A 40,563-nucleotide genomic window follows, 5' to 3' on the forward strand; every position below is an offset into this window, starting at 1 on the left:
ATAGCAATCATTTGAGGTTTTGGCAATTCTGAATTTCTTTGAAATTAAATCTGCGTGAATATCTGCGGAATGTGGGTTTCAAGTTACCATCGGCCAGTTGTAATGCGGATTCTAGGGGTTCGTTGAGGTTGGAGGCGGCGTGGTGGCTGGTGTGGAGGATTTGCACTTGCCGCAACAGGTGTTTTACGCTGTCGATCGTGGCATCCTTGCCTTGCAGCCGCCGCATGGGGGGAATTTGGTAGTTTTTTGCCAGGGTTTCGCACTCGTAACGCGTAAACGGCAAGTCTTCGGTGGCATCTTCTACGATACCCATTATCGGTTGCGGGTGCAGCGGCGGGCGATCGTGGCAATAGCTGAGAATTTGGCAACTGGGGACAACGCGGAGGCGGAATTTATCGCCGAGATATTGGCTTGGGGACGAAGTTGGTTGGGTTTTGGGTTGAGGTTTTGGAATTGAGATCCCGCGCATGGAGTCGAAATTCGCGGAAAGAACCCTCCCTAACCCCAGCAGGACTGTTTCATTTTCTTGTAGGGGCAATCCCCCCGTGGTTGCCCCGTTCCGTGAAATACTCGATTTTTCATTGATGGGGCGGGGTCCGCACGGGGGCACAACCCCTACAAAACCCCGATCGTCCTGAGAATGAAACCGCCCTAGGGGCTGGGGGGGATCGGCAACAGGCAATGCCGCAAACGGAATCTGATGCAACATCAAATGCGGCACGATAATCAATTCTTCAATTCCATTCAAATACTTAGCAATCAATTCATTCACTTGCAACCGCCCAGAAAGTTCTGCCAAAACACTCCCCATTTTGTCTTTCCATTCCCAGTTTCCTGTATTTCTGAATTCCACATAGGGAATCGACCAGTTATGCCCCAACCAATATTGCAACGCTGCCAACCCTTGTCCTTCGCAGGTGAAGAGTTGCGGCGATCGATCTTTCAACAAGATAAAAATATGGGTGTCATTTTCAGTCGTATAAAAACTCAACAGGGCAGTCTTGTCATTATCAATTAACCGCTGAATCTGGGATAAATTTAACGGATCGACTTGGAGTTGTCCCGCCAAAACCGGATCGCGGCGGCGGAGTTCTTCCCAGGTTTGCTGTTTTTGGGCTTCTAACTGTTCGATCGCTTCCTCGTCTGCTTGCAAACTTTCCGGCGTGGCGATGCGCCTCGTGCCTGCTAGTTGTGTTTCTGCGTTTTGATAAGCAAGGGTAAGCAGGTTAATTTGCTGTTGCAGATCGTCGTATTTCTGCCAAGCTTGTTTGAGTTCGAGGTCAATTTCTCCCTGCTCGAAATAGCGGTTACTCGCCATGATATCGCCCAGAGTTTTAGAACGAGAACGTTCGGAATATTCAATGGCTTTATCTAGTCGATCGTTGTTGATACAGGCTTGCACCATTCTGTAATAAACTCCGATCGCTTCTTTGAGGATTTCGTGGCGGCGTTTGTCGGTAGTTGCCCAGTTGCGGCTTCGTTCAACGGATGCAATGGCTTTTTCGTAGCTTTCGATGGCAAGTTGCCAATTTTCGATATCAAAGGCTAGGTTGCCTAAATTGCTACTTGTTCCGAGACAGTCGATAGGAAATGCTTCTGGAGTGTAGATTTGCAAAGCTTGGGTGTAAGCAGCGATCGCAAACTCAATATTGTCAGCTTTATCCCCTTTTATTCTGTGAGAGTACGCATTCCCAAGATTATTTTGCGTTTGCGCCCAATCTTGGGGAAAGGATTGTGGGTTTCTTACTTGTAAAGCCAGCTTGTAAGCTGCGATCGCTAACTCAATATTGTCAGCTTTATCCCTTTTGATTCTGTCACTGTAGGCAGCCCCAAGATTATTTTGCGTCATTGCCCAATCTTGGGGGAAAGTTTGTGGGGTTCTTACTTGTAAGGCAAGGGTATAAGCTGCGATCGCTAACTCAAGATTGTCAGCTTTATCCCCTTTGATTCTGTTAAGGTACGCATTCCCAAGACTATTTTGCGCCATTGCCCAATGTTGGGGGAAAGCTTGTGGGGTGTAAACTTGCAAAGCCAGGGTGTAGGCGGCGATCGCTGATTCAATATTGTCAGCTTTATCCCCTTTGATTCTGTCACAGTACGCATTCCCAAGATTATGTTGCGTCATTGCCCAATCTTGAGGGAAGGCTTGTGGGGTTCTTACTTGTAAGGCAAGGATGTAGGTGGCGATCGCTAACTCAATATTGTCAGCTTTATCCCCTTTGATTCTGTTACGGTACGCAATCCCAAGATTATGTTGCGTCAGTGCCCAATATTGCGGGAAGGCTTGTGGGGTATAAACTTGCAAAGCCAGGGTGAAAGCTGCGATCGCGCACTCAATATTGTCAGCTTTATCCTCTTTTATTCTGTGAGAGTACGCAATCCCAAGATTATTTTGCGTCTGCGCCCAATCTTGGGGGAAGGCTTGTGGGGTATAAACTTGCAAAGCTTTGGTGTAAGCTCCGATCGCGCACTCAATATTGTCAGCTTTATCCTCTTTTATTCTGTCACTGTAGGCAGCCCCAAGATTATTTTGCGTCATTGCCCATTTTTTGGGGAAGGCTTGTGGGGTTCTTACTTGTAAGGCAAGGGTGTAGGCAGCGATCGCTAATTCAATATTGTCAGCTTTATCCCCTTTAATTCTGTTACAGTACGCAGTCCCAAGATTATTTTGCGTCATTGCCCATTTTTTGGGGAAGGCTTGTGGGGTTCTTACTTGTAAGGCAAGGGTGTAGGCAGCGATCGCTAATTCAATATTCTCAGCTTTATCCCCTTTAATTCTGTTACCGTACACAATCCCAAGATTATTTTGCGTGTGCGCCCACATTTCGGTATCTTCCTCGCGGTTTTGCAGGACGACTGCATAGCCAGCAATGGCAATTTCCTGATTGTTGGCGATGTTTCCCCGGGGGAATTCTTCAATACGAACACTGATTTTTTCAATTAAGGCGACAATCGATTCTGCATATTCTGGTTGTTGGGAAATCAGGGCTGTCGCTCCTTCCTGTAATATTTGGGCAAAATGCGTATCCAGTTTATTGAGATGCCGTTGCAAGACCCGATAGACTGCTTGGGGATTACCATTACTCTCGTATTCTGCATCTAACAACTCTCCCAGGAAGGCGAAATATTCTTCTCGCGTCGCTGAACTTGAGGAAATCCCTAACGCTTCTGCTAATTGACTGGCAAAATTTAACAACCAATCCGCCGCATTTTGATCTGCCAAATCAGCAGCCACCAATGCCATCCATTCCAACAACCCGCCATCAACTAAATCGGGATTTGCCTCTAATAATTCGATTTCCTGTCCATCAGGGCAATTGAGGAGAGAGAAAATGAGTTGGAGATAAGCTTGTATGCGTTGTTCGTCCATGTGGGGTTTCCTTTGATAATTATAATATCTACAAAAAATTTCGACACATTCCTGATGAAACAAGGGTTGATTGATACCTTGCATTTCTCCCATCACCCGCCAGCGATTCAAATCGCTGTCTCATAGCGCAAGTCCTCCCAAGAGGACTAAAAGCCTAATTTTTCAAGTTTTCTAGTCTGTTTTAACTGACATCTTGCAACCCGAGCGATAACCTGTAGGGGCGGGTTCGCCAAGGACTTTCAAGGTAACAAACAAATTAAATAAACCCGCCCGCCCCCACGAATAACCCCTCGAACGTCGTGCAATATGTCAATTTTACCTAATATATTGCACCAGTCTCCATAACTCCTAAGAAACCGGGTTTCTGACAAAAAACTTAGGATTTTTTGCATAGCTTTTACCAGAAACCCGGTTTCTACCACAGCTAAAATCGACCTTCCCAGTCGGTTTTAACTGACTTTAGCTACTCGCTGTGGGAATTGATTTCCTGGCGGACTTTGTATCTAACCAACCACCTCAAAATCCTGATAAAAAACCTGCCAATTTTCCTTACCTTCCAAATAACTCCACAACTGAGAAAGCCGCGTCTCATCCCAAGTCGGTGCGTGGTTATCTTCCCGCAAATCTAACCAATCAAAATCTAAATTTTCATCCAACACAATCCCGACAAATTCCTCTTTTCCCGGAGTATCAAAATTAATCCATCCGTTACACTCTCGCAAAATCGATCCATCTTGAGGTATCCACATCGGCTTACCATCAAGCTGACACTTGGGTGCAAAAGCGATCGAAGGCGTCAAAACATATTTGGTTGTCCATCCTTGATTCAGCAGCAGTAAATTCCGACTAGAATGCTGCAACTCAATTCGCATAGAATAAGCAGCCTTAACTTGAAGCTGTCGTTTCTGACGCGGCGGCGGGATGACAAGCCCAAGATGGTTTTCTGGATGCAGAAAATCAATCCACTGACAATGCTTGTCGGCTTTCTCCACCAAACTTTGCCAAATCCACCTCATCCGCAACCAGCGATAAACAATTTTCCAAGGAGATTCTTTTGGTTTACCTTTCCCCGGTGTCAGCTTGGCAATATCAATGCCATCCGCTGCCATTTGTGGTGCAAATTTATCCTTGATTTTCTTAATGACATCACCCAAAATTGGATTAATTGAATTTTCAGCAAAACCGCCGTTGAGTTGTTTTTTAATTAATCCGGCGATATCGGTATTTTCGAGTTGGTGATTGTCGGGATGAAACCGCAGCCGAAAGCATAATTTTTGCACCTCAGACGCAGTTTCAGTAAAAATATTCGCAGCGATATCTTCAAGAAAAACTGTAAACGACTTTTCCGCATTCATAAAATACCTCCGAGTGGGTTCAATAATTTTTTACCAAAACCGGATTGCTTAAATTAACCCGGCTTCTCAGCCAAGATTTTGCAGTCAAAAATCGATTGCTGCGTAGGGACACGGCATGAGGAATGTTTGTTTTAAACGCCAAAATATTGAATGCAGTATCCCGATCGCGATAATCTATTTGGTTGTTATTTAAAGCATAGCATTCGTTTTTTAGATTGACGGGAATAAACCGCAGTTGTTATTTAATGCTATTTAAGGTTATTTGCCGTTTAATTATCAATATTTAGATTTATAACCAAATTCGAGTTTTTTATTCCCTCTATTAATTAGTTGGCGCCGGCCGACTTTGTTGGTGTAGTAGCGGTTGAGACCGCGGAGTCATAAAGGCGATACCTAACCCGAATTTGGATTTTTTTATATTTAAGCCCTTTGTTAGTGACTGGATTATTTGCAGGTATTTAATGGATAAAAATATCCCATTTTCAGCTATTTTTACGCCTGTTAAAACAGTTAATATAAACAAATTAGAAGGCAAAGAAATGCTAAATACTAGCCCGCGCGCCAAATTCTTAATCCTAATTGCTAAAATTATCCTGCAAGTCGGTCAAATTTGTATCGATCCTTACCTGGGCTGTGCCTTCAGTATTGCGTTAATCCTTGTAGAATCGCTGATGGAGAAAGAAGCAACGGTGGATGCAAGCAGCGAGAATAGTGAAGAAATCCAGTAATATCATGTCCGGGTTAAATACTCTCGTTATGATTGGGCGGTTGAAATTGACATCTTGCCCCAATGTCAATATGAGGGTTATTTGGGAGTTATTCGTGGGGTGGGAGCGGGTTTATTTAACCTGTTTGCTACGTTTTTAACCATTGGCGAACCCGCCCCTACATATTTGTACAAATGATTTAGACGCGCTATATTTTTCCGTTTTTCACCGATTGCTGAGGTTGTTGAGGTCGTAAAAATTTCCCAAATTGAGCATACAAAGCTGGCAAAACTAACAGAGTTAGTGCTGTAGAAGTAAATAAACCTCCTAAAACTACTACTGACAGCGGTTGGAGGATTTCCTTGCCCGCCCCGCCTTCAAATACTAAAGGTGCTAAACCCAAAGCTGAAGTTAAAGCGGTCATCAGGATGGCGTTGAGCCGTTCCATCGAGCCTTTAATAATTGCTTCCTTAAAAGGCAGTCCTTCGGCAAACTTAGAGTTGTAGTTGTCTACTAAAAGCAAGCCGTTACGGGTAGCAACGCCGAATAATGTGACAAAGCCAACCAGGGAAGCTACAGAGATGATGCCGCCAGTCAAAGCTACCGCAATTACTCCTCCCACTAATCCGATCGGCAAATTAATCATAATCATAGCAGTTGAAGGAATTGACTTGACGGACAAGTACATCAATACTGTAATTACCAAAAAGGCGATCGCGCTAAATATCATAATATTTTGCGAAGCTCTTTGCTCAGCTTCAAATTGACCGCCGTACTGGATAAAATAGCCAAAAGGCAACTGCACCTCTCGTTTGACTTTAGCTTGAATTTCATTCACAACCGATCGCAAATCCCTACCTTTAGCATTAGCCGCCGCCACAATCAAGCGAGAAACATTCTCGCGGTTAATCGTATTTGGGCCCGTACCGTATTTGACAGTCGCAACTTGGGCGAGGGGAATCTTGTTGCCGCTTGGAGTATCAACCAGCAAATTCTGAATAGTTTCTAAGTTATTTCTGGCTTCAGGCTGCAACCAAACAACTAAGTCAAAAGTTTGCTGCACCTCCAAAACTTGAGAAACAACTTTGCCGTTTAAAGCTGTCTCAATTATTTCAGAAAGCTCTCCGATTTTTAAACCGTATCTACCCGCAGCTTGGCGGTTGAACTTAATTTGAATTTGTGGCACTGGCACCTGCGGTTCGAGTTGCAAATCCACAATTCCTTCAACTGTTTTCATTTGCTCTTCAACTTTTGCACCGATGCTGCGAAGCTGATTCAAATCCGGGCCAAAGATTTTGACAGCAATCTGACTTCTGACACCTGACAAAACCTCATCCATCCGGTGAGAAATAAAACCGCCGATATTGGGTGCAACTCCCGGCAATCTAGCAAATTCCTGCCGCAGCGATTCCAAAGTTTTCGGCCTGTTTTTCATGCCCTCCTCGCTCAAACCGATATCGATGTGAGCTAAATTGACACCCGCAGCATCAGCATCACCCGGAGCTCTGCCCGATCGCACTTGCACGTATTCAAACCTGGTATCATCCTTAAGTGCATCTTCAATAGCAAAAGCCGCGCTATCTGTTGTTTCCAAAGACACCCCCGGATAAAGCAGAATAGTATTCACCAAAGTTTGCTCCTGAAACTCCGGCAAAAACACCCGTCCAAAGGATGGTAAAATAATTAGTGCAGCCACCATACTAGCAGCAGCAAAAACTAAAATTATTCCCGAATAACGCATTGACAATTTTATCAAAAAATGATATATTTTCTTGCAAAATCTCGGCAGCCAAGGTTCCGCAGCACTCATGCGTTTGTTAGGCAACAAAATAGCGCAAAGAGCCGGAGATATTAACAGCGATTCCAGACTGGAAATCACAACAACTACCAAATAAGTAATCCCCATAGGCGTAAAAATTCGACCTTCTACACCGGGCAAAGTAAAAATAGGAGAAAACACCACAATCCCAATAACAGTTGCTCCAATTAACGAATCGCGCACCTCCTGACTGCCGTCAAAAATCACATCCATCACCGGGCGCGGATGAAGAGAAGACGTATTTTCTCTCAAATTGCGGTAGGTATTTTCCGCATAGACGATCGCATCGTCGATCGCAGTGCCGATCGCCACTGACAAACCCCCCAAAGTCATCGTATTCAGCCCCAGCCCCAGCCAATACATCGCCAGCAGCCCGAACAGCCAAGTTAGGAAAAAATCCAGCAAAACAACAGTCAGAGTCCGCCAATTCATCAAAAACGGGATGAGAATAAGGGTGACGATGATGCTGCCTTCAACTAAAGCCGATCGCACATTCTCCACCGAGGAATTGATATATTCTTCCTGTCGAAACGTGACAGTAACTTTAATATCTTTGGGCAGAGCTTGCTGCACCTCAGCCATTGCTGCCTCAACCGCTTTCGTTACCGTCGGAGTATCAGCAACTGGCTGTCTGTTTACCATCACAATCACAGCTTTTTTGCCGTTAAAACTGCCATCGCCCCGCTTGATTGCAGCACCAATCTTGACATCAGCGACATCAGCAATTCTGACGGGTGTTCCGTGGCGAGAGGCGATCGCCGATTGCTGCAAATCTTCCACAGACTCAATCCGCCCCACGCCACGGATTAAAGTTTCTCGATCCGGCGTAATTAAATACCCCCCCGGCGCGTTAACATTCGCAGCCGCCGCCGCTTCAGCAACTTGCTGCAACGACACATTAAAAGCTTTCAACTTGGCAGGTTCTACTAATACTTGATACTGCCTTTCTTCGCCTCCGTAAGCCACCACTTGAGCAACCCCAGTCACTGCCAAAAGCCGATTTGTGACTTGCCAATCAACCAGACGGCGCACTTCCATCAAAGGAGTAGTTTCTGATGTAAAAGCATAGGTGATAACAGTGCCGACAGGAGAAGTTGTCGGAGAAATTTGCGGTGTTTCTACCCCAGCCGGGAGTTTGCTTTGCGCTTGCTGCAACCGTTCTGTTATCAACTGCCGCGCTTGATAAATTTCAGTTCCCCAATCAAAGATTACCTTAACCGCAGAAAGGCCCACAGCCGAAGACGATCGCACTGCTGTTACGCCAGGAGTTCCGTTAATCGCACTTTCGATCGGCAGTGTTACTAAAGACTCGATTTCTTCCGGCGCGAGTCCCGGTGCTTCCGTCTGAATTTCGACTTGCGGCGGTGCAAAAGGAGGGAAGACATCAAGCGACATTTGAGGGATGATATATAATGTCCAAAGACTAACAATAATGGTGGCGACAACGACTAGCCAGCGACGGTTAATTACCCATCTGAGAATTGTGCTGAACATTTAATAATTTGGGAATTGGGCATTGGGAATTGGGCATTGGGCATTGATAAAAACAGCTATCCGTGTATCCGTAACTTCCGTGTCGTGCTGTTACTTCAAACTCTTGACTTCTGTCTCTGCATTTTTAACGTGATGGTTGTTATTGTGTAACAGCAATTCATCGTCCCAGGTCGATTTAGAGGCGGAAAAACCATTATTTGCAGCATTGTTTCCAGAATCCGCTGCTATTGCTGGCAATTTGCGCCGATTTCCCCACAACACGCCGGCTGTGAAAGTCAGGGATGCGATCGCAACTCCTCCCCCTATTCCCGCCCACCATAAAGACACGGGTAAATTATTAAAATTAATCTCTGTTACCTTGGGAGTTGCCTTTTTCTTTTCCTCGTCTTTTGAGGGCTTGCTGCCGCCCCGCAAAGATTGTGCGTAAAGTTGAGGTGCTCGCTGCGTTACTATCAAATCTCCCTCGAATAAACCCCTCTTAACTTCAACTAAATCTCCGGCAGTTTGACCGAGTTCAATTTCAACCGCTTGATAAGCATTGCCATTTTGGACGTAAACGGTTTTTTTACCGCTAAAATCCACTACCGCCGCACTCGGAATTGCTAAAATATTTGTGGCCGTTTTGTCGGTTAAAATTTCCAACTCAGCAAACAGTCCTGGCTTTAATTCACCGTTAATATTATCTAGTTCTGCTTTCACCGGCACAACCCGCGTTTCTCCTTCTACGGATGACCCAATTAAGGCGATTTTTCCCTTGAAAGTGCGATCGGGTAAATTAGCAACTTTTACCCTGACTTCCTGACCCTGTTTTACTTGATTCAGGTCTTTTTCGTAAATATTGGCTGTGGCAAAAACGCGGCTGTCATTTAACAGACTCATCAGCGGTTTTTCAGCGTTTACTGACTCTCCTGGGGTGATTTCGCGCTCGGCTACCGTCCCGGAAATCGGAGCAACTACGGTAACGAGTCCTCGATCGTTGGCAACCGTTCCTAATTGTTGCAGCCGCGCTTGATAGGCTGCGTCAGCCAAGCGAATGCGCGACTGAGCGACTTCGACAGCAGTTTTGCCGCGTTTGAGTTGGTTCTCGGCTTCTAGGACTTCCCGGCGGCTCTGAACTCTGGTAAGTTGAGCTTTTGCTTCCGCTACTCTGCCTTGAGATTCCCGCAATTCCCGCATAGGGAGGTCTACTTCGGCTTGTTTAATTTCGGTTTCGGCTTTAATAACTTCAGGACGGCTTTTGGCCTTAGCAACAGTGGCTTTTGCTTCTGCGAAGTGGGCTTGCGATTCCAACATTGTGCGTCGCGCGATCGCCCCTGATGCCGCTAATTCTCGATCGCGATCGAACTGTTCTTTAGCAATAGTTAATTCTGTTTCTGCCCGCGTTATTTCGGCTTGCGCTATTTCAACTTGACGTTGATAGTTTTCTTGAGCGGCTTGCACAACTGAACGCTTGTTTACTAATTCTTGTTCTCGCTGGTACTGCTTAGTTACCGCTGTCAATTGGGTTTGGGCTTGGGCGATTTCTGCTGCGGATATTTGAAGTTGGCGATCGTAATTTTCTCGTGCTAGTTTGAGATCGCCTTCCGCTTGCTGCAAATCTGCCTCAGCTTCGGCACCTTTCGAGAGAGATTCAACCCGCAACTGTCCTAATTCTGAACTCGATAAAACCGCAACCGGTTGACCTTTTGATACTTTGTCCCCAGGCTTCACCAGTAACTCTACTACTTTGCCAGCAACAGGAGCCGTCACTTCTACTTTTTGGTTGGGCAAAGTTTCAATTTGTCCTGTGGTTTTGATGCCGATATCTAGTCTCTGGCGGGCGGCAGGGGAGATTTTAATTCCTAACCGTTTTGCTGTTTCGGCATCCACAGAAATAGCAGCAGGAGTTTGAGGTGTTTCGCTGCTTTGGTGAAATTCATTTCCGTGGCCAGCGTGGGCAAAAACTGCGGCGGGAGAAGTTAGCAAAATTAGGCTGAACAAAATTCCAGAAAAGCTGCTAATAATTGCCGGAGACTGAGCATATTTGTGAAATATCATCGTTGGCATTGTCCTTGAAATCAGGTTGAGTGCCACAGGTTTAACGGTTGGTATTTTGCCAATGTAAGTAAGTGATAACACTTAAGTAAAGCTACTTATTAGCATTTTCCAAGAAGCGACCGCTAAGCAATGACCGAGAGCTAGAAATGCTCTACTCAACCTAGTATTTCACGGTCAAATGAAATTAGGATGAAATTTCGCATCAGCAGCCCAGATGCCCACCGGTTTCTAAAATACGAAGATATGTTTCGCCTAATGACAAGCGATTTTTCTGTAGATTTTTTTCCGGTTTTTTTATCTCTGCTTGCGCTTCAATTTCGTTTGTTAACGCGCTCACTAGCTCCTCTACGGCTGCATTTGATTTATAAGTTGTGTTTAATTCCAAGCTGTTCAAGATCATGAAGTACCCCCTCTATATAGCTTTTTGCTGACTTATCTACTACTTTAGAGGTAGGAGTGTTCAAGAGTCTACAGTATTCTTACGTAACTTTCTACTACTTTAGAGGTATGGCTGCTCAAGAGTCTACAGTATTCTTACGTAACTTTCTACTACTTTAGAGGTATGGCTGCTCAAGAGTCTACAGTATGTTTAGGTAATCTAAGGAAACTGAGGTGGAGTCAGACAACTGCTGACAGCCAAAGTCGAGCTAAATTACTTTGTATACGAAGGTTGTCGCCACTTTTTCATGTCTTCAATTTCTGGCTTTTGTGAAGCAAGTATTTTCTGAACTATTGAGCTACTGTGATTTCATGTCACTCATATTGTGGATTTGTGTCACGTTTTTTTTAGGGAAGCTAAATTACTGTTTGTACCAAGCTTGCCGCCACTGTTTCATTTGCTCAATTTCTTGCTTTTGCGAAGTCAGAATCTCTTGAGATAATTTCTTCATTTCCGGCCGTTTTGACTTCTTCAAAGCATCTTCAGCCATCACTAAAGCTCCCTCGTGGTGAGGAATCATCGCATTGATAAACCGCAAATCAAACTGGTCGTCAGCAGCACCTAAATCCATGCTCATCATCATGCTTTGCATCTGTTCGGGAGTCATTGGCATCATGTGACCCATTTGAGCGTGATAAGCCATTGGCGTACTGCTAGCTTTGGCATACCAAGCTTTTCGCCACTCTTTCATTTGATTGATTTCGCGGTTCTGAGCGGCAATAATGTTATTTGCTAGTTTTTTCATTTCGGGGCGTTTTGATTTGTTAAGCACCTCTTTTGCCATGTTTACAGCACCTTGATGGTGTACTGTCATGCCATCAATAAATCGCAAATCGTAGTCGGCATCAGCAGGGCCTAAATCCATTGACATATTGTGATTCATGCCATGATTCATCCCACCCATGTCGCCGCCTTGTGCCACGTCTTGCTTGTTGTTTGCTGCGGTTGCAGCCGTAACATTAGGGGCTTGAGTTTCGCTGGAAGGGGCTTTGGAACAAGCTGCAAGCACTCCACTGGTTAAAGCGGCTGTGGCGGTCAATATCAGCGCTGCAAAGCCTGTTTTTAATGAAATTTGTTTCATAGAGCTTATATCCTTAAAACGACCATTTATCTTCAGCTTTTCACATATAAATGAAATTAGGATGAAATTTTTTAATCGGACTTGTAAAGAATTATTACTATGCAGTCGATCGCCCTCAAAGTTAAGATTTACAGAACTCACTTGAACGTAATTATGTAGGGTGCACAGTGCGCGCCTTACTCCTATGGGTAGCGTGTCAAACCACTTTTTTCATAATTCCTGATTTATTTTGCAATTCCCCTTGACTCTCCTGCGTACTGGAGACTTTAGAATGGAGTTAATTCACTTATTGAGCAGTTTCTGGTGAGGTTCAAACTATGACTTTACAGCTAAAAGTTTCCAAGATGGCTTGTTCTGCTTGTGCGAATACAATAACAAAAGCAGTCCAAGCCATTGACTCAGCCGCTGCTGTTGAGGCGGATACCAAGACAAAATTGGTCACGATTCAAACTGCAAAGTCGGAAAGTGATGTTAGGAAGGCGATCGCATCTGCTGGCTATCCAGCAAGTCAATTTTAGATTTTAGATTTTAGATTTTAGATTTACTTGCAGCTTTGAATCTGGGAGATTTAACAAGAGTCTAAAATTTTTGATTCTCCACGACAGGAGTAAGTCGCACGTTATCCGTATTTAGGCGAGGTCATTTGAAGACAGAAGGTAACTTTATAACTTAGGAGGGCATCTATGGACAATCTCACACTTAAATTGCGGGGCATGAGTTGTGCTTCTTGTGCTTCCTCTATCGAACAAGCAATTGAATCTGTTCCCGGCGTAATTGAGTGCCATGTCAATTTTGGGATGGAACAAGCAACCATCCAATACGACTCCAAGCAAACCAACTTAGAAAAAATTCAATCGGCTGTTGATGCTGCTGGATACCAAGCTTTGCCACTTCCAGAAATGGCGGCGACAGAGGATGATTCAGAACCAGCCGATCGCAAATCGGAATCTCAAACCTTGCAGCGGAAACTCTGGACAGCAGGTATCATCAGCATCCTGCTGGTTGTGGGCGCTATTCCGGCGATGACGGGCTTGCACCTGCCATTTATTCCCGCGTGGCTGCACAATTATTGGCTGCAATTAGTCCTGACATCCCCCGTACAATTTTGGTGCGGCAAATCGTTTTATGTGGGAGCTTGGAAATCCCTAAAACGGCGGGTGGCGACAATGGATACCCTGATTGCTTTGGGTACGAGTGCTGCTTACTTTTATTCTGTATTTGTGACATTTTTTCCCGGTTTATTCACCGCCCAAGGGTTAAATTCTGGCGTTTACTACGAAGTTGCCGCTAGCGTTGTCGCCTTAATTTTGTTGGGAAAAACCCTAGAAAATCGAGCGAAGGGAGAGACTTCCGAAGCCATTCGCAAACTCATGGGTTTGCAAGCAAAAACTGCTCGGATAATTCGCAACGGGGAAGAGTTGGAAGTGCCGATCGCCAAAGTGGAAATTGGCGACATCGTGCAGGTGCGGCCGGGAGAGCAGATCCCCGTAGATGGAGATGTTATTGAAGGCTCTTCCACAGTAGACGAAGCAATGGTTACCGGAGAAAGTTTTCCTGTCAAAAAGCAGCTTGGCGACGAAGTTATCGGAGCCACAATCAACAAAACTGGCAGCTTCAAGTTTCGGGCGACAAGAGTTGGAAAAGATACATTTTTAGCTCAAATTGTCAAGATGGTGCAGGACGCACAAGGTTCAAAAGCACCGATTCAAAAGTTAGCAGACCAAGTGACTGGTTGGTTTGTTCCCGCAGTAATTGCCATCGCTTTAGCTACTTTCATTATCTGGTTTAACGCGACGGGAAACATTACTTTGGCGACTGTGACAATGGTGGGAGTGTTGATTATTGCCTGTCCCTGCGCTTTGGGTTTAGCGACTCCGACTGCTGTGATGGTGGGCACGGGTAAAGGTGCAGAAAACGGAATTCTAATTAAAGGAGCCGAGAGTTTAGAATTGGCTCACAAAATCCAAATTATCGTATTAGATAAAACTGGAACTCTTACTGAAGGCAAGCCAACTGTCACTGATTTTGTGACAATAAAAGGAACGGCGAACAGCAATGAGTTAAAGTTGCTGAAATTGGCGGCGTCTGTAGAGCGAAATTCGGAGCATCCTTTGGGGGAAGCTGTTGTGAGGTACGCTCAATCTCAAGAGGTGAATTTGACAGATGTTAAGGATTTTGAGGCGATCGCGGGAAGCGGCGTGCGAGGGGTTGTAGCCGGAAAGTCGATCGCCCTGGGAACGCTGAGGTGGATGCAGGAACTAGGCTGCGATACTGAATATCTGGAACTGCGCGGGAGAGCTTTGGAAGCTGCGAGCAAAACGGTTGTTTGGATGGCTGTAGAAGGCAAAATAGAGGCAATTCTGGGCATTGCGGATGCCCTCAAACCATCGTCAGCGCAGGCGGTGAAAGCACTTCAAAAACTAGGTTTGGAGGTGGCGATGCTGACTGGAGATAATCGCGCGACTGCGGAGTCGATCGCCCAATCCGTGGGCATTACTCGCGTTTTTGCCGAAGTTAGACCCGACCAAAAAGCAGCTCAAATCCAAGCCCTGCAACGGGAAGGAAAAATTGTCGCGATGGTGGGAGACGGGATTAACGATGCACCGGCTTTGGCCTTAGCAGACGTGGGAATTGCGATCGGCACCGGCACAGATGTGGCGATCGCCGCCAGCGACATTACCTTAATTTCAGGAGATTTGCAAGGTATAGTTACAGCAATTAAACTTTCCCGCGCCACCATGCGGAACATCCGCGAAAATCTGTTTTTTGCGTTTATTTATAACATCGCTGGAATACCGATCGCGGCGGGCATTTTGTTCCCCATGTTTGGCTGGCTGCTAAATCCAATTATCGCCGGTGCAGCAATGGCTTTCAGTTCAGTCTCTGTAGTTAGTAATGCTTTGCGATTGCGGAATTTTCAAGCCAAATCTAGTGCATAAATTTGGAGGAATTAGAAAAATGTTACAGCCTAGTCAAATTTGGGGAAGTCTCGCGAGTTTAGGACTTGTGATGGGAATTGCATCGGGAGTTCAAGCTTCAGAAATGTCCGTCCAGCATTCTAATTCAACGACTCAATTCCGCAGCATTGAACAGCCACTAGGTTTAAAAGTTGGCGTCACAATAGGTGGTTTGACATTAATTGGTTTGGAATTGTGGTGGTTTTTGTTCAGTAAAGCTAAAGGGAAGCAAGCTGAATCTATTCAGGGGATACAAGAGTTGACTATTACTGTAGACGGGGGTTATGAGCCTGCCACTGTAGTTGTGAAAGCAGGTCAATTAGTCAGGCTCAATTTCTTGAGGCGCGACCCCAACAGTTGTCTTGAAAAAGTGTTGTTACCAGATTTTTACATTGTGCGAGAATTACCTCTAAATCAGGTAACGGCTGTTGAATTCACCCCTCAAAAACCTGGACGATACCTATTTACTTGCGGCATGAATATGTTTCGGGGTGTGGTGGAAGTACAAAGCTAAATCAAATAGACAGTTATCAAGCTGCGGGAACTGCGACGGTTGAAAGGCGAGTTTTTTCCGCAGGAAATCGCTAAAATAGATGAAAGCTTAAAAAATTTGGAGTGAGCTAAATGCAACTACTACACACGATGCTCCGAGTCGGCAACCTGGAAGAATCCCTCAAATTTTACACGGAGGTTCTGGGCATGAGATTGCTGCGGCAAAAGGACTATCCAGACGGTAAATTTACTCTGGCTTTTGTTGGCTACGGCGACGAATCGGACACTACAGTTTTGGAATTAACATACAACTGGGGCGTCACAGAGTACAATTTGGGTGATGCTTACGGTCATATTGCGATCGGGGTTGACGACATTTACGGTACTTGCGAAGAAATTAAAGCTGGCGGCGGTAAAGTTACTCGGGAACCGGGCCCGATGAAGCACGGTTCAACTGTAATCGCTTTTGTGCAAGACCCAGATGGATATAAAGTTGAATTAATTCAACTGGCAAATCAAGATAGCAATACCCAGAAAGTAAGTGCGGCAACCGCATCCTAGAGTTCGTCCTGCTAATCCTGGTAGGGTGCGTCAGAAACAAACTTTTTGAGTTAGGTTGAAACTCTTTCTCTGACGCGCCCTACTGAGGGGATTTAGGGAGTTTTCAACACTTTTAATGCGATCGCACCGACGGTACAAACTGCTGCAAGTAACTCTTTTGCCACAAAATAGAAAAACTGCTGCCTATTTGGCTTAAGCTATCAAATTTAGGAATTAATTTAGATTCTCGGCGCTGGTCTAAAGCAGCGAGCGCCGAAAAGAATACAGCTAATACTAACAAAAATACCACCATCACACTAAAGAAAATAGTCCAATAAACTAGAAATTCGCTTGTGTAGCTGACCCCGAATATCCAGTTAATCACTAAATCCGATAAATACAAAAACAGCCCTACTGAAAACCCCACCGCGAACAATAGCCACGTCCACCTAAACATATCTGTTGCAGTCTTGCTATTTTTGGACGAAGAAAGTTCTAACTCTCTAATTTTGCTGTTAATATTTGATGTGAGTTCATACAAAGTAGACTGCAAAGAATCTCTGATATAATTGAGTTCGTTGTCGAGGTTTATGCACTGCTCGGATGTGCTTTTGTCAAAGCTCAGGTTTTGGAGTTTTTTGCGGTGTGCAGCCAGTTTATTATCGAGGGTATAATCCCATTTTTCCAGCCGATCTACAGTCAAATACAAAAGTTCCCTATTAGCATCTAACAAGCTCTGGCAATCTACGATAGACTTAACTAACTTGCTAAGATTGTTGATCTGCTCCTCTACAGTATTTTGGTATTCCCTCTGTTTAGCTGACAAGAAACTTGCGATCTCGACATCCCGATCGCCACACAGCGACAAAGCCTCACAATACAAGTCGTCAATTTCCATTTTACCGAAATACAGTGAAGCTTTGCAATCCTCAATTTCGGGAAGAGTCAGACATTCTAAGGGCTGATATTGTACATTAATTACATTAAATTTATATACGAGCGCTGTCAGAATCTGCGCCGATTTGCGGTCAAGCTTGTCTTTGTAAGGTTCTAAAATAATTGCAGCTAGATTTTTGACTCTCGCTTCAGGGTGGTGCAGGAACTCAAAAATTTTGGCAAGTATTTTGGATAATTCCAAGTCATTAAAATTATTTTCCGCAACTTCCAAAAAGCTTGTCACCGCTGCATCGTTTTCGGCATTCAATTTGTACGGGCCCGTAACTGCGATCGCAGCAAATACTCGATCGATCCAAAACAAATATTCCTCACAATCCATTGGCAGGTTCGGCAGCAGCCAGCTAGGGCCGTACACCCAAAAATCGAGACAATTCTCATCTTCCTTAATGCTGTCATTGCTACTGTCCCCCAAAGCAAATTTGTTAATTCCTAACAGTTTAATTTGCTCTTCTACAACCAGTCGCTCAATTTCCGCTGCATTGATTGTGATATTGACAGTACCTTCCTTGCCTTGTCGTTGCTCTGCTTCATCCAACCAAATTGACTTAATACTAACAGCCGCAGACCACCGAATTAAAGGAGTCGATCCCCTTACCGCTTCCTGTTCTAGCGCCACCAGCAGATTTTTGCTAAAATCACTTGCTCTAGCCGCTCTCTCACTTGATATCAGCTCATCTCGCACCTTCCCCAATGCCTGAATTGCCAAAGCGCGAAACAGCAAATTCGGATGCGGTTTTCTGACGGATTCCGGTATATTTCCCCTTAATATTCCGCGGTTCGGTACGCCCAAAACTTCAGCAAAAGGCTCGCTCCCGCACTGTTGCAGGATTTTTTCAATTAGGTTTATTCTTTGCCAAGGTTGAGTATATTTAGTGAGAGTGAAGATTAGCGCTATGCCAGTACACCCCATTGACTCAGGGATGTTATTGCGATCGAGTTTCCACAGATTGCTCGTCATAATTTGTCGCGATGACAATTACTATATCTTGACCCTGTTGTTTGATGCTCAATTCAACTTTACCTCTACTGCTGCTTTTTGTCAATATTAGTCCTGGACGTATAGGGAATTAGAAACCCGGTTTCACGAGTAAATTTCTCATAACTCAAGCCTATATTTTCCCTATAAACCTGGTTGAAGAAGGCAAATGTGCCTCCCGAACTAAATATATTATTTTGCAATAATTGTCAAATGTCCAAATTTTAGGTTTAGCCACCAAATAAAACCAAACCTACTATAGTCATTTCTTTGTCGGAGCTTTTAATATTTTGTCCTTCGCCATTTCGTCAACGATTAAGTCGCTGATAATCTGAGCTCCGTGGGCTGTAAAATGCAAGCCGTCATTATTTTTTACATAGCCTCGCTTACCCGATTTATTGGCAACTACAGGAACCAATTTCCCGGCTTGTCCAAATGTCTCCCAAGTAGAAATAAATTCAATTTTGGATGAAGATTTGCTGGCATTTTTATAAATATCGTTCATGATGGGAAAAGCTTTGAGATAAAAAGATTTCTTAGGTGTCGATTGACCGATCCAATACACTTTTCTCACAGATGACGAATCCAGTAACTTGGCATATTTTTCAACTCTTTCTTGATAAGCTTTTTGCCATTCTTTCGTCAGAACAACCCGGGCTTTTCCTTGAAAATCAATAATATTTTGAGGGTCATTTGCTCCGAACAAAACTATCACTACATCCGGCTGGTAATTATTCATTATTTGGCGAGTTCTGGCATACCAGTCATAATAATCTATCCGATTTAATCCAGTCGAGACTTTGTAGTCGATTTTCGTATCGGCGATATTGTATTTTTTTTTAAGAGTGTACTGGAGTTGAATTCCTAAGTCGAACATTACGGAATCTCCAATAAATAAAAATCTGCGATAAGGTCTGGTCAGTTTGGGTTTAGCTGGTGTTGTTTTTTTAGCAGTAGCCGGCTTTGGGGGTTCAACGGCCACTTTTGTTTCGGTTTTGACAGGAGGAAGTTCTGGTTCTTTGGGGAGGCTATCGAAGTTAATATCTTTAATTTTGCTCCAAAAATCTTGTTCGGATTTTCGGAAACCGTCTATTTCTATCTGGCGCGCGGCTTGTTTAATTTCTGCACTGGCGAAAGGAGTTGAAGCAAAGCTTTTTAGAAATAATGATAAGTTTGAAAATATTAAAGTGAGAATTACAGAAGTAACAATCAGCAAAATTTCCCGGTCTTTCATATTTCTTAGAAATTAAAGTAAATAAAAGGCGGAACGGTACTCGGCCCCAACATCAAGATAGTATACACGAGCAGCGAAACTAAGACAACCCGAAAGAAAATGTTTTTTAATGACAATACGGTTTGCAATAGTTTCGCGAGGCGATCGCCCCACAAGTTGATAGCGCCGATGACTGCAATTACTAAATACAATTGCCAAAAGTTAAATTGAAAAGTTGCGACGGCAGGATGGACAATTCCTTCAAAAAAACTCACCGCAGTTTCCCAGTTGGGAGTGCCGAAAAATACCCAGCTACAAGTAACAAAACTAAATGTTAACAACCAACTGCAAAATTTAGCAAATCTGGGAAAGGCATAGTCTAATTTAAAGTGGATAGCTTGGGGGATATCTTTACATAAATGGTTGACAATTAATCCTAAACCGTGAATTGCTCCCCAGAAAATAAAGTTTAAACCTGCGCCGTGCCAAAATCCACCGATCGCCATTGTCATCAGTAGATTTAGGTACTTCCTGAATTTGCCGTATTTGTTGCCGCCAAAGGGAAAGTAAACGTAATCCCTCAGCCACTCTGAAAGACTGATGTGCCACCTTTTCCAAAATTCTTGCAGGCCCAGCGATCGGTATGGCATATTAAAGTTGGCAATGGGTTTAAAACCCAGCAAACAGGAGATGCCGTTGGCTAAATCCGAATAGCCGCTGAAATCTACGTAAATTAAACAGGAATAGGAAATTGCCGCGAGGATTAAATCGATGCTGCTGTACTGCTGGGGGACTTTGAATGGCAAGTCAGTGAAGTTAAACAAAAAGCTCGATAAAGTATATTTTTTGAATAGTCCAGACAGAATCAAAACTATAACTTCTTCGATTTGATAGTCGTATTTTTCCGGTGAATTTAGCTGCCAGTAAAATTCGCGAGCTCGCGAGATTGGCCCGGAGGCAATTTGCGGAAAGTAGGTAATGTAGGCGGCATAGTCTACAAATTTTGGACAGGGGATTTTTTGCTGGTAGCAGTCGATTAAATGAGAAATCATTCTAAAAGTGTAGAAAGACACACCGACGGGGGCGATTATTTGCAAAACTGGAAAGTTGGCTGGAATTTGTAGCTGGTTCAGTACCTCAAATAAAGAAGTTACAAAGAAGTTGCAATATTTAAAGATGCCGAGATAGCCAATGTTGAAAATTAGACCGGAGATTAAAGCAATTTTTTTATACTTACTGTTGCAGAGAACCCGGAGAATGATATAATTGTAGACTGTAGAGAAAATGAGGAGTAAGAGAAAGTCAAAGCTCCAAAACGAATAAAATAATAAACTCGAAGCTAACAAGACAATTTTATACAAATCGACTTGGGGTTTCACAGAGACGATCGCGCTAAAAATAATTAGGAAAAATACTAAAAATTGGTAAGTGGGAAATAGCATAAATCTCAGCCGATAAAAAATCTTGTTTCTGGCAATATTTTTATAAGTACGGCCAGCCAACCTATCCCGAAGGGAATCGCCAGAGTCGGTCTGAACGCACCAAATTTCGGGGTCGATTGCGGACTGTAAGCTTTTGCAACAGGTCAATTAGGTCACAACTTCCGCCTTAGTTAACCGCGCTCATAAATTCATAATCCTGTTTAAAGATTATGATGGTTGTGAGACGATGTATTAACGGATAACAACAGGAATCCCCTTGATTGCGAGGAACCAACGTGCAGCCAACAGACCCTAGCAAATTTACAGATCAAGCCTGGGAAGCCATTGTCAAATCCCAGGATGTAGCCCGCCGCTTTGCCAATCAGCAGCTAGAGGTTGAACATTTAGCCATCGCCCTTCTCGAACAGCAAGGCCAGGCCAACAGCATTCTCAGCAAAGCTGGAGTCGATGCCCCCCGCTTGGCGCAGCAGTTAGATGCTTTTGCCAAACGACAGCCCAGAGTTGCCAACGCTGACCAACTATACCTCGGTCGCGGCTTAGAAGTTATGTTAGATGTTGCCGAGGCCACCAGGGCGACTTGGCAAGATAATTTTATCGCCGTTGAACATTTATTAATTGGCTTAGTAGAAGACGAACGAGTCGGCCGCAGGTTGCTGACAAAAGGCGACGGCCCGCCGGGCCGCCCCGGTTACGATCGCAAACCCCCAGCCGGTACGCTCGATCGACCAAAACTAGAAGAAGCAATCAAATTAGTCCGCGCCACTGCTAAAACCCAAGAAAAAAATTCCGAAACGGGAAAAGGCAGCCGCAGCAGCGCTAAAGCCCAAGATCAAGATGGCGAAGCTAACTCCGACGCCCTCAGCAAGTACGGCCGCGATTTGACAGAAGCCGCCAAAGCCGGCAAACTCGACCCAGTAATCGGCCGCGACGAGGAAATCCGGCGCGTGGTGCAAGTTCTTTCCCGCCGCCAAAAAAACAATCCGGTGTTAATTGGCGATCCCGGAGTGGGAAAAACTGCGATCGCCGAAGGTTTAGCCCAGCGAATTGTCAACGGCGACGTACCGGAATCTTTGAAAAATCGCCAGCTATTTAGCCTCGACATGGGCAGTTTAATTGCTGGGGCAAAATTCCGGGGCGAATTTGAAGAACGATTGCGGTCTGTTCTGCGGGAAGTCATCGATTCCGACGGGCAAATTGTCCTATTTATTGACGAATTGCACACGGTTGTCGGCACCGGCGGCGGTGGCAGTTCCGGTTCGGGAATGGATGCGGGAAATTTGTTAAAACCGATGTTAGCTAGAGGCGAATTGCGCTGCATCGGCGCTACAACTCTCGACGAATTTCGCAAAAATATTGAAAAAGATCCTGCACTGGAACGCCGATTTCAACAAGTATTTGTCGGCGAACCCAGCGTTGAAGATACTGTTTCGATTTTGCGCGGATTGAAAGACCGTTACGAACGCCACCACGGGGTAAAAATTACTGATTCGGCCCTAGTAGCTGCTGCAACTTTGTCTTTTCGCTATATTTCCGATCGCTTTTTGCCTGACAAGGCGATCGACCTGGTAGATGAAGCGGCCGCCCACTTGAAAATGGAGATTACTTCTAAACCTGTGGAATTGGAAGGAATCGACCGCCGGGTGATGCAGTTGGAAATGGAAAAATTGTCGATCGAAGGCGAAGGAAAAGGTGCTCTAGCCCCTGGGCTCGGCTTCCGCGTCGAACGCATCACATCTGAGATTGACATTTTAAAAGTCAAGCAGGAAAAATTGTCCTCTCAGTGGTTGGGCGAAAAGCAGTTGTTGGATGCAATCAATAAATTGAAAGCAGAAGAAGACCAATTGCGAGTCCAAATCGAACAGGCAGAAAGGGCTTACGATTTGAATAAAGCCGCACAGTTAAAGTACGGCAAGTTGGAAACTGCGGTGCGCGATCGCGAAGCGAAAGAAGCGGAACTTTTGAAACAGCAAGCTCAAGGTTCTTCCCTGCTGCGCGAAAAAGTTACTGAGGGCGATATTGCGGAAATTGTCGCCAAATGGACGGGCATTCCGGTTAATCGGTTGTTAGAATCAGAACGCCAAAAATTGCTGCAATTGGAAAAACACTTGCACCAAAAAGTCATCGGTCAAGAGGAAGCTGTAACAGCCGTGGCAGCGGCAATTCGGCGCGCTAGGGCGGGCATGAAAGACCCCGGCAGGCCGATCGGCTCTTTCTTGTTTATGGGCCCCACAGGCGTCGGAAAAACTGAGTTAGCGCGGGCGTTGGCGGAGTTTTTGTTTGACAGCGATGATGCGATGATCCGCATCGATATGTCGGAATACATGGAGAAGCAAAACGTCTCCCGGTTAGTAGGAGCTCCTCCCGGATATGTCGGTTACGACGAAGGGGGACAACTTTCGGAAGCAGTGCGGAGACGTCCTTATTCGGTAGTGCTGTTTGACGAAGTGGAAAAGGCACACCCCGATATATTTAACATTTTGTTGCAAGTGTTGGATGACGGCAGAATTACCGATTCTCAAGGTCGAGTGGTTGACTTTAAAAATACCGTAATTGTGATGACCAGCAATATCGGCAGCGACCACATTTTAGACGTGTTTACTAAGAAGGAAAAAACCGCCAAAAAACCTGCTACTCGGAAGCAGGAAACGAAAGATTTGTCAAGTCAAAAGACAGATTATAAAGTGGCTGCCGACGGTACTGTTGAGGTGTCGGCCGAGCGAGTCGATACTCCCGAAAAGAGTGAAAATGAAAATTTATTGACTCAAGAACGGGAGACAGACCAAGAGTACGAACAGATGTTAAAACGAGTGATGGCAGCGCTGCGATCGCACTTCCGGCCGGAATTTCTTCAGCGGGTGGACGAGACAATTTTGTTCCACACTTTGAGCAAGATCGAATTGCGGCAAATAGTCAGCATTCAAGTCAAGCGGCTCGAGCGTTTGTTGGCCGAGCAAAAAATTACTTTGGAACTGTCGGATGCGGCGAAAAACCATATCACAGATGTCGGTTACGACCCGGTTTACGGCGCTCGTCCCTTGAAACGCGCCATCCAGCGGGAGTTGGAAAACCCGCTGGCAAACAAGATTCTGGAAAATGCGTTTGTGGAGGGCGATACAATTGCGATCGACTGTGAAAATAACACTTTGCAATTTCGCAAAAAAGAGTCTCGCCCAGCGCTGACAGGTAAGAGTTTGTAGTTGCCGAATAGTTAGGAACAGGCAAGATGCCTGTTCCACAAACAATCAATTTTCTAGTGGAACAGGCATCCTGCCTGTTATTAAAAATTAGGGACAGGCAAGATGCCTGTTCCACAAACCATCAATTCTCTTGTGGAACAGGCATCCTGCCTGTTATTGAAAATTAGGAACCGACATCTTGCCTGTTCCACAAACCATCAATTCTCTTGTGGAACAGGCATCCTGCCTGTTATTGAAAATTAGGAACCGGCATCTTGCCTGTTATTGAAAATGGTGAAACCTGTTACTTGATATCAAGAATTCGAGATGGTGCGGCTGCCGTAAGCATCCATGCTGTAGGCGGGAACGCGAACGCTGTAATCCATCTCTGTTGCTGTGATTGCTACAGCCAATTTTTCAAAAGATTCATCGTTCCAATTCCGCTCGTGGATAGGCTTTGACTGTTCGCCCAGGAAATATGCTTGAGTGCCAATGACTGAGACTGCTACCCAACCGACGATTAAAAGAGCGATTACAATAGCCATATTTGCTTTTTCCTTAACTTTTGTTGCTTTATGTAAACTAATGTAACGAAAATTAGTGATAAACGTCAAGGTACTGTAATGTCGTGGCAACCGTCCGGCAGGTAGTAAATACCGCACCTAATCCTGAGTCTGTAGGGTGTGCTTAGTGTCAACAAGGGCTCGATCCCCCCTAGCCCCCCCTTAATAAGGGGGGACAAGAGTGTTCTCAAAGTCCCCCTTATCAAGGGGGATTTAGGGGGATCTAGACTGGGCTACCAGCGAGAGATACACAGGGGTTTCAGGCTTAAGTTGACACGCATTGGTAGGGTGTGTACCGCGCACCGGTCTTTCGGGTGTGCACCGCGTATATGTACCCGGATTGTGAACTGTATCCGAAATAGCAAAACTGATTTTTAGGATTTTATAGTTAAGAAATTATAAGTTTTGCATTAATAAATTACGATTAAAACTCTGCCGCTGGCATGAGGAATCGCCGCCAAATTATGAGTTATGATTTATCAGTTTGGATTTGAACTAACAAAGCCCAATTACCAAATTGCAAGGGTCAATTCCCAATTACCAATCACCCATAAAAATCATGCCAAAGTCAATGTTAAATGACGACCCCTTGTGGTTTAAAGACGCGATTATTTACGAAGTACCAGTTCGCGCTTTTGCAGACAGCAATGCAGATGGCATCGGCGACTTTCGAGGACTGACGGAAAAACTCGATTACCTGCAAAACTTGGGAGTAACAGCAATTTGGGTACTGCCATTTTTTCCCTCGCCGCTCCGAGACGACGGCTACGATACATCTCACTATACCACCGTCAACCCAATTTACGGTACATTAGAGGATTTTAAAGACCTGTTAGAAGCAGCGCACCAGCGGGGAATTCGAGTCATTATTGAGTTAATTGTCAACCACACTTCCGACCAGCACGCTTGGTTTCAGCGATCGCGCCGCGCCCCAAAAGGCAGTAACGAAAGAGATTTTTATGTGTGGAGCGACACGCCGGAAAAATATCAAGATGCTCGGATTATTTTCCAAGATTTTGAGACCTCTAATTGGGCTTGGGATTCGGTAGCAAAAGCTTATTACTGGCACCGTTTTTATTCCCACCAACCAGATTTGAATTACGACAATCCCGCCGTCCGCCAAGCCATCTTAGATGTGGTAGATTTCTGGTTGGCACTGGGAGTAGACGGACTGCGCATGGATGCCGTGCCTTACCTGTACGAGCGCGAAGGTACTAACTGCGAAAACCTGCCAGAAACTCACGTATTCCTCAAGCAATTGCGGCAGCACGTAGATAAGAAATTCCCGAACCGGATGCTGCTGGCTGAGGCGAATCAGTGGCCGGAGGATGCGGTTGAATATTACGCTGCTGGGGATGAATGTCACATGAACTTTCATTTTCCGCTGATGCCGCGTTTATTTATGGCTTTGTATATGGAAGATAGCTTCCCAATTAGCGATATTCTCCAGCAAACTCCGCAGATTCCCAATAACTGTCAGTGGGCATTATTTTTGCGGAATCACGATGAATTGACGCTGGAAATGGTGAGTGATGAAGACCGAGATTATATGTATCGGGTTTACGCTCAAGATACTCAGGCGAGAATTAATTTGGGCATCCGTCGCCGTTTGGCTCCTTTGATGGGAAATAACCGCCGCCGCATCGAGTTGATGAATGCTTTGCTGCTGTCTCTTCCGGGTACGCCGGTGCTTTACTACGGCGATGAAATTGGTATGGGAGATAATATCTATTTGGGCGATCGCAACGGGGTGAGAACTCCGATGCAGTGGAGCGGCGATCGCAATGCCGGTTTCAGCCGCGCTAACCCGCAGCGGCTTTACGCGCCGCCAATTGTTGACCCTGAATATCACTACGAATCTATTAACGTGGACGCGCAGCGGGCGAATCCGAGTTCTCTGTGGTGGTGGATGAAACGCCTAATTGCAATTCGGCAGCGTTTCCAAGCATTCGGCCGCGGAACTTGCGAGTTTCTGTACCCGGAAAACCGCAAAGTTTTAGCCTTTGTGCGCACTTATCAAGACGAACACATCCTCGTAGTGGCTAATTTGTCGCGCTTCGTGCAGACGGCAGAATTAGACCTTTCGCCTTTTAAAGGTGCTGTTCCGGAGGAGATTTTCGGCCGTACAGAGTTTCCAGCAGTTGGCGAGTCGCCTTACTTTTTAAGCTTGAGTTCTCACACGTTTTACTGGTTTACTCTTACTGTTAAACACGAAGATTTTTCGCTGCACGGTTTTCACACAGACTTGCCGAGTTTGGCAGTCATAGGTAGTTGGAAAACTGCTTTTTCTACAAGTCAGTTAAGCGATATGCTGCTAAATCTTTTGCCGGAATACTTGCGGCGCAATCGCTGGTATAGCGGTACAGACAGGACAATTCAATCATTAGAAATAAGTGAGATTGTGCCTGTTGAATGTAAAGATAGTGCCGGGGAGGAATCTCAAGTTTACATTCTGTTTTTGCAGTTGAATTATACTGAAGGTATGCCGGAAACTTACGTTTTGCCTTTAGGTTGGGAAGAGATGAAAGGCGATGCGGACGATCGGGCGATCGCGCGCCTGCACTTCCCAGAAACCAACAAGGAAGTCGGGGTACTATTTGATGCTGCTGGGGACAAAGGTTTTCTGAGCGCGCTGCTGGGGGCGATCGCCACTTCTCGCAGTTACAGAGGTGCTGCAGGTCAACTGCTAGGAATTGCCGACAGTGCATTCAGCTCCGAACAAGATTTATCGCACCTCGAACCTCACCTGTTCAAAAAAGAACAAAGCAATACATCCGCAGCTTACGGCGACCGCTTCGTCCTGAAAATATTGCGAAAAGTCGAGGAAGGAATCAACCCCGAATTAGAAATCGGACGCTTTTTAACCCATCGCAACTCAATTCAACACTACGCTCCAATTGCCGGAGCATTGGAATATCACACATCAGGAAAACAAGTCCTTACCGTCGGAATACTGCAAAAATTAATCCCCGACAGCATCGACGCTTGGTCTTATACATTAGACACACTGCGCGACTATTTCGAGCAAGTAATGACAGTAGAAGCAAAGCATTCCGGCGAGAATTTATCTACTGCCCCCGAAAATTATTTACCGAGCGCTTTGACGGGACAAATGCAGCGGAACTCAAACTCGCTAGTAGCGGATTTATCCCTAGAAATTCCCGCCTTAGCTCGCGAACTCATCGGCTCTTACTTAGCATCAGCCGAACTTTTAGGTCAGCGGACAGCCGAACTTCACCTCGCTTTAGCTGCTGACACAGAAAATCCCGCTTTTGCCCCAGAAAACTTCACCTCCTTTTACCAGCGTTCCATCTATCAACACATGAGAAATCTGGCCGGAAGAACTTTGCTGGATCTGAAAAAACGGATGTCCAAACTGCCGCCAGAAGTACAAAAATCCGCTCACAAGCTCCTCAACCGCGAAGAGTTAATCATGGAACGTTTCAAGTCTATTTTGAACTTGAGAATCACGGCCGATAGAATTCGGTGTCACGGGGACTTTCATTTCGGGCAAGTTCTTTATACAGGCAAAGACTTTGTAATTATTGATTTCGGAGGAGAACGGAATCGACCGTTAAGCGAGCGGCGGATGAAGAGGTCGCCCCTGCGAGATGTTGCGGGAATGCTGCAATCTATAAGTTACGCTGTTACTTTGGCACTCCGCAATGAAGTAGAAAGTGGGATGATTCGCCCTGAAAATCTCCCGGAGATGCAGCAGTGGGCGAACGTTTGGCTCCGCTGGGTCAGCCTCACTTTTCTTAACAGCTATTTGGTAACAGCAGGCGATGCCAATTTCTTGCCCAAATCTATACCGGAACTACAAGTTTTGTTGGATGCTTACATTTTGGAAAAAGCGGTTGGCGAGCTAGCGTACGAACTTAATTACCGCTTGGATTGGGCGGAAATTCCGATGAAGCGGATTCTACAATTGCTGAATTTATAAGGGTGGGTTTATCTATACTCATTAGGGTGCGTGACTTTCTAGCCACTAAAGTGGCAGCGAGATGCTGGAGAGTCACGCACCTTACACCATACCCAATCTACTTTGATAACGATTTGCTCGGCGAATATAATTCGCTCTTCTACAAACAAATTCCGCGCCCAGCGAGGCTAGAATAAAAGATGGTAAAAAAGTGATTTCCTATTACTTAAAATAAAGAGCAGCTTGATATAAAACTTGTTCTTGATGAGTTAACAAAGTACAGTCAGAAAGCGGGTAAGCCACACAAGTAACAGCATAGCCCGCTTGCAATTCAGACGGCTTCAAAAACTTTTGTTCGCTTTGGTCGATTTCACCGCTCAGCAGTTTTACAACGCAAGCAGAACACTCTCCTTGCTTGCATCCATTCGGCAAGCGGATGCCGGCATCTTCTGCCATGTCTAAGATATACTGGTCGTCTGGTACTGCGATCGTGCGATCGAGCGCGAGATCCTCATTCACCAACCGAACTTGATAAACTGCCATTTTTTTCTTATTCCTCGCGAAAGGGCGGGTTTACGATGCTGTTAGTCCTAGCAAATATTTCGGGTAAAACCCGCCCCTACAAGTAGAAAGGGCGGATTTATATTGGGTATATCTAGACAAGTGCTTCTTGATAATCGAGATTTTCATCGAGATAAATAGCCCGAATATCCTCCGGCAAATTTGATTCTAAAGTTTGATATCCTTTTTGCAGCAAAGCCTTTACCTGAGCGGGCGAAATAGCTTCGCCTTCTGCTTGCAAATAAGCTGCAATTCGAGTTTCGCTCCAGCGGAAAGTCTGAGCCATCAACACCACTAAACGCGGCAGCGGGGCTAACAATTCCAAGGCTTGTTTGACGTAACACCACAGAGGAGGCGGAGCCGATTGCAAAGAATAGTGAATCGACTCAACAGGGGGCAATTCAGCTTGATTTATGCAGACTGCGGTGACATTAATCAGCCAGTTTTGGAGACTGAGATTTCCGCCGTCAGACTCTTGGATTTCGCGGCGCAAATCGAGGCCTCGGAGTTCGTGATAGATGTGCAGCCAAGTGTGGGCAAACAGGTAATCGCCTTGTACGGGCGATCGCACGGAATGGCGAATCAGGGAGTGTACAATTTGAGCATAGCGGCCAAAAATTGCCGTGAAGAAGCGACCCTGATCGGGATGGTTTTGAAACAGAGTCAATAATTCCTGGTCGCTGTGATGGAACAGGGATTTGACCACAGGATGGTTGAGTTCGGAAAAATTAGGTGTTTGCACAATTGTTCTGGAAAGGTTTGGAGAATAAATGCTGGTGCAGCCCGATTCTACACTACGATCTACATTTGATGCAACTACTTAAAAACTGTTGATATTTAAGTCAATTAATTATATAATAGAGTTGTTGGTGATGCTGCATTAATCTAAATTAATACATATAAACTCTATGTATCCAGCGCACCTAAAAAAATAATTAGTTGTTTCAATGGTAAGGTTATTGTATGTCTAGCATTAATACTGGTATCGAATGGTGCGATCGCACATGGAATCCAACAACTGGCTGCGATAAAGTCAGTCCCGGTTGTACGCATTGTTATGCTGAAGCATTAACAAAACGGTTTCATACTAATTTTCCTAACGGGTTTACTTTAACCGAATACCCAAAGCGCTTGAACGAACCTAAGAGTTGGCGAAAGCCGAGTCGCATTTTTGTTAACTCAATGAGCGATTTGTTCCATGAAGATGTTTCTCTTGAATTTCTGAAACAAGTCTTTGATGTAATGCGTGAAACTCCTCACCACATTTATCAAATTCTTACGAAGCGACATGAGCGTTTAGTAGAGTTAGCTCCTCAACTTGAGTGGTCGGATAATATTTGGATGGGGGTGTCTGTTGAAAATCAAAACTATGTTCATCGTGTGGATCATTTGCGACAAGTCAATGCAAAGGTACGCTTTTTATCCTGCGAACCACTTTTAGGGCCGTTACAGCTTGATTTAACAGGAATTCACTGGGTAATAGTTGGGGGAGAGTCGGGGCAAAAACACCGTCCGATGCAAGCCGAATGGGCACAAAGTATTCGGGATCAATGTCAGGATGCTGGAGTCGCGTTTTTCTTTAAGCAATGGGGAGGTAGAACACCTAAAGCTGCTGGGAGACTGTTGGATGGGAAAATTTGGGATGAGATGCCCGATGTGTTGGATCGGCATTTAACAAAGTGCAAACAGCACACACTGGAACCCAATCGAAAAAGCAACAACGTAGGTGTTACTGCTTTGCTGGAAATGTGATTTTTACCGTCTCTGCCAGTGTATTTTTTCTTCTTTTATTAACAGGTGGATCGGTGATAATTTTTCCCTCCGCCTCCAGTTTAAGCAAAACCTCCCTGTAGTTTTTCTCAATGTAGCGCTTGCCAACGTGATGGCGATTATAAATGTCTACTCTAGTTAATGTCTGAGCTGCAAATTCATCCATAAGCATATTTTCAAGCTCATCAAGAGGTCGGTAAAGTTCATATAACAAAGGATACTTGGGTGGCGCTGGATTGTACTCTAAAGACGGAACACCTTGTTTAAAACTAGAGCTTTCTCCAGCCATGACACCTTTCATAATTGAATAACCCAATACATTCTTTGATACAAAAATCAGGTGATGGCTAGTCCTATTGCCGCTCTCATTTTTGAACCCAAAGGGTAGTACATATGAACCACCTATTTCTTTCAATGCCTGACAGATAGCTTCCACAATTATTAACTCTCGCTCGTCTGGTTGCTTCGACTCAAGCTGTTCTCTCAGATGATCTGCTCGTTCTTTACCAAAAAGGGCGTTCATATGGGACTCTACTGCTGCATTATTCAACCCCATATTAATCCGGTTGTAGTTGAAGAAAAATATGCAATCGCATCCCCAACTAATGATTAGTGAACCAATTAGTCTAAGTGACAAGCCTTTGTAACCCCAAGGATCAATAAAAAAGAGTGTAGGAACATTATTAATTTGCCGAACTTCTTGGACGATTTCTTCTCCAACCTCCTTATTTAAAACTTTTGGTTCATGTTGTAATCTACCTATGTTGGGGATGGCTGCTATAGCCTGTTGGAGAGAGTGAGTATTATTGGAGTCTTTATCATTAAACAGTGTTACTAGCATTTCTGACATATCTGGATCGGCAATAGCACGTTCCAATATAAGTAGTGGAGTAGACTTAGAACCGTCTTGATAGCGACCGGGCCCAGAGAACAAATCAATATAGGCAATGTTACTATTCCATTTTTTGGCTCTTGGTATAATTACCTTTGCCCAGGCCCAAAAGTATTTAGCAACTATTTCTGACTTCACTAAAGAATTATCTCTGGACTCATCAAAGAAAGAACTGTCAGCCATCACTGTTACCTCTACACTCTAGTTCCTTTTACGGATACTACATAATAGTACCATATCCTCCACCCCCAGGAGTTTCAATCACAAACACATCCCCAGGCTGCATTTCCACAGTCGCCGTACTCCCCAAATTATCCACTTTTCCATCAACCTTTTCAACATAATTCCGCCCAACTTTCCCCGCTTCACCCCCATTCAAACCGCAAGGAGAAATCACACGCCTTCCCGATAAAATTCCCGCCGTCATTGCCTCTCGAAACCGTACTCGCCGCACCACTCCATTACCGCCGCGATGATATCCATTCCCCCCGCTATTCGCCCGAATTGCAAAACTTTCTAACAACACCGGGAAGCGCCATTCTAATACTTCTGGATCAGTTAAACGCGAATTAGTCATGTGAGTTTGTACCCCATCAGTGCCGTCAAAATCTGCAGCAGCACCCGAACCGCCGCAAATAGTTTCATAATATTGATAGCGCTGATTTCCAAAGGTAAAATTATTCATAGTTCCCTGAGAAGCCGCCATCACTCCCAAAGCACAATACAAAGCATCGGTAATATTCTGCGATGTTTCCACATTTCCGGCAACTACCGCCGCTGGATAGCGAGGATTCAGCATACAGCCTTCGGGATTGATGATTTCGAGAGGTTTCAAACAGCCCGCATTTAGAGGGATATCGTCATCTACCAACGTGCGGAAAACATACAAAACAGCCGCTTTGCACACGGCTGCGGGAGCATTAAAATTGTTGGATTGTTGAGCAGAAGTGCCAGTAAAATCTATTTTTGCACTGCGCGCAGATTTGTCAATTGTAATCGCTACCTTAATTTGTCCGCCACTATCCATCGGATAAGTAAATTCGCCATCTTGCAAAACATCAATTACCCGCCGCACCGACTCCTCAGCATTGTCTTGTACGAAGCCCATATAAGCTTGCACAGTCTCTAATCCATAATGTTCTACCATCTTGAGCAGCTCTTCTGCGCCGCGCTTGTTAGCAGCAATTTGTGCTTGCAAATCGGCTAGGTTTTGAGCGGAATTGCGAACAGGAAAATTACCCGCTTTCAGAAGTTTTAGTAATTCTTTTTCTAGAAAATAGCCCTCGCTTACTAACAGGAAATTGTCAAGCAATACACCTTCTTCAGTTACTGTTGTACTGTTGGGAGGCATGGAACCGGGAGTGATGCCGCCGATGTCGGCGTGGTGTCCCCGCGAGGCAACATAAAACAAAGGAAGGGAGGAATCCCGATCGAATACTGGAGTAATAACGGTGATATCTGGTAAATGCGTGCCGCCGTTGTAGGGATTGTTAGAAACATAAACATCGCCCGGTTGAATCGCATTGCCTTGTGCTAAAATTAAAGCTTCAACGCTTTCGCTCATCGAGCCCAGATGTACGGGAATGTGCGGCGCGTTGGCAACCAATTGCCCGTTTTTGTCGAAAATTGCACAGGAAAAGTCGAGACGTTCTTTGATGTTGACTGAGGAACTTGTGTTTTGTAATGTGACGCCCATTTGTTCCGCGATCGCCCGAAACAAATTATTAAAAATTTCCAGCAAAACCGGATCGGATTTAACCGCCGATAAACCCGAAGGAACGCGGATATTATCTGCGTCTATCTGCGTGCATCTGCGGTTCAAAATTAAATCATTATTTTCGGTGATTTCCCCTTCCCAGCCCGGTTCTATGATATTAGTTCCCGTAGCTTCAACAATCATAGCAGGGCCTTCTATGCAGTCGCCCGATCGCAAATCGTCTCTCTGATAAACAGGCGTTTCCCGCCACCCGCCAGAAACATAGGTTTGCACCGTTGAAAGTGGTTGCACGGGCAAAATGCCCGTACCGCCAGAGGGGGAAATTGTGGATGCTTCCGGCACCTCCATTCTTTCTACAACTTCCACCGAAACTGCTTCCACAATCAGCGGTTTTTCTGGCATAATAAAACTGTAACGCTGTCGGTGTGCCGCTTCAAATTCAGCCTGCATCGCCTCAATATTGTCAGCAAAATTGACCGCCAAAACTGAGTCACTTCCCTGATATTTTAAGCGCAACTTGTTAACAACTAAAACCTCTGACTCATTCTCTGTGTTCTCTGCCCCTCTGCGGTTCAATTCCCTCTTTCCATCTCCCTCCAATTCGGTTAAAATATGATGCAACTCAGGTAATAATTCTGCATTTAATTGTTGCTCGATCGCCCTTTCGCGAATAGCCCGCACATCAGCCAAACCCATACCGTAAGCGGACAACACACCCGCATAAGGGTGAATAAAGACCCGTTTCATCCCCAAAGCATCGGCGATCGCACAAGCGTGTTGGCCGCCCGCACCGCCGAAACAGCACAATGTATACTCCGAAACATCGTAACCGCGCTGAAGCGAGATTTTTTTGACAGCATTTGCCATCTTTTCCACAGCGATCGCCAAAAAACCCTCCGCCACCTCTTCGGCCGTCCTCTCGCCCCCAATTTCCCCCGCTAATTGCCCAAATTTTTGGTTTACTGCGTCAGGGGCGATCGGCAAATCTCCATTCAATCCAAATACTTTCGGGAAAAAATCCGGTTGAATTTTCCCCAACATCACATTGCAATCAGTCACCGTCAAGGGGCCGCCTTTGCGATAGCAAGCAGGCCCAGGATTGGCCCCAGCAGACTCCGGCCCGACGCGGTAGCGAGCCCCGTCAAAAAAGACAATTGAACCGCCGCCGGCTGCTACAGTGTGAATTGCCATCACGGGCGATCGCAATCTCACCCCTGCAATTTCCGTCTCAAATTCGCGTTCGTATTCGCCGTTAAAATGGGCAACATCTGTCGAAGTTCCGCCCATATCAAAGGTAATAATTTTATCAAAACCTGCCTTTTTGCTCGTTTGAACAGCACCGACAATTCCCCCAGCAGGCCCGGATAAAATACTGTTTTTTCCTTGAAATTGTGCCGCGTCCACTAAGCCCCCATTCGATTGCATAAACATTAATTTGGGGCATTGGGCATTGGGCATTGGGCATTGGGCATTGGGCATTAATAATCCCTCGTTCCCGGAATCTGCCTCTATTAATTGACTGGTTACTTGTTCGACATAACGCCGTAAAATCGGAGATAAATAAGCATCGACAACCGCAGTATCTCCCCGCGAAACTAATTTCATCAGCGGGCTGACTTCGTGAGATACTGAAATTTGGGTAAAGCCGATTTCTCTGGCTATTTTAGCAACTTGTTTTTCGTGTTCCGAGTAGCGGTAGCCGTGCATGAAGACGATCGCACAACTGCGAATTCCCTCATCGTATGCTTGCTGCAAAGACGGGATAAACTCGGGATTGACAGCAGTTAACTCCTCACCTTGAGCGCTGTAGCGTTCTGCAACTTCAATAACTCGATCGTACAGCATCTGGGGCAAAACAATGTGACGCGCGAAAATATTGGGGCGGTTTTGATAGCCAATTCTCAGCGCATCGCCGAAACCTTTAGTAATTAACAGAATTGTGCGATCGCCCTTTCGTTCCAGCAAAGCATTTGTCGCCACCGTCGTCCCCATTTTAATCGCTTCAATTTCGGCGGCGGGTATGGGAACATCTGCAGCAATTCCCAAAATGTCCCGCATTCCTTGAACTGCGGCGTCAGTGTAGTGTTCTGGGTTTTCCGATAGCAGCTTGTGAATGACTAACTTACCGTCGGGACTCTTGGCGACAATATCGGTAAAAGTGCCACCGCGATCTATCCAAAATTGCCAGCGAGTGCGATCCTCAAAAACAGCATTCATATCTTTACCACTCATCTTCTCTTTCCTTCCTTCGCGCCCTTTGCGCCTTCGCGGTTCGTTAAAATAAAACTGCTATATATATCGAATAGCCTCAACCAACCCCTGACAAACACCAGCCAGAAAATCCAAATCCAAAGTCTCAATCCTATCACTTCCTCGATGATAATGCGGATTTCGCATATTAGCAGTATCAGTTACCATAATAGCCGGATAATCATTATCCCAAAAAGGAACATGATCGCTGCGGCGAGTATCCGGCACAATTAAACCTCGATTCGGCACCGGCAGCCACTCGCAAGGCTGACCCGAATTGCGAATTTTACCACTCAAATTAATCAAATCGGGAACCGTCCGCAAATTGCCAATTAAAGCAATAAAATTGCCACTATTTGGATAAAAATATTTCAAGCCAGCGGGATAGTTTTGAGAATTAGGATTATGGTTGCAATAACCCAACATTTCCAAAGAAATCATTAACCGGATTGACTCTTGCTGTTGCTTGTATTTAGCTGCATGATGACTGCTTCCCAAATAACCGTATTCTTCCATATCGAAGGCGACTAATTGCACTGGATATTTTAGCGGCCCAGATGCGATATCCCTTGCGAGTTCCAGCAACACAGCAACACCAGTAGCATTATCATCGGCCCCAGGTGTTCCGGGTACAGTATCGTAATGAGCACCAATTACGATCGGCGGCAACCGCTTCTTACTCGCCCGATCGAAGGGGGGTAAATCCAAGATAAAATTGTGATGAATTCGGCCGCGCACCGAAAAATCGTCAATTTCTACAGTTCCCCACTGTGCCAACTGTTCGCGGATGTATTGCTGAGCATAAAAATGCCCTTCGGATGCGAGGTATGGGTTGCGATCGCGTACAATTTGAATCAGATGGCTGTGCAGGCGTTCCTTGAGATCCATGCGATCGGAGATACAATGAGTACACTAAGATTATATGGGATTGAATTATGATTGGAGAAGTCAGAATCGAAAATTATAAGTCGATTCAAAAGCTGAAACTAGAGTTAGGACGAGTAACTGTATTGATCGGTGAAAATGGCTGCGGAAAGAGCAATATCCTAGAGGCGATCGCCCTGGCTTCTGCGGCGGCTGATGACAAGCTGGATAACGAGTTTTTAGCTTCTCGGGGCATCAGAGTGACAGAACCTCAATTTATGCGATCGGCCTTTGAAAAGGAAAATTTAGTTAAAAATATCAATATTGAGCTCGAAGGAAATGATGGAGACAATTTTAGTTGTATTTTAGATAATGATAACTCTCCCTATTCTCAATGGGTTAATAAAAACTTCGTGAGCGCTCCTGAAAATCTTTTAGAAAATGTTGTTCCCAACTCAGATAAAGCAGAAGATGTTATCTTAATAGAAGATTCACAAGGGGTTTCTGAAAAATTAAGAAAAGAAACCTTAGAAGACAGACTAAAAACAATACTAGCCAGCTTTAATTTCACATTACACTTATCTAAAAAATTGATTTATAATTCTAAATTAATTAAATTTACAATTTACTCTCCCGAAAACCAAGCCTTACGTACTTTTGAAAAAGAAGGACAAATTCAACCATTAGGCATTAATGGTGAAGGCTTGTTTAAACTTATAAAGTTTTTGAATTCAGAAACAAACCAAGATAAACTAAATCAAATTAAAGAAAAGTTGCGATTGATAGATTGGTTTAGAGATTTTGAAGTGCCTGAAGATTTATCACCCCTGCAAAGTTCTCTCCAAATTAAAGATAAATATTTAGATAGAGATTTAACTTACTTCGACCAAAAAAGCTCTAATGAAGGCTTTTTATTTTTACTCTTTTACTTTGCCTTGTTCATTAGCGATCTCACTCCTAAATTTTTTGCAATAGATAACATTGATGCTTCCCTCAACCCCAGATTATGTCGCAGATTAATGCAAGAATTAGTCGAATTAGCAAAAAAACACGACAAACAAGTTATATTCACAACCCACAATCCGGCAGTTTTGGACGGTTTGGATTTAGAGGATGACGAACAGCGACTGCTTGTGATTTCTCGCAACCAATTAGGTTATACTAAAGCCAGACGCATTCTGGGCCCCAAACCTCTAGAGGGCCAAGAACCAGTAGAATTATCAGAGGCATTTTTGAGAGGCTATATCGGCGGACTTCCTAAGAATTTTTAATATGATTAGTTTTGGATTGATTGCAGAGGGACTGACTGACCAAATTGTAATAGAAGATATTTTAGCTGGATATTTTAATAGTGCATATATAGAGGTGACACCTCTTCAGCCAAAAAGAGATAAATCCAAAACCGGCGGCTGGACTCTAGTATTTGATTATTGTAGGTCAAAAAAATTTCAAGAAGCATTTCAATTTATTGACTATATCATTATTCAGATAGATACGGATGTTTCAGAAGATTATGGTGTACCCAAACAAGATGAAAACGGTGAGTTTACTCCCCAGCAGTTAATTGCAAAAGTTATTGAAAAGTTTAGAAGTGCGATCGGCGATATTTTTTACAGCAGATATCAACAACAAATTATATTTGCCATCTCCGTACATTCTATTGAGTGTTGGTTGCTGCCCCTGTATTATACAGACAAGAAGAAACAAGCTAAAATTAAGAACTGCCTCGATACTTTAAACCTGCAACTTGCGAAAAAACACAAGTTTACGATCGACGCTAATGCTAAAAATCCTGAATATTATCGAGTAATTTCAGAACAATATCGCAAGCATAAAGTTTTGATGAAGCATTACGCAGAAAATCCCAGTTTAAAAACTTTTATAGAACAGATTCAAAACAGAGACATTAAGATTGGTGATGAAGAGGATTGGTAATGAAACAAGTTATTATGTCATATAATAGAAACATAGTTATCGGAGATTACCATGCAAGCATACAAACTTAGAGGTAAAATCGATGCAACTGGCAACTTGGTAGTTGTGGAACCCGTTAATATGCCGCCCGGAGACGTAGAAATCATCGTCTTGCAGCTACCTGATACGGTTAAACAAGCCAGCGCGTCAGAAAATGCGATCGCACCTGAAGCACCTCAAAAAAAGTTTAAAACTAACGTGAAGGCATTTCAAGGTTTATTCGATCGAGATGCTGTACCGGAACCGCTGGATTTTGACGATCCAGACAAACAAGCAAAATGGGAATATTTAAAGGATAAACATAACTTGTGAAACTCCTGATTGACACCAATATAATAGTAGATGTTGCGCTCGATCGAGAACCTTTCTTTGCTGAGAGCGATCGCATTTTAACTTTTGTTGAAGAAGCACAAATTCAAGGCTATATTTCAGCCTCAACTTTTAGCGACCTTTACTATATTATCCGCAGAGACAGAGGCCGCGATTGGACGCTGGATTTTTTGCGGCAGCTAGCCACATTTTGTCAAGTCGCAACAGTGGATAACTCTGTTATTTCAATGGCATTAACTTGCAACTTCAAGGATTTTGAAGATGCGATTCAGTACAGCACTGCTGTCATCAATCGAATTGATGCCATTGTCACCCGCAACCCGCGAGATTTTCCGGTTACTACTCCTAGGATTGTAACTCCAAATCAGTTAATTCTTGAATTAACCAATTCTCCCTAAATTTCTCCAAGCGCTAAACTTCTGATTCCAATTCGCTAACCCGCAACTGCACGGGTAATTCTACAGAATTCAACTCTGACGATTCTAATAATCCTGTTGCTTCAACTTCTGCACTCGCTTCACCGTGCCGCACTTTTCGCAATTTCTCACCCAAAGTATCCCGCTGATTAATCAAATAAATACTCACCAAAGTCAGCCCCACCCCCATCGATTGTAGCGGATTGAGCACTTCGCCCAAGAACAAATTGCCGAACAGCAAAGCAAATACAGGCGTAAGAAAGGTAAGAGAACTTAAACTTGTTAGACTGCCACTCGAAGCAAAATAAAAGAATAAACCGTAGGCGATCGCACTTCCGAACACAGTAGAATAACCTAACGCCATCCAGCCCGAAAAATCAATATTCACAAACTGTTCGGACTCAGTTGCAGCCGAAATTGCCAACAGCGGCAAACCGCCCAAAATCATGTGCCAACCAGTCGCCACCACCGGGTCAACATACCGGCAAACCCAGCGCACCAAAACCGTACCCACAGCCATCGACAAAGCCGCCAACAGCATCAACCATTCTCCACCCTGAAACAACTGTTCGATACCCCCAGAAACCTGCGCGTTTTCAGGATGAAAAAGCCCCAAAATCCAGCCATCTGGCAACCCAATTAAACTGATGCCGACTACGCCAATCACTAATCCCAACCAGCCCCAAAAACCTATTTTTTCTTGAAACAGCCACAAACACAAAATCGCCACAGCTAGCGGTTGAGAATCAATCATCACCGAACCCAAACCCGCACTGGTTCGGGTCAAACCTTCAGCTAAAAAGCCTTGAAACAAAGTAGCGTCAACTAAAGCAAACAGCGAAATCCACAGCCAAGCTTTCGGGCCCTGCGGCTGCGGTTTTCCCATCAGCGCCGCCGCCAGCAGCACCAACACGCCCGCAGGTACTAAACGCACGAAGGCCACAAACAGCGGCGTTGTGTGCGGCATCACCCCCTTCATCGCTACCATCGCGGTTCCCCACAGGAAAAACGGCGCAATTAGCAACAGCGGGGCAAAAGGCAGTTTAGAATCGGTAAGTTTTAGCTGCATGGCGGAGACTCCAAATAATTGATGAGATTGGCTCTCACGAGAATGATGTAGATTTGTTAAGCAATTTTTACAATTATATATCGAACGTGGGTTAAGTGCGATCTAGGACTTACGCATTGACACGAGAGCTAGTTTATGTATTCAAGCAGCACAAGCAGCACTCAAGTTATCCAAAACATA

28 protein-coding genes are annotated in these 40,563 nt (G+C 44.7%); 12 read left to right on the forward strand and 16 right to left on the reverse strand.

Annotation, left to right across the window (positions count from 1 at the left end; genetic code table 11):
- Positions 1 to 7 precede the first annotated feature (7 nt).
- Complete coding sequence (locus tag QUA78_RS22800; RefSeq protein ID WP_333399031.1) at positions 8 to 3,370, reverse strand: CHAT domain-containing protein; 3,363 nt, start codon at positions 3,368 to 3,370, stop codon at positions 8 to 10.
- A gap of 503 nt (positions 3,371 to 3,873) precedes the next feature.
- Entirely contained in the window at positions 3,874 to 4,725 is an 852-nt protein-coding gene (locus tag QUA78_RS22805) for a hypothetical protein (RefSeq protein ID WP_333306657.1), read from the reverse strand.
- A 461-nt stretch (positions 4,726 to 5,186) separates the two neighbouring features.
- Here QUA78_RS22805 and QUA78_RS22810 point away from each other — a divergent pair, with 461 nt between their 5' ends.
- Entirely contained in the window at positions 5,187 to 5,453 is a 267-nt protein-coding gene (locus tag QUA78_RS22810) for a hypothetical protein (RefSeq protein WP_333306656.1), read from the forward strand.
- 187 nt (positions 5,454 to 5,640) lie between these two features.
- Here QUA78_RS22810 and QUA78_RS22815 read toward each other — a convergent pair whose 3' ends face one another.
- From QUA78_RS22815 to QUA78_RS22830, 4 genes are all read right to left on the reverse strand, one after another.
- Positions 5,641 to 8,745 carry an efflux RND transporter permease subunit gene (locus tag QUA78_RS22815; RefSeq protein WP_333399032.1) on the reverse strand — a complete coding sequence of 1,035 codons (3,105 nt, stop codon included), beginning with the start codon at positions 8,743 to 8,745 and terminating at the stop codon, positions 5,641 to 5,643.
- A gap of 90 nt (positions 8,746 to 8,835) precedes the next feature.
- On the reverse strand, positions 8,836 to 10,782 hold the full coding sequence (locus QUA78_RS22820) for an efflux RND transporter periplasmic adaptor subunit (RefSeq protein WP_333302497.1): 1,947 nt from the start codon (positions 10,780 to 10,782) through the stop codon (positions 8,836 to 8,838).
- Between the two features lie 202 nt (positions 10,783 to 10,984).
- A complete protein-coding gene (locus tag QUA78_RS22825; RefSeq protein ID WP_333302493.1) occupies positions 10,985 to 11,182 on the reverse strand; it encodes a hypothetical protein in 198 nt (65 codons plus the stop codon).
- Between the two features lie 400 nt (positions 11,183 to 11,582).
- Complete coding sequence (locus tag QUA78_RS22830; RefSeq protein ID WP_333302491.1) at positions 11,583 to 12,302, reverse strand: DUF305 domain-containing protein; 720 nt, start codon at positions 12,300 to 12,302, stop codon at positions 11,583 to 11,585.
- A 317-nt stretch (positions 12,303 to 12,619) separates the two neighbouring features.
- On the opposite strand from QUA78_RS22830, the gene QUA78_RS22835 reads away from it, so the two are divergent.
- The 4 genes from QUA78_RS22835 (at position 12,620) to gloA (ending at position 16,312) form a co-directional block, all read left to right on the forward strand.
- Complete coding sequence (locus QUA78_RS22835; protein ID WP_333302489.1) at positions 12,620 to 12,820, forward strand: heavy-metal-associated domain-containing protein; 201 nt, start codon at positions 12,620 to 12,622, stop codon at positions 12,818 to 12,820.
- A gap of 165 nt (positions 12,821 to 12,985) precedes the next feature.
- A complete protein-coding gene (locus tag QUA78_RS22840; RefSeq protein WP_333302487.1) occupies positions 12,986 to 15,241 on the forward strand; it encodes a heavy metal translocating P-type ATPase in 2,256 nt (751 codons plus the stop codon).
- A gap of 19 nt (positions 15,242 to 15,260) precedes the next feature.
- The gene (locus tag QUA78_RS22845) at positions 15,261 to 15,773 is read left to right on the forward strand and encodes a cupredoxin domain-containing protein (protein ID WP_333302486.1); all 513 of its coding nucleotides are present in this window, start codon (positions 15,261 to 15,263) and stop codon (positions 15,771 to 15,773) included.
- 110 nt (positions 15,774 to 15,883) lie between these two features.
- Complete coding sequence (gene gloA / locus QUA78_RS22850; RefSeq protein ID WP_333302484.1) at positions 15,884 to 16,312, forward strand: lactoylglutathione lyase; 429 nt, start codon at positions 15,884 to 15,886, stop codon at positions 16,310 to 16,312.
- A 112-nt stretch (positions 16,313 to 16,424) separates the two neighbouring features.
- Here the strand turns inward: gloA and QUA78_RS22855 are convergent, their stop codons facing one another.
- The 3 genes from QUA78_RS22855 to QUA78_RS22865 all read right to left on the reverse strand — a co-directional run bounded on the left by QUA78_RS22855 (position 16,425) and on the right by QUA78_RS22865 (position 20,879).
- Positions 16,425 to 18,206: a hypothetical protein gene (locus tag QUA78_RS22855; protein WP_333302483.1), complete on the reverse strand. Its 1,782-nt coding sequence runs from the start codon at positions 18,204 to 18,206 to the stop codon at positions 16,425 to 16,427.
- Between the two features lie 280 nt (positions 18,207 to 18,486).
- Positions 18,487 to 19,458 carry a DUF459 domain-containing protein gene (locus QUA78_RS22860; protein WP_333302481.1) on the reverse strand — a complete coding sequence of 324 codons (972 nt, stop codon included), beginning with the start codon at positions 19,456 to 19,458 and terminating at the stop codon, positions 18,487 to 18,489.
- A gap of 5 nt (positions 19,459 to 19,463) precedes the next feature.
- Complete coding sequence (locus tag QUA78_RS22865) at positions 19,464 to 20,879, reverse strand: MBOAT family O-acyltransferase (protein ID WP_333302479.1); 1,416 nt, start codon at positions 20,877 to 20,879, stop codon at positions 19,464 to 19,466.
- A gap of 275 nt (positions 20,880 to 21,154) precedes the next feature.
- Here QUA78_RS22865 and QUA78_RS22870 point away from each other — a divergent pair, with 275 nt between their 5' ends.
- Positions 21,155 to 24,076: an AAA family ATPase gene (locus QUA78_RS22870; RefSeq protein WP_333302478.1), complete on the forward strand. Its 2,922-nt coding sequence runs from the start codon at positions 21,155 to 21,157 to the stop codon at positions 24,074 to 24,076.
- 293 nt (positions 24,077 to 24,369) lie between these two features.
- Here the strand turns inward: QUA78_RS22870 and QUA78_RS22875 are convergent, their stop codons facing one another.
- Positions 24,370 to 24,600 carry a photosystem II protein, Psb35-related gene (locus QUA78_RS22875; RefSeq protein WP_333302476.1) on the reverse strand — a complete coding sequence of 77 codons (231 nt, stop codon included), beginning with the start codon at positions 24,598 to 24,600 and terminating at the stop codon, positions 24,370 to 24,372.
- A 589-nt stretch (positions 24,601 to 25,189) separates the two neighbouring features.
- Here QUA78_RS22875 and treS point away from each other — a divergent pair.
- Positions 25,190 to 28,561 (forward strand): maltose alpha-D-glucosyltransferase, encoded by a 3,372-nt coding sequence (gene treS, locus QUA78_RS22880; RefSeq protein ID WP_333399033.1) that lies wholly within the window; start codon positions 25,190 to 25,192, stop codon positions 28,559 to 28,561.
- Positions 28,562 to 28,762: 201 nt separating this feature from the next.
- On the opposite strand, the gene QUA78_RS22885 is transcribed toward treS, so the two are convergent.
- Together QUA78_RS22885 and QUA78_RS22890 are read right to left on the reverse strand one after the other, a co-directional pair.
- Complete coding sequence (locus QUA78_RS22885) at positions 28,763 to 29,083, reverse strand: 2Fe-2S iron-sulfur cluster-binding protein (RefSeq protein ID WP_333302474.1); 321 nt, start codon at positions 29,081 to 29,083, stop codon at positions 28,763 to 28,765.
- Between the two features lie 112 nt (positions 29,084 to 29,195).
- The gene (locus tag QUA78_RS22890; RefSeq protein ID WP_333302472.1) at positions 29,196 to 29,843 is read right to left on the reverse strand and encodes a sigma-70 family RNA polymerase sigma factor; all 648 of its coding nucleotides are present in this window, start codon (positions 29,841 to 29,843) and stop codon (positions 29,196 to 29,198) included.
- A gap of 221 nt (positions 29,844 to 30,064) precedes the next feature.
- Between QUA78_RS22890 and QUA78_RS22895 the strand changes: the two genes are divergently transcribed.
- Complete coding sequence (locus tag QUA78_RS22895; protein WP_333302471.1) at positions 30,065 to 30,853, forward strand: phage Gp37/Gp68 family protein; 789 nt, start codon at positions 30,065 to 30,067, stop codon at positions 30,851 to 30,853.
- Here QUA78_RS22895 and QUA78_RS22900 read toward each other — a convergent pair.
- From QUA78_RS22900 to QUA78_RS22910, 3 genes are all read right to left on the reverse strand, one after another.
- A complete protein-coding gene (locus QUA78_RS22900; RefSeq protein WP_333302469.1) occupies positions 30,831 to 31,946 on the reverse strand; it encodes a three-Cys-motif partner protein TcmP in 1,116 nt (371 codons plus the stop codon). The two genes, QUA78_RS22895 and QUA78_RS22900, sit on opposite strands and share 23 nt — an antisense overlap.
- Before the next feature lie 37 nt (positions 31,947 to 31,983).
- Positions 31,984 to 35,697 (reverse strand): hydantoinase B/oxoprolinase family protein, encoded by a 3,714-nt coding sequence (locus tag QUA78_RS22905; protein ID WP_333302496.1) that lies wholly within the window; start codon positions 35,695 to 35,697, stop codon positions 31,984 to 31,986.
- A 72-nt stretch (positions 35,698 to 35,769) separates the two neighbouring features.
- Positions 35,770 to 36,618, reverse strand: a complete 849-nt coding sequence (locus QUA78_RS22910) for a M28 family peptidase (protein ID WP_333302467.1) — start codon at positions 36,616 to 36,618, stop codon at positions 35,770 to 35,772.
- 47 nt (positions 36,619 to 36,665) lie between these two features.
- Between QUA78_RS22910 and QUA78_RS22915 the strand changes: the two genes are divergently transcribed.
- From QUA78_RS22915 to QUA78_RS22930, 4 genes are read left to right on the forward strand one after another with little or no spacing between them, the layout of a single operon-like run.
- On the forward strand, positions 36,666 to 37,865 hold the full coding sequence (locus QUA78_RS22915; protein ID WP_333302466.1) for an AAA family ATPase: 1,200 nt from the start codon (positions 36,666 to 36,668) through the stop codon (positions 37,863 to 37,865).
- Between the two features lies 1 nt (position 37,866).
- Positions 37,867 to 38,529, forward strand: a complete 663-nt coding sequence (locus QUA78_RS22920) for a phage tail protein (protein WP_333302465.1) — start codon at positions 37,867 to 37,869, stop codon at positions 38,527 to 38,529.
- A 51-nt stretch (positions 38,530 to 38,580) separates the two neighbouring features.
- Positions 38,581 to 38,880 (forward strand): hypothetical protein, encoded by a 300-nt coding sequence (locus QUA78_RS22925; RefSeq protein WP_333302464.1) that lies wholly within the window; start codon positions 38,581 to 38,583, stop codon positions 38,878 to 38,880.
- Positions 38,877 to 39,296 carry a PIN domain-containing protein gene (locus tag QUA78_RS22930; protein WP_333302462.1) on the forward strand — a complete coding sequence of 140 codons (420 nt, stop codon included), beginning with the start codon at positions 38,877 to 38,879 and terminating at the stop codon, positions 39,294 to 39,296. The genes QUA78_RS22925 and QUA78_RS22930 overlap by 4 nt, the downstream gene beginning before the upstream one ends.
- A 13-nt stretch (positions 39,297 to 39,309) precedes the next feature.
- Here the strand turns inward: QUA78_RS22930 and QUA78_RS22935 are convergent, their stop codons facing one another.
- The gene (locus QUA78_RS22935; protein ID WP_333399034.1) at positions 39,310 to 40,383 is read right to left on the reverse strand and encodes a DMT family transporter; all 1,074 of its coding nucleotides are present in this window, start codon (positions 40,381 to 40,383) and stop codon (positions 39,310 to 39,312) included.
- Positions 40,384 to 40,563 lie beyond the last annotated feature (180 nt).

Source organism: Microcoleus sp. K4-B3, assembly GCF_036704615.1.
Classification (GTDB): domain Bacteria; phylum Cyanobacteriota; class Cyanobacteriia; order Cyanobacteriales; family Microcoleaceae; genus Microcoleus.

What these genes read in the sequence shown, in the direction of transcription:
- QUA78_RS22805 (WP_333306657.1), bottom strand. Translation starts at nt 4,725, where the DNA reads ATGAATGCGGAAAAGTCGTTTACAGTTTTTCTTGAAGATATCGCTGCG.
- QUA78_RS22800 (WP_333399031.1), bottom strand. Translation starts at nt 3,370, where the DNA reads ATGGACGAACAACGCATACAAGCTTATCTCCAACTCATTTTCTCTCTC.
- QUA78_RS22855 (WP_333302483.1), bottom strand. Translation starts at nt 18,206, where the DNA reads ATGACGAGCAATCTGTGGAAACTCGATCGCAATAACATCCCTGAGTCA.
- QUA78_RS22845 (WP_333302486.1), top strand. Translation starts at nt 15,261, where the DNA reads ATGTTACAGCCTAGTCAAATTTGGGGAAGTCTCGCGAGTTTAGGACTT.
- QUA78_RS22810 (WP_333306656.1), top strand. Translation starts at nt 5,187, where the DNA reads ATGGATAAAAATATCCCATTTTCAGCTATTTTTACGCCTGTTAAAACA.
- QUA78_RS22860 (WP_333302481.1), bottom strand. Translation starts at nt 19,458, where the DNA reads ATGAAAGACCGGGAAATTTTGCTGATTGTTACTTCTGTAATTCTCACT.
- QUA78_RS22910 (WP_333302467.1), bottom strand. Translation starts at nt 36,618, where the DNA reads ATGGATCTCAAGGAACGCCTGCACAGCCATCTGATTCAAATTGTACGC.
- QUA78_RS22925 (WP_333302464.1), top strand. Translation starts at nt 38,581, where the DNA reads ATGCAAGCATACAAACTTAGAGGTAAAATCGATGCAACTGGCAACTTG.
- treS (WP_333399033.1), top strand. Translation starts at nt 25,190, where the DNA reads ATGTTAAATGACGACCCCTTGTGGTTTAAAGACGCGATTATTTACGAA.
- gloA (WP_333302484.1), top strand. Translation starts at nt 15,884, where the DNA reads ATGCAACTACTACACACGATGCTCCGAGTCGGCAACCTGGAAGAATCC.
- QUA78_RS22820 (WP_333302497.1), bottom strand. Translation starts at nt 10,782, where the DNA reads ATGATATTTCACAAATATGCTCAGTCTCCGGCAATTATTAGCAGCTTT.
- QUA78_RS22865 (WP_333302479.1), bottom strand. Translation starts at nt 20,879, where the DNA reads ATGCTATTTCCCACTTACCAATTTTTAGTATTTTTCCTAATTATTTTT.
- QUA78_RS22915 (WP_333302466.1), top strand. Translation starts at nt 36,666, where the DNA reads ATGATTGGAGAAGTCAGAATCGAAAATTATAAGTCGATTCAAAAGCTG.
- QUA78_RS22895 (WP_333302471.1), top strand. Translation starts at nt 30,065, where the DNA reads ATGTCTAGCATTAATACTGGTATCGAATGGTGCGATCGCACATGGAAT.
- QUA78_RS22835 (WP_333302489.1), top strand. Translation starts at nt 12,620, where the DNA reads ATGACTTTACAGCTAAAAGTTTCCAAGATGGCTTGTTCTGCTTGTGCG.
- QUA78_RS22935 (WP_333399034.1), bottom strand. Translation starts at nt 40,383, where the DNA reads ATGCAGCTAAAACTTACCGATTCTAAACTGCCTTTTGCCCCGCTGTTG.
- QUA78_RS22920 (WP_333302465.1), top strand. Translation starts at nt 37,867, where the DNA reads ATGATTAGTTTTGGATTGATTGCAGAGGGACTGACTGACCAAATTGTA.
- QUA78_RS22905 (WP_333302496.1), bottom strand. Translation starts at nt 35,697, where the DNA reads ATGAATGCTGTTTTTGAGGATCGCACTCGCTGGCAATTTTGGATAGAT.
- QUA78_RS22875 (WP_333302476.1), bottom strand. Translation starts at nt 24,600, where the DNA reads ATGGCTATTGTAATCGCTCTTTTAATCGTCGGTTGGGTAGCAGTCTCA.
- QUA78_RS22900 (WP_333302469.1), bottom strand. Translation starts at nt 31,946, where the DNA reads ATGGCTGACAGTTCTTTCTTTGATGAGTCCAGAGATAATTCTTTAGTG.
- QUA78_RS22815 (WP_333399032.1), bottom strand. Translation starts at nt 8,745, where the DNA reads ATGTTCAGCACAATTCTCAGATGGGTAATTAACCGTCGCTGGCTAGTC.
- QUA78_RS22830 (WP_333302491.1), bottom strand. Translation starts at nt 12,302, where the DNA reads ATGAAACAAATTTCATTAAAAACAGGCTTTGCAGCGCTGATATTGACC.
- QUA78_RS22825 (WP_333302493.1), bottom strand. Translation starts at nt 11,182, where the DNA reads ATGATCTTGAACAGCTTGGAATTAAACACAACTTATAAATCAAATGCA.
- QUA78_RS22840 (WP_333302487.1), top strand. Translation starts at nt 12,986, where the DNA reads ATGGACAATCTCACACTTAAATTGCGGGGCATGAGTTGTGCTTCTTGT.
- QUA78_RS22885 (WP_333302474.1), bottom strand. Translation starts at nt 29,083, where the DNA reads ATGGCAGTTTATCAAGTTCGGTTGGTGAATGAGGATCTCGCGCTCGAT.